Genomic DNA, 53845 nt, shown 5'->3' with positions numbered 1-53845 from the left:
CAGCTGGCTCAGCTTGAAGCAGGTGTCGGCCGAATCCCCGCCGCCGTTGTAGAAGAAATAGCCGATGCCGTGGGCCTTGAAGACCTCGACCAGGCGCTCGTATTCGCGCCGGTTCTTGTCGAGCGACTTGAGCTTGTAGCGGCAGGAACCGAAGGCGCCGCTGGGCGTGCTGCGCAGCGCCGCGATCGCCTCGGCCGATTCGCGGCCGGTGTCGATCAGGTCTTCGGTGAGCGCACCGAGGATGCCGTTGCGGCCGGCGTAGACATGGCCGATGCGATCGGGATGCCGGCGCGCCGTCTCGATCACGCCACAGGCCGAGGCGTTGATCACGGAGGTGACGCCGCCGGACTGGGCGTAGAAGGCGTTGAGGAGGGGCATGGCGGCATTGTCCCGCAGCCCCCCGCCGGGCGCCAGTGGCCGGCTCAGCTCAGCGGCTCAGCGGCTCAGCGGCCCGGCAGGCCCATCGCGCGCGTGATCACTTCCTTCATGATCTCGTTGGTGCCGCCGTAGATGCGCTGCACCCGGGCATCGGCGTAGGCGCGCGTCACCGGGTACTCCCACATGAAGCCGTAGCCGCCGTGCAGCTGAACGCATTCGTCCATCACCTTGCACTGCAGGTCGCTGGTCCAGTACTTGGCCATGCTGGCGGTCGCGGTGTCGAGCTTCTCGGCCAGCAGCAGCTCGATGCACTTGTCGACGAAGACCCGCGCCACCTGCACCTCGGTCTGCAGTTCGGCCAGGGTGTAGCGGGTGTTCTGGTAGGCGCCCACGGGCTGGCCGAACACCTTGCGCTCCTTCACGTAGGCCACGGTCTGGTCGATCGCCGCCTGCGACGCCGCCACCGCGCTGATCGCGATCTGCAGCCGCTCCCAGGGCAGCTGCTCCATCAGGCAGACGAAGCCGCGGTTCTCCTGCGCCGCGCCGCCCAGCAGCGCCTCGGGCGGCAGCCGCACGCCGTCGAAGAACAGCTCGGAGGTGTCCTGCGCCTTCAGGCCCAGCTTCTTGAGCCGCTTGCCCTTCTCGAAGCCCGGCATGCCGCGCTCGACCAGGAACAGGCTGGTGCCCTTGGCGCCGCCGGCCGGGTCGGTCTTGGCGACCACGATCACCAGGTCGGCGTGCCAGCCGTTGGTGATGAAGGTCTTGCTGCCGTTGAGCAAATAGCTGCCGTCGGCTTGCTTGAGCGCGGTCGAGCGCACCGCCTGCAGGTCGCTGCCCGCGGCCGGCTCGCTCATCGCGATGGCGCCGATCATCTCGCCGCTCGCGAGCTTCGGCAGGTAGTGGTTTTTCTGCGCCTCGGTGCCGTAGCGCAGGATGTAGGGCGCGACGATCTCGCTGTGCAGCCCGTAGCCGATGCCGGTGAAGCCGCGGGCCCAGAGCTCCTCGAACTGGATCACCGAATAGAGCAGGTCGGCGCCCGAGCCGCCGTATGCCTCGGGCAGCGACATGCACAGGAAGCCGTTCTCGCCGGCCTTGTTCCAGACCTCGCGCGCCACGTAGCCCTGGTCTTCCCAGGCTTCGTGGAAAGGAGCGATCTCCTTGTCCATGAAGCGGCGGAACGAGTCGCGGAAAGCCTCGTGGTCGGCGTTGAACAAAGTGCGTTCGATCATGGCGTCGCGCGGGGTGGAAAGACCGGTGCGCGCTTCTGCAGGAAGGCCATCACGCCTTCGGCGAAGCTCGGCTGCTCGATCAGCTCGCGCTGGCGCTCGCTCTCGTAGTGCAGCTGCTCGGACAGCGTGTGGCGCTCGGAGCGCTCGATGGCGCGCCGCGCCTCGTGCACCGCATGCACCGGCAGCCGCGCCAGCCGCTGCGCGATCCGGAGGGCCTCGAGCAGCAGCGGGCCATCGTCGATGGCGGCCCAGATCAGGCCCCATTGCGCCGCCGTTTCGGCGTCGAGCTTCTCGTCGAGCAGCGCCATGCCCATCGCCCGCGCCGGGCCGACCCGGCGCGGAATGAACCAGGTGCAGCCGAGGTCGGGCACGATGCCGAGCTTGGGCAGGAAGGGCAGGTAGAAGTAGGCGCTGCGCGCCGCCACCACGATGTCGCAGGCCAGCGCCAGGCCGACGCCGGCGCCGGCGGCCGGGCCGTTGACCGCGCAGACCACCGGCACCGGGAGCTCGCGCAGCTCCTGGATCAGCGGGTTGCTCATGGCCTGCATCCAGTCGGCGGTCTGGTCGCCCAGGGTCTTGCCGTCTTCCGGTGGCCGCATCGCGCTCAGGTCGGCGCCGACGCAGAAGGCCTTGCCGGCACCGGTCAGCAGCACGGCGCGCACCTGGCTGTCGCTGCGCACCCGCGCGAAGCATTCGCGCAGCGCCTGCTGCAGGTCGAGCGCGATCGGATTGAGCTTGGACGGCAGGTTGAGCGTGATCGTCGCGATGCCTTCGTCGAGCTCGTAGAGAACCGGCTCCATGTCAGAGCCGCTCCACGATCGTGACGTTGGCCATGCCGCCGCCCTCGCACATGGTCTGCAGCCCGTAGCGCTTGCCGCGCTGGCCGAGCGCGTTCACCAGCGTGGTCATCAGCTTGGTGCCCGAGGCGCCGAGCGGATGGCCGAGCGCGATCGCGCCGCCGTTGACGTTGAGCCGGGCCGGGTCGGCGCCCAGCTTCTGCAGCCAGGCCAGCGGCACCGGCGCAAAGGCCTCGTTGACTTCGTAGAGGTCGATGTCGTCGATCTTCATGCCGGCCTTGGCCAGCGCCCGCGCGGTGGCCGGGATCGGGGCCTCGAGCATGATCACCGGGTCGTGGCCCATCACGCTCATGTGGTGGATGCGCGCCAGCGGCTTCACGCCCAGCGCCTTCAGGCCGCGCTCGTTGACCACCAGCACGCCGCTGGCGCCGTCGCAGATCTGGCTCGCGGTGGCGGCGGTGCAGCGCCCGCCCTCGGCGATCAGCTTGACGCCGGCAATGCCTTCCAGCGTGGCCTCGAAGCGGATGCCCTCGTCGACCTGGTGCAGCTCGCCGCTGGCCGTGCCGTCGGCCAGCCGCACCTCGACCGGAACGATCTCGTCGGCAAACAGCTGCTCGCGCGTGGCGGCGATCGCGCGCCGGTGGCTCTCGAAGGCGTAGCGGTCGAGCATGTCCTTGGTCAGGCCGTAGTTCTTCGCGATCATCTCGGCGCCGGTGAACTGGCTGAATTCGACGCCGGGGTAGCGCCGCTGCATCGCCGGACTCATGTAGGTGCCGAGGCCGGCCTTGGCCGGCAGCGCGTTGGGGGTGAACATCGGCACCCGCGTCATGCTCTCGACGCCGGCCGCGATCACCGCGTCCATGCTGCCCGACATCACGGCCTGGGCCGCGAAGTGCAGCGCCTGCTGGGACGAGCCGCACTGGCGGTCGACCGAGGTGCCGGGCACCGATTCGGGCAGCTTCGAGGCCAGCACCGCGTTGCGCGCGACGTTGGTGGCCTGCTCGCCGACCTGGCTCACGCAGCCGAGGATGACGTCCTCCACGGCGGCCGGGTCGATGCCGCTGCGCGCCACCAGCGCGTCGATGACCTGCGCCGCCAGGTCGACCGGGTGCCAGCCCGACAACCTGCCGCCGCGACGGCCGCCCGCGGTGCGCGCGGTGGCCACGATGTATGCCTCTGCCATGGTGTGTCCTTCATCCGAGAAATGGGCCCCGGAGCGGACGGCGGGATGCGCCCTTCCTGGCCCGGAGCGTCGATGGTTCAACGCCCGGGCCGCTGGGTCAAGCCGGGGTCATCCCGTTGAACCACGGTCGCCAAGGCGACCGCGCGGCCGGCGCCGGCTTGGCGGCGACCGAGAGCGCGGCGGCGCTGAAGCGCACGCAGGACGGTTCGAGCGCCGCCACCAGCGCGCGGCGGTGCGAGTCGCTGCGGAAGCGCTCGCCGGGCTCCAGCACGATGTCGCGCCGGTCGTGGTCGAGCGTGATCCAGACCGCGCCGCGAGTGCATTCGATGTCGACTTCGTGGGCGTCGGGCAGGGTGAAAACGGCCATCTTCGGCAGGCTGAGGCTCAGGCGTTGGGTGCGGGGGTCCATGAAGAGCTCCTTTGCATTCGCTATGGGAATGAATATAGTGAGCAAGGCTCACTGTTTCATACGGTCTTTCGGAACTCGTTGCATGCTTCCTGAGAATGCGAAAAACGCCGCATCGGCAGCCGACCTGCCGCCCCTCGAACTGCTGCGCAGCTTCGAGGCCGCGGCCCGCTGCCTGAGCTTCACGCAGGCCGCGGCCGAGCTGTTCCTGACCCAGTCGGCGGTGAGCCGGCAGATCCAGCAACTCGAGGCCGCGCTGGGCGTGCTGCTGTTCGAGCGCCGCCATCGGGCGCTGGCGCTGACCGAGGCCGGGACCGTGCTGCAGCGCGCGGTGGTCGAGAGCCTGGAGCGGCTGCGCGATGCCACGGCGCGCCTGCGCAGCGCGCCGCTGCCGCGCCATGTGGCGGTCACGACCACGCCGGGCTTTGCCTCCTTCTGGCTGATCCCGCGGCTGGCGCGCTTCACGGCCGACCATCCCGAGGTCGACGTGCGGCTGTCGGCCACGCTCGACGTGCTCGACCTCGAGCGCAGCCGGGTCGACGTCGCGGTGCGCTTCGTGCCCATCGCGCGCGGCACCGGGGTGGCGCTGTTCGAGGAAACCGTCATGCCGCTGTGCGCGCCGGAGATCGCGGCGCGGCTGCACGAACCGGCCGACCTGCTGGGCCAGACCCTGCTCACGATCGACGAGCCCGGCCACGCCAGCACGCCCACCGTCGACTGGGAGCCCTGGCTGCAGGTCATGGGCCTGAACGACCTGCGCATGGAGAACACGCTGCGCTTCACGCTCTACACCGACGCGGTCGCCGCGGCGGTGGCGGGCCAGGGCGTGGTGATCGGCCGGCTGCCGCTGCTGGACGCGCTGCTGCGCAGCGGCCAGCTGGTGTCGCCCTTCGGCGAAGGTGCGGCCTCGCGCCGCGGCTATTTCGTCGACAGCTCGCGCCGCGCGGCGGCCAACCCGGATGCGCAGGATTTCGTGCGCTGGCTGCGGGCCGAGGCCGAGGCCGCCCGGCGGCCGGACTGAGGGGCGCGGGACCTCGGGTCGCGACACGATTACAGTAGGTGCCATTCCGGGGCCTCCGTGCCCCCTCGCTTCGCTGACCCCAAGATTCCGATGACCCCGACGACAGAGACCGTTTCCGCACCCGCGACCCCCGAGGCGCCCGTTGCACCCGCCGCCGCCAGGGAAGGCCGCCGCGGGCGGCGCAAGCCCCGGCCCGAGGCCCCGTCCGCCGATGCCGCGCCGAAGGCCGGCCCCGAGGCCAAGGGCGGCCAGCGCCCGCCGCGCAAGGCCAACGCGGTGCTGGAGCGCCTGTTCGAGCTCTATCCCAAGATGTTCGGGGCCCGCTTCCGGCCGCTCAAGCTCGGCGTCTACCAGGAGCTGCTGGCCCTGCACCCCGACGCGTTCAAGAAGGAAGACCTCAAGATCGCGCTCGGACTGCATGCGCGCTCGACCCGCTACCTCGATGCGGTGGCCGCCGGCGAGCAGCGCCACGACCTGAACGGCGTGCCGGTCGAGCCCGTGGCCCCCGAGCACGTGCACCACGCGATCCTCGAAGTCTTCAAGCGCCGCCAGGCGCGCACCGCCGAAGACCTGCGGCCGAAGCTGCGCGCGCGCCTGGTCGAGGCCATCGAGGCCTCGGGCCTGTCGCGCGAGGACTACGTGCTGGCCGTGCGCACGCAGGACGAAGTCACCAACGCCGTGCTCGACGAGGCCTTCGTCGAGGTCGGTGCCCGCACCGCCAAGCGCGAGGCCTTGCTGCGTGCCTTCGAGGCCAGCGGCCGCACGGTGGCGGAGTTCGCCGAGATGTACGGCATGGACCCGGCCGAGGTCGGCCGGACCCTGGCGCGCGCCCGGCCGGCGGCGGCCGGCTGACGCCGCCGGTCGGCCCGTCGATCTTTGCCGGGCCGGGTCGGCCGTGTTCGCCGGCGCGGCGTTGTGGAGGTGTCGCCTTGCGCCACCGCCGTGGCAGGAGTTGCCCATGAAAGCTCGCGTCCTCGCCTGGGTCCTGGCCTGCGCGGCCTTCGCCGTGCTGCCCGCGCAGGCACAGCCTGCCTCCGAGGCCGACGCGCTCCATGTGCTGAACCGCCTGGGCTACGGCCCCGCACCCGGCGACCTGGCGCATGTGCGGCAGGTCGGCATCGATCGCTACATCGACGAACAGCTGCACCCCGAGCGCCTGCCGCTGCCGGCCGATCTCGTGCAGCAGCTCGCCGCCCTGCCGACGGCCGCGGCGTCGCAGCGCGAGCTGATCACGCAGTACCGCGAGGCGGCGCAAGCGGTCAAGGACGGCGGCGCCGAGGCCCAGGCGGCGCGACGCCAGGCCCTCCGCAAGCTCGACATCGAGTCGGGCCAGGCGCGCCTCTGGCGGGCGGCGCGCAGTCCGCGCCAGCTCGAGGAGCGCATGGTGGACTTCTGGTTCAACCACTTCAACGTCTTCGCCGGCAAGGGGCTGGACCGGGTGCTGGTCGGCAACTACGAGCGGGAGGCGATCCGGCCCTTCGCGATGGGCCGCTTCCGCGACCTGCTGGGGGCCACGGCCCATCACCCGGCGATGCTGTTCTACCTGGACAACTGGCAGTCCGTGGCCGCCGGCTCGCAGCCGCCGCGCGGCGCCGGCCCGGCCGCCAGGGCCAGCGGCCTGAACGAGAACTACGCCCGTGAACTCATGGAGCTGCACACGCTGGGCGTCGATGGCGGCTACACCCAGCAGGACGTGACCGAGCTGGCCCGCATGCTGACCGGGTGGACCTTCGCGCCGCGCCTGACCACCGGCGCCTCGGTCTTCGTGTTCGATGAACGCCGGCACGACCGCGGCGACAAGCGCTGGCTCGGGCAGCGGATCGGCGACCAGGGCCAGGCCGAAGGCGAGCGGGCGCTGGACCTGCTGGCGATGCACCCGGCCACCGCGCGCCACGTGAGCGACCAGCTGGCGCAGTACTTCGTCGCCGACCAGCCGCCCGCGGCGCTGGTCGACCGGCTCGCCCGGCGCTACCTGGCGAGCGGCGGCGACATCCAGGCGCTGCTCCAGACCCTGTTCGCCAGCCCCGAGTTCCGCAGTCCCAAGGTCCACGGCGTGAAGTTCAAGACGCCCTACGACTACGTGGTCTCGACCGTCCGCGCCACCGACTGGCCGCTGAGCGATGTCCGGCCCCTGCTCGGAACGCTGCGCCAGCTCGGCATGCCGCTCTACGGCTGCCCGACGCCGGACGGCTACAAGAACACCCGGGACGCCTGGCTCAACCCCGACGCGATCACCCGCCGCATCGGCTTCGCGACCGCCCTGGCCTCGGGCCGGCTGCCGGGCGCGCCCACGCCGACGGTCGATGCCCACGCGCTGCTGGCGACGCTGGGCGGCGGCATCTCGGCCAAGACCCGCGCCGCCCTGGCCGAGGCCACCCCCGAGCTGCAGGCGCCGATGGCGCTCGGCAGCCCGGATTTCATGCACCGCTGACTTGCCGGGAGCCGCCATGCTGCGTCGCGACCTGCTGCAACTCGCCGTCCAGGGCGGCGCCGTCCTGCTTCCCTTCGGTCCTTCGGCGTGGGCCGCGGTGGGCGACGGCCGGGCCGCCGCGCCGCCGCGGCTGGTGGTGATCTTCCTGCGCGGCGCGGTCGACGGCCTGAGCGTCGTCGTGCCCCATGCCGACGGCGCCTACCACGCCGCCCGCCCGTCGATCGCCCTGGCGCGTCCGGGCGACGATGGCGGCGTGCTCGACCTCGATGGCCGCTTCGGCCTGCATCCCGCGCTGGCGCCCCTGATGCCGCTGTGGCAGGCCGGCCAGCTCGGCTTCGTGCAGGCCTGCGGCTCACCCGATGCGACGCGCTCGCATTTCGATGCCCAGGACTACATGGAATCCGGCACGCCGGGGCGCAAGTCGACCGCCGACGGCTGGCTCAACCGGCTGCTGGGTGTGCTGCCAGCCGACCCGGCCGGCGCCGCGCCCGCCACCCGGGCCGTCAGCATGGGCCCGGTGCTGCCGCGCATCTACGCCGGGCGCAACAGCGTCGCCAACGTCCCGCTGGGCGCCGCCGCCGGCCAGCCGAACTTGCTCGACCGGCCGCAGGTGGCCGAGGCCTTCGGCCGGCTCTACGGCGGCGACGATGCCTTGTCGCGTGCCTTCCAGGCGTCGCGCCGATCGCACCAGGAGGTGATGCGCTCGATGAATGCCGACAGCCTGGAGCGCGAGATGCAGGCCGCCAGCAATGGCGCGCCCTTGCCCAACGGCTTCCCCGGCAACGCGGCCCGGCTCGCGACCCTGATGCGCAACGATGCGCGCGTGCAGCTGGCCTTCATGGACCTGGGCGGCTGGGACACCCATGCCAACCAGGGCGGGGCCAGCGGCCAGCTGGCCAACCGGCTCGGGCCGCTGGGGCAGGGCCTCGCGGCCTTCGCGACCCGGCTGGGCCCGGTGTGGGAGGACACGGTGGTGGTCGTGATGTCCGAGTTCGGCCGGACGGTGCGCCAGAACGGCAACGGCGGCACCGACCACGGCCACGGCAACGTGATGTGGCTGCTCGGTGGCCAGGTGGCCGGCGGCCGCGTGCACGGACGCTGGCCCGGCCTGGACGACGGCGCGCTGCACGAGGGCCGCGACCTCGCGGTGACCACCGATTTCCGCCAGGTGCTGGCGGAAATCGGCGAGCGGCACCTGCGCCTTCCGGACGCGCGGATGGCCGAGCTCTTGCCCGGCTTCGCCTTCAGGGCGCCGGGCGTGGCCCGGGGCCTGATGCGCGCCTGAACTCAGGCCGTGCCGGCCTTCACCTTGAGGCGCCACGCATGCAGCAGCGGCTCGGTGTACCCGCTCGGCTGCTCGATGCCCTTGAACACCAGGTCCTGTGCCGCCTGGTAGGCCGCCGAGGTCTTGAAGTTGCCCGCCATGTTCTTGTAGAGCGGGTCGCCCGCGTTCTGCTGGTCGACCACCGCGGCCATGCGCTGGAAGGTGGCGTCGACCTGCTCTTTCGTCACCACGCCGTGCAGCAGCCAGTTGGCGATGTGCTGGCTGGAGATGCGAAGGGTGGCGCGGTCTTCCATCAGGCCGACGTCGTGGATGTCGGGCACCTTGGAGCAGCCCACGCCCTGGTCGATCCAGCGCACCACGTAGCCCAGGATGCCCTGCACGTTGTTGTCGAGCTCCTGCTGGCGCTCGGCGTCGGTCCAGTTCACCGACGGCGCGACGGGCACCTTCAGCAGGTCGTTCAGGATATTGTCGCGCTCGGCATTGGCGTCGATCTGCTCCAGCTGCTTCTGCACCTCGGCCACGCTGACCTGGTGGTAGTGCAGCGCATGCAGCGTGGCGGCCGTGGGCGAGGGCACCCAGGCGGTGTTGGCGCCGGCCTTCGGGTGGGCGATCTTCTGCTCGAGCATCGCGTGCATCAGGTCGGGCATGGCCCACATGCCCTTGCCGATCTGCGCCTTGCCGCGCAGGCCGCACGACAGGCCGACCAGCACGTTGTTCTTCTCGTAGGCCTGGATCCAGGGCGTGGCCTTGATGTCGCCCTTGCGCAGCATAGGTCCGGCCTGCATCGCGGTGTGCATCTCGTCGCCGGTGCGGTCGAGGAAGCCGGTGTTGATGAAGGCCACGCGGGCGGCGGCTTCGGCGATGCAGGCCTTGAGGTTGACGCTGGTGCGGCGCTCCTCGTCCATGATGCCGAGCTTGACCGTGTTGGCCGGCAGGCCGAGCAGCTGCTCGACGCTGCCGAACAGCGCATTGGCGAAGGCCACTTCGGCCGGGCCGTGCATCTTCGGCTTGACGATGTAGACGCTGCCGGTGCGCGAATTGCCCTTGCGCTTCAGGTCGACGGTGGCGATGGTCGTGGTGATGACCGCGTCCATGATGCCTTCGGGGATCTCCTTGCCGCCGGCGTACAGGATCGCCGGGTTGGTCATCAGGTGGCCGACATTGCGCACGAACATCAGCGAGCGGCCGTGCAGCTTCACCGGCTGGCCGTCGGCGCCGGTGTATTCGCGGTCCGGGTTCAGGCCGCGGGTGAAGGTCTTGCCGCCCTTGGCGACTTCCTCGGTCAGGTCGCCCTTGAGGATGCCGAGCCAGTTCGAATAGGCCAGCACCTTGTCGGCCGCATCGACCACCGCCACCGAATCTTCGAGGTCGAGGATGGTCGACAGCGCCGCTTCGAGCACCACGTCGCTGACGCCGGCCGCGTCGCTCTGGCCGATGGCGGTCGAGCGGTCGATCTGGATGTCGAGGTGGATGCCGTTGTGCTTCAGCAGCACCGACTTCGGCGCCGCCGCGTCACCCGTGTAGCCGATGAACTGCGACGGGTCCTTGAGGCCGGTGCTGCTGCTTTGCAGCGCGATCACCAGCTTGCCGCCTTCGACCTTGTAGCCGGTCGCCATCTTGTGCGAGCCGTTGTCCAGCGGCGCGGCCTGGTCGAGCACCTGGCGCGCGAATTCGATCACCTTGGCGCCGCGCGCCGGGTTGTAGCCCTTGCCCTTTTCGGCGCCGCCGGTCTCGGGGATCGCGTCGGTGCCGTAGAGCGCGTCGTAGAGCGAACCCCAGCGCGCGTTGGCCGCGTTCAGCGCATAGCGCGCGTTCAGGATCGGCACCACCAGCTGCGGGCCGGCCTGCAGCGCCAGCTCGGCGTCGACGTTGGCGGTGGTGGTCTGCACGTCCGTCGGCTGCGGCAGCAGGTAGCCGATCGATTCGAGGAAGGCGCGGTAGGCCGGCATGTCGGCGATCGGGCCCGGGTGGGCCTTGTGCCAGGCATCCATCTCGGCCTGCAGCCGGTCGCGCTCGGCCAGCAGGGCCAGGTTCTTCGGCGCGAATTCGCTCACGATGGCGTCGAAGCCCTTCCAGAAGACCTCGCTGGCGACACCGGTGGCCGGCAGCACCTGCTGCTCGATGAACTGGTGCAGTTCGGTGGCGACCTGGAGGCCGTGGACGGTGGTGCGGGCGGTCATGGTGCTGTACTCCTTGGATAGATGCTTGCCAGCACTGTATTCGATACATGTCTGGCGAGTAATAGCCGAAAACGGTTTTTATCCGTGACTAAAAAGAAGGTAATCGATGCGGGGCATCCTGCACCGCCAGGGTACGCGCCTCGCCCCGGGAAGTCTTCGCTGCAAGCTTCAGACCTGGGCGTCGAGCCGGCGCGCGGCGGCGCGCACGGGCTCGATGTAGGCCGCGTCGTAGCGGTGGGCGGGCATGGTCAGCGTGACCGCCGCGGCCAGCCGGCCGTCGGCGTGGAACACCGGCGCCGAGATGCCCGCCAGTTCGGCGGTGCGGTCACCGACCAGGGCGCAGAAACCCTGGCCGCGGATGGTGTCGTAGAACTGGCGCGCCGCCGCATCGTGCGGTCGCTCGGCCTCGGGCCCGAAGGCGATCAGGATCCGGGCGCCGGCGCCGCGGTCGGCCGGCAGCAGGTCGCCGGCGCGCACATGGTCGCGCACCACGTGCGGCGAGTCGACCCGGTAGAGGCACAGCCGGGCCCAGCCCGCGCCCTGCGGCTGGCGCACGTGGTAGGCGGCGCTCTCGCCGGTGGCGGCCACCAACTCGTGCAGCACCGGGGGCACGATGCCGTCGAGCGAGAACGAGGCGGCATACAGTGCGTGCAGGCGGGCGATCTCGATCCCGAGGGCATAGCGGCCGTCGGCCAGCCGACGGATCAGGCGCGCATGCTCGAGCGAGGCCAGCAGCCGCAGCACCGTGCTCTTGTAGAGCTGCGTACGCTGGGCGAACTGGGCCAAGGTGAGCCCGTCGTCGCCGGGGCCGAAGGCCGAGAGCAGGCTCAGCGCCCGGTCGACCGCGGCGGCGCCGCCGGGCGCGGCATCGCGGTCGGACAGCGATTCGGTCTGGGCTTTGCGGGGCATGGGCGTGGCTTGACAGGGGGCGGGATTGCCGGTTTAATTCTGACAAACAGAATATAGTTCTGTAAGATAGAACTGTCAAGCCATCAACCGGAAGGAGACGCCCCCCCGATGCCCGCCCCCCACGTGCTCATCAGCGAGGTCGGCCCGCGCGACGGCCTGCAATCGATCAAGGCCACGATGCCGACCGCCGACAAGCTGCGCTGGATCGACGCCCTCCATGCCGCCGGCCTGCGCGAGATCGAGGTGGCCTCGTTCGTGCCGGCCCGCCTGCTGCCGCAGATGGCCGACGCCGCCGAAGTGGTGCGGCACGCGATCACCCTGCCCGGCCTCACCGTGATGGCGCTGGTGCCCAATCGCCGCGGCGCCGAAGCCGCGCTCGCCGCCGGCGTCCACAAGCTCACCATGCCGGTGTCGGCCAGCGCCGCCCATTCGCTGGCCAACGTGCGCAAGACGCGCGAGGAGATGGTCGAGGAGGTCCGGGCCATCGCGGCGCTGCGGCGCGAGATGGCACCGCAGGTCCGGCTCGAGGCCGGCATCTCGACCGCCTTCGGCTGCACGCTGCAGGGCGAGGTACCCGAGGACGAAGTGATCCGGCTGGCGGTGCAATGCGTCGCCGCGGGTGCGGACGAATCGGGCCTGTCGGACACCGTCGGCTATGCCAATCCCGCACAGGTGCGCCGCCTGTTCAGGCGACTGCGCGCAGAACTCGGCGACAAGGCGGGCGCGGCCCACATGCACAACACGCGCGGACTCGGCCTGGCCAACTGCCTGGCCGCCTACGAAGAGGGCGTGCGCACCTTCGACGCATCGCTGGGCGGCCTCGGCGGCTGTCCCTACGCGCCGGGGGCCTCGGGCAACGTCGTCACCGAAGACCTGGTCTTCATGTTCGAAGCCATGGGCGTGCGAACCGGCATCGACCTCGCCCGACTCATCGCGGCCCGCGCGCCGCTCGTCGCCGGCCTGCCGGGCGAACCGGTCTACGGCATGACGCCCGAGGCCGGCCTGCCCAAGGGCTTCACGCAAGGAAAGTCCCATGTCTGAATCCAAGCCCCCGCTGCCCTACGCCGGCATCCGCGTCGTCGAGTTCACCCACATGGTGATGGGCCCCACCTGCGGCCTGCTGCTGGGCGACCTCGGGGCCGAGGTCATCAAGGTCGAGCCGATCGACGGCGACAACACCCGCCGCCTGCTCGGCTCGGGCGCGGGCTTCTTCCCGACCTTCAACCGCAACAAGAAGAGCATCGCGCTCGACCTCAAGAAGCCCGCGGGCGTCGAGGCCGCGCTGCGCCTGATCGCCACCGCCGACATCGTGAGCGAGAACTTCAAGCCCGGCACGATGAAGAAGCTCGGCCTCGACCACGACAGCCTGAAGAAGCTGAACCCGCGGCTGATCTACGTCAGCCACAAGGGCTTCCTGCCCGGCCCCTACGACCACCGCACGGCGCTCGACGAAGTGGTGCAGATGATGGGCGGCCTGGCCTACATGACCGGCCGCGCCGGCGACCCGCTGCGCGCCGGCACCAGCGTCAACGACATCATGGGCGGCCTGTTCGGTGCCATCGGCGCAATGGCCGCGCTGCGCCAGCGCGAGCAGACCGGCGAAGGCTGCGAGGTGCAGTCGGCGCTCTTCGAGAACAACATCTTCCTGGTCGCCCAGCACATGATGCAGTTCGCCGCCACCGGCCGCGCCGCCGACCCGATGCCCAGCCGCATCTCGGCCTGGGGCGTGTACGACGTCTTCACCGTCAAGGACGGCGAGCAGATCTTCCTGGCGGCGGTCAGCGACAAGCAGTGGGGCATCTTCTGCAAGGCCTTCGGGCTCGAGGAGCTGCTGGCGGATCCGCGCCTGGTGACCAACAACGACCGCGTGCTGGCGCGCGACTGGATGATGCCGATCCTGCGTTCGCACCTGGCCGGCCGCAGCGCGGCCGAGCTCAGCGCCGTGTTCGAGCAGAACGAACTGCCTTTCGCGCCGATCACCCGGCCGCAGGAGTTGTTCGACGATCCGCACCTCAATGCCACCGGCGGCCTGGCGCCGATCCGCATGAACGACGGCAGCCAGTCGAAGGTGCCGCTGATGCCGTTCACGATCGGCGGCGAACGCCCGGGCGTGCGGCTGCAGCCGCCGCTGCTGGGCGAGCACACGGACGAACTGCTCGGCGAGGTCGGCTACGGTGCGGCCCAGATCGCGCAGCTCAAGGCCAGCGGCGCGGCCGCCGGCGGCTGAGCATCAGCCCGCCTCGGGCTGCCAGCCGCCCCCCAGCGCGCGGTACAGCCCGACCTGCGCCGCCAGCCGGTCGGCCCGCAGCTGCAGCTCGGCCTGCTGGGCGCTGAACAGGTTGCGCTGGGCGTCGAGCTCGTCGAGGTAGGACGCGTAGCCTTCGCGATAGCGGTTGGTCGCCACCCGCACCGCCTCCTGCAGCGCCACCCGCTGCGCCTCGGCCTCCTGCCCCTGGCGGCCGAGGTCGCCGACCGCGGCGAGCTGGTCCTCGACCTCCGAGAAGGCGGTCAGCACCGCCTTCTCGTAGCCCGCGAGCGCCTGGTCGCGGCGGGCGTCCGAGGCCCGCACCTGGGCCTGCAGCCGGCCGCCGTCGAAGATCGGCGCCAGCACGCTGCCGCCCAGGCTCCAGAGCTTGAACGGGTCGCCGCTGAGGGCGGTCGAGCTGATGCTGCCGAGCGTGGCGCCCAGGTGCAGCGAAGGCAGCAGCTGCGCCCGCGCGGCGGCCAGCTGGGCATCGGTGGCGGCCAATTGGGCCTCGGCGCTCGCCAGGTCGGGCCGGCGGCGCAGCAGCTCCGACGGCAGCCCGGTGCCGGGCAGCGCGGACATTTCGAGTTCGACCAGCGGCAGGCCGCGCGGCACCGGCGCCGGCGCCGCGCCGGTCAGCAGGTTCAGCACATGCTCCTGGCGCACGATCGCCAGTTCGAGCTGCGGGATCGCCTGCGCCGTGGCGCGGTATTCGGCCTCGCTCTGCGCGGTTTCGAGCTCCGAGCTGTAGCCGCGCTGCTGGCGCGAACGGGCCAGCGCCAGCGCCGACTGCCGCGCCGCCAGCGTCTGCCGGGCGACGTCCAGGCGGGCGTCGAGCGCGCGCAGGTTGATGTAGCTGGCGGCCGTGGTGGCGGCGACGCTCAGCGCGGCGCTGTCGCGCGTGTCCTGGCTGGACCGCAGCTGCGCGTCGGCCGCCTGGCCCAGCGAAGCCACGCGGCCCCACAGGTCGACCTCGTAGGCGGCCTGGAACTGGGGCTGCAGCACGTTCGCGACATAGGGCTTGCCGGTCGCCGCGCTGATGCTGCGGCTGCGCTGGCCGCCGAGGCCGAAGTCCAGCGTCGGCCAGGCGGCGGCGTGTTGGACGTCGGCCAGAGCGCGCGCTTCGGCCACCCGCGCGGCCGAAGCGCGCAGGTCGGTGTTGTGCGCCAGCGCCTGCTGCACCAGGCCGTCGAGCACCGGGTCGCCGAAGGCACTCCACCAGCCGGACTGGACCGGCGCGCCGTGGGGCGCGGCGGCGCCCTGCCAGGCGGCGGGCACGGGGGCGGCGAGCGTCGCGGCGGTCGGCACGCTGCTGCAGGCCGACAACCACAGGGCCGCGCCGAGCGCGGCCGCCAGCGCGGTGACGCCACGCCGCAGGCCGGCCGGCTTCACGACGGGTCTCCTTCGGCCGGGGCGGCGGCCCCGGCGTCGCGGCGCGAGCGCGTGTCGACGCTGACCACCACCGACATCCCCGGGCGCAGCCGCTGGGCCAGCGGCTGCCCCGGATCGACCGCGATGCGCACCGACAGGCGCTGCGGGATCTTGGTGAAGTTGCCGGTCGCGTTGTCCTGCTTGATGACGCTGAACTCCGAGCCGGTCGCCGGCGACAGGCGCTCGACCCGGCCTTCGAGTTCGGCGTCGGCCAGCGCATCGACGTGGAAGTGCGCGCGCTGCCCCGGCGCCATGAGGGCGGTCTGGGCCTCCTTGAAGTTGGCGACCACCCAGACCTGCTGGGGCACCACGGCCATCAGCTGGGTGCCGGGCGTGACGTACTGGCCCAACTTGACGCCGACCTCGCCCAGGTGGCCGTCGCGCGGGGCCCGGATCTCGGTGTTTTCCAGATCGATCTCGGCCAGCCGCACCGCGGCGCGCGCCGACTCGACCGCGGCCTCGACCGCGTCGCGGTTGACCACCACGGTGTGCAGGTCCTGCGTCGCCACGGCCTGGCCGGCCCGTGCCTGGCTGGCGCCGGCCTCGGCCTGCTTCACCGTGGCTTCGGCCTGGTGCAGCGCGGCCTCGGTCTGGTCGCGCTCGCGCTGCGACAGCGAGCCGTCCTTGGCCAGCGGCGTGGCCCGGCGCATGTCGGCCTGCGCGCGCGACAGCTGGGCGCGGGCGTTGCCGAGCTGGGCGTCGGCGCTGGCGATCTGGGCCTGCGTGCTGCCGATGGCGGCCTCGCGCGAACGCCGCGCCTGCGCCGTGTTGGCGAGGTTGGCCTCCTGGACCGCGAGGCTGCTGCGCGCCTGGTCGAGCTTCTGGCGATAGATGCGGTCGTCCAGCCGTACCAGCGGCTGGCCGGCCTTCACGGCCATGTAGTCCTGCACCATCACTTCGGCGACATAGCCGTCGACCTTGGGCGCGACGATCGTCACCATGCCGCGGACGAAGGCGTTCTCGGTGCTCTGGGTGCCGTCGCGGAAGGGAGGCAGGCGCCAGGCGTGCAGCACCATCGCGAGGCAGGCGAGCGTGGCCGCCAGGACGATCCAGGTGCCGCGGGAGCGAAGGGCTTTGGGGAGGGAGGACATGTTGAATCCGACGATCAGGAAGAAGTGGAGACGAGCGGGCTGGGCGCGGCGCGCCGCGCGCGGTGCCAGCGGTGGGTGTGGGTGCCCGCGAAGACCAGGAAGCCCAGGGTCGAGACCGCGGCGATCAGGTGGAAGAGGTCGTTGTAGGCCAGCACCCATGACTGCTGCGTCACCTGCTGGCCCAGCAGGGCGAGCGCCTGCGCGGCGCGCGCCGTGCCGTCGTTGAGGCTGGACGCATAGGCGCCGCCGAGTTGCGCGAGGCGCTGCACCACCAGCGGGTCGGCCAGCTGCAGGCCGTCGACCAGGTGGGCGTAGTGCAGCCGCTGGCGTTCGGCCAGCAGGGTGGTCAGCCAGGCCTGGCCGATCAGGCTGGCCAGCGCCTGGCCGCCGCTGAAGACGGCGATGAAGCTGATCAGGTTCTTGAGCCCGCCGGCGATCACGTGCAGGAAGCCTTCGAGCATCGCGGACGCCAGGAACATCGCGCTCGCCGCCGCCAGCAGCGTCTGCGACAGGTAGAGCTCGTGCGGGCGGGTCAGCACGGTCGACTGCCCGTCCATCCAGGCCGCGGCCATGATCAGCACCAGCGCCAGGGTGCCGAGGCGGCCGAACTTGCGCGACGGCAGCACCGGCAGCACGGCCAGGAAGCCGGCCACGGTGCCGGCCGTGACGAACACGAACAGCAGGTGCATCTGGTCGTTGGTGAAGCCGAGCTGGTTCATGAGCCCGACCGCGCCCACCGTCTGCTCCGACAGCACGATGCGAAACAGCAGCGTCGCGCCGATGAAGCGCAGCATGAAGGGGCTGGCCAGCCAGCGCAGGTCGATCAGCGGCTTGTCGCGCTGAAGCTCGACCATGACGTAGAGCCCGAGCAGCACGATGGCGGCCGCCAGGCAGAGGCCGATCCACGGCGTGTCGGTCCACCAGTGCAGCCGGCCCTGGGTCAGGACCACGCTGACCAGCGCCAGCGCGCTGGCGTAGAGCGTGAAGGCCAGGCCGTCGCCGCGCGCGAACATCTGCTGCGTCGGCATCGGCCGCAGCCGCACCACGTTGATCGCGGCGACCGAGACCAGGGCCAGCCCGGCATCGACGAAGTGCAGGCCGTGCCACTGGCCGTTCTGCAGCAGGTCGCCCGAGATGATGCGCGACAGCGGCATGCCGATCTGCAGCGCGGCGAAGCCCAGCATGAAGCCGGTCAGCGCCCGCGCTGGTGGAAAGGCCTGCGCCATGTAGAGCACCGTGAGGCTGCTGATCGGCGCCGCCGCCACGCCCAGCGCCGCGCGCACGAAGACCGCCGAGGCCAGGTGCTGGGTGAACAGGTGGGCCAGCGAGAGCAGCAGGAAGACGCCGATCGCGATGTCGGCGAACCAGCGCAGGCCGTACTGATAGCGGACCTTGGTCAGCAGCAGCGAGGCCGAGATGTTGGTGGCGAAGTAGGCCGTGGTGAGCCAGCTGGCTTCGGCCGCCGTGGCGCCGAGCGAGCCCTGGATGCCGGTCAGGTTCGAATTGACCAGGTTCACGCCCAGGCCCTGGGTCAGGCCCAGCAGCAGCGACACCGAGGCGAACACCAGGCCCTGGCGCAGGTCGTAGGGCTCCGGCGGCGGTGCTGGGGCGGCAGGCGCGGCAGCGGCGTCGCTCACGGCCGCGGCTCCCGGGCCTGCCAGCCGGCCAGCGGCAGCACGGCGCCATCGACGAAGCGCGCGATCGAGGCCCGCGAGACCTTCTGGTTGCGCGTGTTGTAGCGGTAGAGAACCATCGCCGGCACCAGGTCGAGCAGCAGGTCCATGTCGGCCGGCGGGGCGATCTCGCCGCGCGCCACGGCCCGCTCGAACAGCGCCCGCACCTTGGCGCGGCGCGCCGTCAGGCGCTCGGGCGCGACCTTCTCGGTCCAGGCCAGGTGCTGGCGCACGTTGCCCAGCATCTCCTGCATGGCGGCCTGCATCACGTGGTTGCCGATGCCGTAGTAGTGCTCGTAGAGCTTGATCAGGTCGCCGCGCAGGCTGCCGGTGTCGACCTCGACGTCGATCGGCGAGTGCAGGGTCAGCGCATCGGCCAGCAGCTCGTCCTTGGACTTCCAGCGCCGGTAGAGCGAGGCCTTGCCCGCGCCTGCGCGCTGGGCCACCGCCTCCATCGTGACCGCGGCGATGCCGCCTTCGCCGAGCAGTTCCATCGCGGCCCGCAGGACGTTGGCGTCGAGCGCGGCGTCGCGCGGGCGGCCGACGGTCGGCGTGGCGGGTTGGGCGGTGGGCGACATGGTATTTATGGAACGATTTAGTTTCGAAACGATAGTGTATCGAAAATCAGAAAATCCTGCAGCGCGCCGCCCGCTCGTGATAATCGCCGGCGATGGACCGCCTGAAGCAACTCGAATCCTTCGTCGCGATCGCCGCCCGCGGCAGCCTCACGGCGGCGGCCAAGGCCGAGGGCGTGGCGCCGGCGATCGTCGGCCGGCGCATCGATGCCCTCGAGGAACGGCTGGGCGTCAAGCTGCTGCTGCGCACCACCCGCCGGATCGCGCTCACCCACGAGGGCAGCGCCTTCCTGGAGGACTGCCAGCGGCTGCTGGTCGAGCTGGCGAACGCCGAGGCCAGCGTCAGCGCCGGCGGCGTCAAGGCCAGCGGCCACCTGCGCGTCACCGCGCCGGCCGGCTTCGGCCGCCGCCACGTGGCGCCGCTGGTGCCGCGCTTCCACGACCTGCATCCCGAGGTCACGATCTCGCTCAACCTCAGCGACCGGCTGGTCGACATGGCGGGCGAGAGCTTCGATTGCGCGGTCCGGGTCGGCGACCTGCCCGACTCGTCGCTGGTCAGCCTGCGGCTGGCCGACAACCGGCGGCGCTGCGTCGCCACGCCCGATTTCGTGCGCCGCCACGGGGCCCCGCAGCACCCGGGGGAGCTGGCGCGCTTCGCCTGCCTGAGCCTGTCGAGCGACGCCTCGCAGACCCGCGGCTGGGCCTTCCGGGTGCCGGCGGCCGGCGGCGAGCATGAAGTGATCTACCTGAAGCCGACCGGCCCGCTCGACTGCTCCGATGGCCAGGTGCTGCACGACTGGTGCCTGGCCGGCCATGGCATCGCCTGGCGCAGCACCTGGGAGGTCGAGGCCGAGATCGACGCCGGCCTGCTGGTGCCGCTGCTGGACGCCTTCGCGGCACCGCCCAACGGCATCTACGCCGTGTTCCCGCAGCGCAAGCACCTGCCGCTGCGGGTGCGGCTGTGGCTGGACTTCCTGAAGGCCCAGTACGCCCGGCCGGAGTTCTGGGGCGGCACAATCGCGGCGCCGTCGACCCACAAGAAGGAATCCCCCCGATGACCCTCGAAGCCATCCTTGCTTACCTGCACCTGCTGGCCATCCTCACGATGGTGGTCTTCATCGCCAGCGAGGCCGCGCTGTGCCGCGTCGAGTGGCTCAACGCCGCGGTGGTCGAGCGCCTGGCCAAGGTCGACCGGGTCTACGGCATCGCCGCGCTGGCGGTGATCGCCACCGGCGTGGCGCGCACCTGGTGGGGCATGAAGGGCACGGCCTGGTACTGGACCAACCCGCTGCTGCACCTGAAGCTCACGCTGTTCGTGGTCGTGGGCCTGATCTCGATCTTTCCGACGATGCGCTACCTGCGCTGGCGCCAGGCGCTGCGCGCCACCGGCGCCCTGCCGGCCGAGGCCGAGGTCCGCAAGACCCGCAAGCTGGTGATGATCCAGGCCCACATCATCGCGGTCATTCCGCTGCTGGCGGTGTTCCTGGCGCGCGGCTTCGGCAAGTAGCGGAGCGCATCAGGCCAGGGATACCGCGGAACCGGCTTTGCCGGGCCGCTGGTATCGCCCCCGGCAGGGGGTGCGCCCTGACACGAAGTGCAGGGCAACCTGGGGGCGAGCTTAGGCTCCCGCCTCGCACTTCTTCATGAAGCTGGTCTTGGCGGCACCGGCCAGGGCCTTGCCGTTCTTGTCGATCGCCTTCGCGGCGCACGCCGGCGCGGCGGCGGCCGAGGCGTCCTTCTCGCACTTCTTGACGAAGCTGGTCTTGGCCGCGCCGCTCAGCTTCTTGTCGGCCGCCTGGGTGTCGCAGGGGGAGGCGTGGGCGACGCCGAAGGACAGGGAGGCGCCCAGAGCCAGCAGGGAAAGGAGCTTTTTCATGATGTAGGAGTCCTTGGGTTTGGGTTGAGACGGTGTTCCCCGCCCCGGGGCTGTTCATCCTAACGGCCGAAGTTCACTCTTGGATGACGTTCGTTACGGGCGTGCCTTTTGCCCCCGGTAAAATTCGCAGATGCTATTGGTCAAACAGGAGCTGCTCGCGGCGCTCGCGAACACGCTCGAATCCCTCTCGCCCGGCGCCGGCAGCAAAGCCGCGTTCGAGTCGCCCAAGGTGGCGGCCCATGGCGATTTCGCCAGCACCGCCGCCATGCAACTGGCCAAGCCGCTGCAGCGCAAGCCGCGCGAGCTGGCCGAACAGCTGGCGGCCGCGCTGCAGGCCACGCCCGCCTTCGCCCAATGGGTCGAAGCGGTCGAGATCGCCGGGCCCGGCTTCCTCAACATCCGTCTCAAGACCGCGGCCCGCCAGCAGGTGGTGCGCGAGATCCTCCAGGCCGGCGCCGCCTTCGGCAGCCAGCCGGCGCGCGAGGACCGGGTGCTGGTCGAGTTCGTCTCGGCCAACCCGACCGGCCCGCTGCACGTCGGCCACGGCCGCCAGGCGGCGCTGGGCGACGCCATCTGCAATCTGCTCGCGACCCAGGGCGACAAGGTCTGGCGCGAGTTCTACTACAACGACGCCGGCGTGCAGATCCAGACGCTGGCCACCAGCACCCAGCTGCGTGCCAAGGGTTTCAAGCCGGGCGACCCCGAGTGGCCCGAGCAGGCCTACAACGGCGAGTACATCACCGACATCGCGGCCGACTTCAAGGCGAAGAAGACCGTCCGCTCGGACGACCGCGAATACACCGCCAGCGGCGACGTCGAGGACCTCGACTCGATCCGCCAGTTCGCGGTGGCGTACCTGCGCCACGAGCAGGACCTGGACCTCAAGGCTTTCCAGGTGAAGTTCGACAACTACTACCTCGAATCCAGCCTGTACACCAGCGGCCGGGTCGCGGCCACGGTGCAGAAGCTGATCGACGCCGGCAAGACCTACGAGCAGGACGGCGCGCTGTGGCTCAAGTCGACCGACTACGGCGACGACAAGGACCGCGTCATGCGCAAGGGCGACGGCAGCTACACCTACTTCGTGCCCGACGTGGCCTATCACATCGCCAAGTGGGAGCGCGGCTTCCACCAGGTGGTCAACATCCAGGGCACCGACCACCACGGCACCATCGCGCGGGTGCGCGCCGGCCTGCAGGCGGCCGGCGTCGGCATTCCGGCCGGCTACCCCGACTACGTGCTGCACACCATGGTGCGGGTGGTGCGCGGCGGCGAAGAGGTCAAGATCAGCAAGCGCGCCGGCAGCTACGTCACCTTGCGCGACCTGATCGAATGGACCAGCACGGACGCCGTGCGCTTCTTCCTGCTGAGCCGCAAGCCCGACACCGAATACACCTTCGACATCGACCTGGCGCTGGCGCAGAACAACGACAACCCGGTGTACTACGTGCAGTACGCCCACGCGCGCATCTGCTCGGTGCTGGCGGCCTGGGGCGGCGATCCGGCGAGCCTCGAAGGCGCCGACCTGTCGCCGCTCGAAAGCCCGGCCTCGCAGGCGCTGCTGCTGCAACTGGCCAAGTACCCGGCCATGCTGACCGCGGCGGCGAAGGACTTCGCGCCTCACGACGTCACCTTCTACCTGCGCGAGCTGGCGGCCAGCTACCACAGCTACTACGACGCCGAGCGGATCCTGGTCGACGACGAGCCGGTCAAGCGGGCCCGCCTGGCGCTGGTCGCCGCGACCGCCCGGGTGCTGCACAATGGCCTCGCTGTGCTGGGCGTCAGTGCGCCGCAGAAGATGTGATTCCTCTCTCCACCATGAAACAAAGACAAAGCGGCAACATCGTCATCGGGTTGATCATCGGCCTGGTGCTCGGCCTGGGCATCGCGCTCGGCATCGCGGTCTACGTGACCAAGGTGCCGATCCCGTTCATGACCAAGACCCAGCGCGGTGGCGCCGAGCAGGACGAGGCCGAGGCGCGCAAGAACCGCGACTGGGACCCGAACGCGCCGCTGGCGGGCAAGGCCGGCGCGCCGGCCCGTGCCCCGGCGACCGCGGCCCCCGTTCCGGCCACCGCGCCGGCGACGGCCGCGAGCCCGCCCACCGGCCCGGTGCCGGTGGTGGTGGCCCCGGGCAGCGCCGCCACGCCGCGGCCGTCGCGGACCGCGCCGGTGCCGGCGGAAGCCAACGCGCTGCCGCCCTCGAACGACCCGATCGGCGACCTCGCCAAGGCGCGCAGCGGCGCGGGCAGCGGCGCTGCGGCGGCCGGCGCCGGCACCGATCCCTTCATGTACTTCGTCCAGGCGGGCGCCTTCCGGACCCAGGAAGACGCCGACGCCCAGCGCGCCAAGCTCTCGCTGATGGGCGTCGAGGCGCGCGTGACCGAACGCGAGCAGGCCGGCCGCACGGTCTACCGCGTGCGCGCGGGTCCGTTCAACAAGAAGGACGACGCCGACCATCTCAAGGAGCGCCTGGACAGCGGCGGCCTCGAATCCGCGCTCGTGCGCGTCCAGCGCTAGGCCTCACCCCTCTTTACTTCGAGCGCGCGGGGAACTCCACCCCGGTCTGCGGGCTCTTTCTGCCGACAGGAGAATTTCCAAATGCAACGTCGTGACTTTTCTTTGGCCGCTGTGTCGCTGGCCCTTCTTCCGCTGGCCAGCCCCTCGCATGCGCAGGGCCGCCCCTTCAAGGCCGGCACCGACTACATCGTGCTCGGCAAGCCGGCGCCGGTCGATGCGCCGGCCGGCAAGGTCGAGGTGATCGAGTTCTTCTCGTTCAACTGCCCGCACTGCGCGGCCTTCGAGCCGAAGGTCGAGCCCTGGATCAAGCAGCTGCCGCCGCACGTCGCGTTCCGGCGCGTCCCGGTGCCCTTCGTCGGCAACGACACCGACGCCAAGGCGCGCTTCTACTATGCGCTGGAGGCCATGGGCAAGGTCGACGAATTCGTGCCCAAGGTGTTCCAGGCGATCCACCAGCAGCGCCTCAACCTGACCGGCGACGCCGCGATCCTGGCCTGGGTCGAGAAGCAGCCGGGCCTGGATGCGAAGAAGTTCGCCGAGCTGTTCAAGTCCTTCTCGGTGGTCGGCAAGGCCAAGCGCGCCGCCCAGCTGACGACCGACTACCAGGTCGCCGGCGTGCCCGCCCTGGGCGTGGCCGGCCGCTGGTATGTCGACGGCGACACCGCCGGTTCGCTCGACCGCGCCCTGCAGGTCGTCGATTTCCTGGTCACCGAAGCCCGCAAGGGCTGAGCTCCGGGCGGTCCGGCCGCCGCGATCCCGTTCATGAAGCCCGCTTCCGCGGGCTTTTTCGTCCAGGCCGCGCGAGTCGGCGTCCCGTAGACGCTTACAATCGCAGAGCAAGTTTCGTGCCTCTATGACATTTCCCTTACGCTCTTCCCCCCGCCGTCGTCCCGTGCGCCTGCTGATGCTCGCGCTGGCGCTGGCCGGTTTCGCATCGCTGGCCCCGGCCGAGCAGGCCGACCGGAGCAAGCCGATGAACATCGAGGCCGACAACATGCGCTACGACGACCTCAAGCAGACCAGCGTGTTCACCGGCAACGTGGTGGTCAACAAGGGCACGATCCAGATCCGCGGCACCCGGATCGACGTCCGCCAGGACCCCGAGGGCTACCAGTACGGCGTCGTCACGGCCGAACCGGGCAAGCTGGCCTACTTCAAGCAGAAGCGCAACAGCGGCACCGACGAATGGATCGAGGGCGAGGGCGAGGTGATCGAATACGACAGCCGCGCCGACAACGTGAAGTTCATCCGCCGCGCCGTCATGCGCCGCCTGATCGGCGCCACGCCCAACGACGAGAGCAGCGGACCGCTGATCGTCTACGACCAGAGCAACGACACCTTCACGGTGAACGGTTCGTCGCTGCCGCCGAATGCCGGCGTCTCGACCCAGCCGAGCGGCCGGGTGAAGGCGATCCTGACGCCCAAGGCGGCCGCGGCGCCCGCAGCCCCCGGCGCCAAGCCGGCGGCGCCGGCCGCCAGCACGCCAGCGCCGGGCAACAGCCTGCGTTCCACCACCACGCTGGGCGGAGACTCCACCAAGTGATCGAAGCAGCCGGGATGAGTGCCAGCGACAGCCAGCCGGGCAGCCGGCTGGAAGCGCGCAGCCTGCAGAAGAGCTATGGCAGCCGCACGGTCGTCAAGGACGTGTCGCTGGCGGTGCAGAAGGGCGAAGTGGTCGGCCTGCTGGGGCCCAATGGCGCCGGCAAGACCACCTCGTTCTACATGATCGTCGGGCTGGTGCGCGCCGATGCCGGCGAGATCTGGATCGATGGCGAGCCGATCGCCCACATGCCGATCCATCGCCGCGCCCGCATGGGCCTGAGCTACCTGCCCCAGGAGGCCTCGATCTTCCGCAAGCTGTCGGTCGAGGAAAACGTCCGCGCGGTGCTCGAACTGCAGGCCGAGCCCGACGAAAACGGCCGGATGGTGCCGCTCGACAAGGCCCGCATCGAGGAGCGCCTGGGCGAACTGCTGGCCGACCTGCGGGTCGACCACCTGCGCGATTCGTCGGCGCTGTCGCTGTCCGGCGGCGAGCGCCGCCGGGTCGAGATCGCCCGCGCCCTGGCAACCCAGCCGCGCTTCATCCTGCTGGACGAACCCTTCGCCGGCATCGACCCGATCGCGGTGATCGAGATCCAGCGGATCATCAGCTTCCTGAAGGAGCGCGGCATCGGCGTGCTCATCACCGACCACAACGTGCGTGAGACGCTGGGCATCTGCGATCACGCCTTCATCATCAGCGACGGGCATGTGCTGGCACAAGGCACACCTTCGGAGATCGTCGACAACGCCGAGGTACGACGCGTGTACCTGGGCGAGCACTTCCGGATGTAGGAGCCCAATCTCGATGAAGCAGGGGCTTTCGCTTCGCGTCTCCCAGCACCTGGCGCTCACGCCGCAACTCCAGCAGTCGATCCGGCTGCTGCAGCTCTCCACGCTCGAGCTGAGCCAGGAGGTCGAGCAGATGCTCGACGACAACCCGTTCCTCGAACGCACGGCCGAGGAGGCGGCGCGCGAGGAATTCGGCCTCGAGACGGCCGATGCGCCGGTGCGCGACGAGGATCGACAGGCCGAGTTCAACGGGGACGGTGACGGCGACTTCACGCCCGGCGCTTCGGCGCCCGCCGCCGAGGTCGCGGTGGCCGCCACCGACGCCGAACCCGCCAGCCTGGACGCGACCGACGGCGAGCCCGACTGGGAGGGCGACGGCACGGTCGACATGGCGCCCGACGACAGCGAGTGGGGCAGCGATGCGCCCGCGCGCGCCAACAACCTGGGCGACGACGAGCGCACCGACGCCACCGAGCTGGCGCGCAGCCAGGAGTCGCTGCAGTCCTTCCTGCACCGCCAGGCGCTGGGCCTGCGCCTCGGCGAAACCGACCGCGCGGCGCTGCGCTTCCTGATCGAGTCGCTCAACGACGACGGCTACCTCGAGGATTCGCTGCCGGCGCTGGCCTCGGGCCTGGCCGGCGACGACAACGACCAGTTCGACGACCTGGTGCACCACTTCCAGGTCGCGCTCGGCCTGCTGCAGAGCCTGGAGCCGGTCGGTGTCGGCGCGCGCAACCTGGGCGAGTGCCTGACGATCCAGCTGCGCGCCCTGGCGCAGCCCGGCGAGGACGCCGACGAGGCGCAGGTGCGCGAGACCGCCATCGCGATCTGCAAGCAGCCGATGGAGCTGCTCGCGCGGCGCGACTTCAAGCGCCTGGCGACGCTCACGCGCAGCAACGAGGAAGAGGTCCGCGCCGCCCTGCAGCTGATCGCGCGGCTCGAGCCCAAGCCGGGGCGCCGCTTCGTCGACGTCGAGCGCAACGTGGTGATCCCCGACGTGATCGTCACCCGCGTCGGCAACGGCACCCACATCCGCTTCCGCGTCATGCTCAACCCCGAGGTGATGCCGCGGCTGCGGGTGCACGACATCTACGCCGGTGCGCTCAAGCAGCACAAGGGCGAAGGCAGCCAGGCGCTGTCGCAGCGGCTGCAGGAGGCGCGCTGGTTCATCAAGAACATCCAGCAGCGCTTCGACACCATCCTGCGGGTGTCGAACGCGATCGTCGAGCGGCAGAAGAGCTTCTTCGTCCACGGCGAGCTCGCGATGCGGCCGCTGGTGCTGCGCGAGATCGCCGACGAGCTCGGCCTGCACGAATCCACCATCAGCCGCGTGACCACCGCCAAGTACATGGCGACGCCCTACGGCACGGTCGAGCTCAAGTATTTCTTCGGCTCGGCGCTCGGCACCGAGACCGGCGGCAATGCGTCGAGCACCGCGGTGCGGGCGCTGATCAAGCAGTTCGTGAGCGCCGAAGACCTCAAGAAGCCGCTGTCGGACAGCCAGATCTCCGAGATGCTCAAGGAGCAGGGGATCGAATGCGCGCGCCGCACGGTGGCGAAGTACCGCGAGGCGCTGCGCATCGCGCCGGCCAATCTGCGCAAGGCCCTCTAGCGATGCCTGGCCTGCTGGCGCGCTGGTGGCGGCAGGTCGCGGCGCTGGCGGCCACGGCGCTGCTGGCCAGCGGCTGCGCGATGCTGCCGGCCGACTTCGAGCGCCAGCCCTCCAGCGCCATCGCGGCCTCCGCCGGGACCACGCTGGGCCGGATCGCCAAGGCCTCTTCGCCGGACCCCGACCTGAGCGGTTTCCGGCTCATGCCCGGCGGCGACTTCGCGCTCGACACCCGCCTGCAGCTGGCGCGCCGCGCCGAGCGCACGCTCGACGTCCAGTACTACCAGATCGAGAACGACGAGACCGGGCGCTACTTCCTGCGCGCCCTGCGCGACGCGGCGCTGCGCGGCGTGCGCGTGCGGCTGCTGATGGACGACCTCTACACCGCCGGCGAGGACGAGCTGCTGCTCGCGCTGGCCGCGACGCCGAACCTCGAGCTGCGCCTGTTCAACCCGTTTCCGGCCGGCCGCGGCAGCCTGCTGCAGCGCTTCTCCAGCTCGCTGTTCGACTTCGACCGCGTCAACCGACGGATGCACAACAAGCTCTTCATCGCCGACGGCGCGATGGCGGTGGCGGGCGGGCGCAACATCGGCAACCAGTACTTCACGCAGACCGCCGGCGCGAACTTCCTGGACATCGACACCTTCGTCGCCGGCGCCCTGGTGAAGCGCCTCGGCAGCCTGTTCGACCTGTTCTGGAACAGCCCCTACGTGCGGCCGATCGGGACCGTGGTCGGCTCCCCGCTGCCCCCGGCGCAACTGCAGCAGCGCTTCGAGCAGGCCACCGGCCCCGCCACGACGCCGGCGCCGCGGCCGCCGGCACCCAACGACGTGCTGGGCTACGCGCCGCTCGGGCCGGAGCTGAAGGACGGCGCCCGGCTCGACCTGATCTGGACCCTGGCCGAGGCCTATGCCGACGCGCCCGACCGGGTCGTCGGCAAGACCGCCTCGTACGGCGGCGTGCCGCTGCTCGATGTCGACAGCGTGCGCTACAACGTGATCGAGCAGATGCGCCGCTCGCGCGCCGAAGTCACGCTGGTGTCGCCCTACCTGATCCCGGGCAAGGCGGGCCTCGAGGTGATGCGGGAGGTGCGCGGGCGCGGAGTGCGCATCAGCGTGGTCACCAACTCGCTGGCGGCCACCGACGAGCCGGTGGTCCACACCGGCTACCGGCGCTACCGGCCCGACATGCTGCGGCTCGGCGTCGAGATTTACGAGCTGAGTTCGGCGCGCACCAAGCGCAGCGTGCGGCTCGGCCTGTTCGGCTCGCAGGTCGGCCGGCTGCACGCGAAGTCGGCGATCTTCGACCGCCGGGCGCTGTTCCTGGGTTCGATGAACTTCGACCCGCGCTCGGACACCCACAACACCGAGATCGGCCTCTTCATCGCCAGCCCCGAAATGGCGCAGCAGGTCCTGAAGCTGCTCGATGTGCTCAAGCAGCAGGGCGCCTACCGGGTGCGGTTCGCCGATGGCAGCGAACGGCTCGAATGGATCACGAGCGAAGACGGCGCCGACCAGGTGCTGAACGTCGAGCCCGACTCGACGCTCTGGGACCGCGTGATGCTCGAACTGCTGGCGCCGCTGGCGCCCGAGAGCCTGCTGTGAGCCGGGCGGCTACTGGACGTTCACGGCCTCGACCTGCACCAGCAGCCGGACCTTGTCCTCGAAGCCGAAGGCCAGTCCCCAGCTGATGCCCCACTGGCTGCGCTCGACCGTGGTCTCGAAGTCGCCGCCGCAGATCTGGCGATTGATCAGCGGGCTCAGGTAGCAGTTGAATCGGTTGGCCTTGAGCAGCACCGGGCGGGTCTGGCCCATCAGGGTCAGCGTGCCGGTGACCTGCGTGACCTTGTCGCCGCTGAAGTCGATCTGGCCGGCGACGAAGCGGGCGGTCGGAAACTCGGCGACGTTGAAGAAATCCTTGCTCATCAGGTGGCGGTTGAGCAGGTCGACGCCGGTGTTGATGGAGCTGATGTCCATCGTGATGTCGACGCGGCCGGTGCTGCCCGACGGGTCGATCCTGATGCTGCCGTCCTTGGTGCTGAAGCGGCCGCGGTTGGTGGTGGTGCCGTAGTGGCCCATCTCGTAGTTGACGAAGGTGTGGGTCGGGTCGACCACGTAGCTGGCGCCCTTGACCGGGCCGCCGGCCGGCTTGGCCGCCGCTTCGGGGGCTTGCTGGGCGCCGGCCAGGGCCGCCGCGGTCGTCAGCGCGGCGAGCGTGAGCAGTTTCTTCATGACGAGCTTTCGGATGAACGTGGAGACGGGTGGCGGGTTCACAGCGGACCGAGTCCCGCCAGCACCAGCTTGAAGCGGACCTGGACCTCGTCGGCCACCACCGAGGTGTCGGTCCATTCGCCGTCGCCGATCTTGTAGGCCAGGCGCTGGATCGTAAAGCTTCCGCTCGCGGTCGACTGGCCGGCCGACTGCGTGATCTCGACCGGCACCAGCGCCTCGCGGGTGCTGCCCTTGATCGTCAGCTTGCCCGCGATCTCGAAGCGGCCGCCGCCGAGCGCCTTGATCGCGCTGGAGCGGAACTCGGCTTTGGGGAAGTGCTGGCTGTCGAACCAGGGGGCCTTGGGCAGCTCGGCGTCGCTCTGCGGGATGCCCAGGCTGGCGCTGCCGACCTCGATCTGCAGCGCGACGCTGCCGCCTTCGGGCTTGCGCGGGTCGAAGGCCACCTGGGCATCGAACTTCTTGAACGCCCCCTCCACCGGCACGCCCATCTGCCGGGTCACGAAGACGATCTGGCTCTGGGCGGGCAGCAGCTTCGCGGCCGGGGCCGGTTCGGCGCCGGCGGCAGCGGCGGCCAGCAGCGCGCCCGCGCACAGCAGCCGGCGGCCCGGGAATGAAAAGGTCATGGGAAGCGATTCCGGCGTGGGAAGGGCGACATGCGGCCGAGCAGGCCGTCGCGGTCGATGAAATGATGCTTCAGCGCGGCGGCCGCGTGGAGTCCGGCCAGCGCGGCAAGGCCGAAGGCGCCGAGGCCGTGCAGCGGCTTCAGCACCGCTTCGGCGAAGTCCTTGTCGACCGGCACGAAGTCCGGCAGCGGCAGCACGCCGAGCCAGACGACCGGGACACCGAGTGCCGAGCTGTAGGCCCAGCCCAGCAGCGGCACGGCGAAGAACAGCAGGTAGAGCAGCGCGTGCAGCCCGCGGTGGGCGGCCAGCTGCCAGCCGGGCATGGCCGCGCGGATGGGCGCCGGCAGCGGCGGCGGCGGGTGCGACAGGCGCCACAGCAGGCGCAGCGCCGACAGCGCCAGGATCGTGATGCCGGCCCACTTGTGCCAGTTGTAGAGCTTCAGGCGCAACGGCGAGAAGGGCAGCCCGGTCATCGACAGGCCGACGCACAACGAGCTCAGGATCATCAGCGCCAGCAGCCAGTGCAGGGCGATCGCCACCGGCCCGTAGCGCGGGGCGTCGCGGGGTTCGGCCAGGGGGGACTGCAGCGCGCGGGGCATGGTCGCAGCATAGGCGCTTCAGCGCTGCAGGCGCCGCAGCAGCGCCTGCAGGGTGCCGGGCTGCACGGGCTTCCGCAGCGCCTGCCAGCCGCGCTCGTGCGCCAGCTGCCGGGTGGCGTCGTCGATGTCGGCCGAGACCAGCGCGATCGGCAGTCCGGGGCGGCGGCGCTGGAGCTCGGTCGCCAGCGCGATGCCGTCGAGCCGGCCAGGCAGGCGGATGTCGCACAGCGCGATGTCGAAAGGCGCCAGGTCGGGCAGCGCGAGCGCCTCGGCCGCGCTGCCGCAGAGCTGCGGCCGGGCGCCCCACAGGCGCAGCAGCGCCGCGATGCCGTCGGCCACCACGGCGTTGTCCTCCACCACCAGCACGACCAGGCCGGGGCGCAGCGGCAGCGGCGCCGGCGCGGCCTCGGCGTCCGCCGCCGGCGTCGGCGGCGCCAGCGGCACCCCCGGCGGGGCCGCCGGCAGCGTGAAGGCGAACACCGAGCCGCGCCCCGGCGCCGAGCGCAGCGACATCTCGACGCCCAGCCGCAGCGCCAGCCGGCGCACGATCGCCAGGCCCAGCCCGTGGCCGCGCTGCAGGTTGCGTTCGACGTTGCCGACCTGCTCGAAGTCGCCGAACACGCGCTCCTGGGCTTCGGGTGCGATGCCGATCCCGGCGTCGCGGACCTCGATGCGCCAGTGCTCGCCGCGCCGGCGGCAGGCCAGCAGCACGCGGCCGCGGGGCGTGAACTTGAGGGCGTTGTCGACCAGGTTGCCGAGGATCCGGCGCAGCGCCACCCGATCGGTCCAGACCACGGCCGTGGCCGGGCAGCGCACCCGCACCCGGCCGCTGCCGGCCTGGCGCGCGAATTCGTTCAAAAGCGGCGCCAGCGCGACCGCCACCGGCGAGATCGGATCGGCGGCGGCCTCGATGCGGCCGATCTCGAGCAGCTGGTCGGTCAGCCCCTCGAGCGCCTGCTGGGCCCGCGACAGCGCGGCCACCGTGTTCATCACGCGCGCCATGTCCTCGCCCGCATGGAGCTGCTGGCGCAGCACCTCGGCCTGCAGGCCCATCGCCATCACCGGCTGGCGCAGGTCGTGGTTGGCGGCCGAGAAGAAGCGCAGGCGCTCGGCCTGGGCCTGCTGCGCCTCCTGCAGCCCGGCCATCGCCTGCTGGCGCAGCGTGCTTTCGTTGTGGCGCAGGCCGATGTTCTCCTCGAGCTGGCGGGAGCGTTCCGACACCAGCTTCCAGACCATCGCCAGCAGTCCGATGCCGAGCAGCGACAGCACCTTCATGACCGGCGCGCCCAGGGCCAGCCCCATGCCGATCACCGGCGCCAGCAGCAGGGTGATCGCGAGCTGCATCGCCGGCGTGTGGTAGGAGACCGAGAAGGCCGAGGACAGCGTCATCGCCATCACCACCAGGCCGATCATCAGCTGCGAGGTCGGATCCTGCGGATTGAACAGCAGGATGCCGGCCAGGCCGTGGGCGCCCTCGTGCAGCGCGATGCGCAGCGTGTGCTGGCGCAGCGCCGACGGCAGGTTGTCGGGGGTCAGCGGCAGCGGGAGCCGTTGCGGGAAGAAGCCGCGGTAGGCGGTGGAGGCCGCGATCAGCGCCAGCCAGGCGGCGGCGTGCGGCACCGAGTATTGCCAGGCGAACAGGGCCGCCACGCCGCAGTCGAGCAGGAACTGGACCCACAGCACCGGCCCGCTCGGCTGGGCGCTGAGCCGCAGCACCTCGCAGCGGATGGCGAACCGGTCCGCGCCGGCGGCCTCGGGGGATGCGGGGGTGGGCGAGAAGCTCATCGGCCGGTCGACTATAGAACAGCAAGGCTGTCCGGGCCCGGTCGGGCGACAATCGCGGCGTGAACGATCTCTCGCTTTTTCTCCCTTGCGCCGCCGGCGTCGAGGATTTCCTGGCGCAGGAAGTGCATGCGCTGACCGGGCGCGTGGGGCAGGACCTGCTCACGCTGCGCGGCGGCGTGCGGGTGCGCTGCGACTGGCGCGACGCCCTCCAGCTCAACCTGCACAGCCGGCTGGCCCAGCGGGTGCTGATCGAGCTGGCCCATGCGCCCTACCGCAGCGAGAACGACCTCTACGCGATCGCCAGCGGCGTCGCCTGGGAGATCTGGTTCACGCCGAAGCAGACCTTCAAGATCGAGACCACGGCCCAGCACAGCCCGCTGCAGAGCCTGAACTTCGCCACCCTGCGCATCAAGGACGCGATCGCCGATCGCTTCCGCGCCAAGGCCGGCGGGGTGCGCCCGAGCATCGAGACCCAATGGCCCGATTGCCGCGTCTTCGCCCACCTCACGACCGACACCTGCACGCTCTACATCGACACCTCGGGCGAGCCGCTGTTCAAGCGCGGCTGGCGCCAGGACAAGGGCGATGCGCCGCTCAAGGAGACCCTGGCGGCGGCGATGCTGGCGGCCAGCGGCTGGTGGAACCCGGAAACCGGCGCGGTGGCCGCCCAGCCGCTCTACGACCCCTGCTGCGGCAGCGGCACCATCGCCATCGAGGCGGCGCAGATCGCCGCGGGCATCGCCGCCGGCTCGCTGCGGCGCTTCGGCTTCGAGAAGCTGCTGCCCTTCCAGGCCCATGTCTGGTCGGCCCTGAAGGCCGCGTCGGTGCCGGCGTCGCCGCCGCAGGCGCCGGCGATCTTCGGCTCCGACGTCTCGCACCGCATGGTCGACTTCGCCGAGCGCAATGCCGAGCGCGCCGGCGTGGCGTCGGCGATCCAGTTCCGCGGCGGCGATGCCCTGCAGCGCATGCCGCCCGCCGAATCGGGCGTGATCGTGCTCAACCCGCCCTATGGCGAGCGGATCGAGGTCGGCGGCGTGGCCCGCGGCCGCGAGGATGCGCAGACCGAGGACGGCGGCGAGTTCTTCGTCCAGCTCGCCAGCCACTGGAAAAAGAACTACGCCGGCTGGACCGCCTGGGTGCTGACGCCCGAGCTGCAGCTGCCCAAGCGCATGCGCCTGAAGGAATCGCGCCGGGTGCCGATGTGGAACGGGCCGATCGAGTGCCGGCTGTTCAGGTTCGACATGGTGGCGGGCTCCGCACGCGGCAAGGCCGCTTGAGACAGAATGCGGCCCACCCCGGGCCGCTGCGGCCCGACACAGGAATCTTCATGACCGATTTGTCCGCCTTCCCGATCACCAAGAAGTGGCCTGCCGTCCACCCCGACCGGCTGCAGCTCTACTCGCTGCCGACGCCCAACGGCGTCAAGGTGTCGATCATGCTCGAGGAGACCGGGCTCGCCTACGAGCCGCACCTGGTCAGCTTCGAGACCAACGACCAGATGTCGCCGGCCTTCCTCTCGCTCAACCCGAACAACAAGATCCCGGCCATCCTCGACCCGAACGGCCCGGGCGGCGAGCCGCTGGCGCTGTTCGAGTCGGGCGCGATCCTGGTCTACCTGGCCGACAAGACCGGCCAGCTGATCCCGCAGGATGCGGCCGGCCGCTACCAGACCCTGCAGTGGCTGATGTTCCAGATGGGCGGCATCGGCCCGATGTTCGGCCAGCTCGGCTTCTTCAACAAGTTCGCCGGCAAGGCCTACGAGGACAAGCGCCCGCGCGACCGCTACGTGGCCGAGTCGCGGCGCCTGCTGGGCGTGCTGGAGCAGCGGCTGGCCGGCCGCGCCTGGCTGATGGGCGATGCCTACACGATCGCCGACATCGCGACCTTCCCCTGGGTGCGCAACCTGGTCGGCTTCTACGAGGCCGGCGACCTGGTCGGCTTTGCCGACTTCCCCAACGTGGGCCGCGTGCTGGAGGCTTTCCTGAAGCGCCCGGCGGTGGTGGCCGGGCTCAACATCCCCAAGCGCGGCTGAGCCTCCGGTGCGGGTCGTCATCGACACCAACATCGCGCTCGACCTGCTGGTGTTCGACGACCCGGCCCAGGCCGCGCTGAGCGAGGCCCTGGCGGCCGGCGCGCTCGAATGGATCGCGACCGCCGCGATGCGCGACGAACTGGCGCGGGTGCTCGGCTATCCGCTGATCGCCAGGCGCCTGGCGTCCAGGGCGTTGGCGGCCGACGCGGTGCTGGCGGCCTTCGATGCCCGGACGCGCCGGGTCGAGGGCGCGCCCCCGCGCGCACCCTGCGTGTGCAGCGATCCAGACGACCAGGTCTTCATCGATCTCGCGGTGGCCCACGGCGCGCGGCTGTTGAGCAAGGACCGCGCGGTGCTGTCCATGCGCAAGCGGCTGGCGGCCCGCGGCGTCGCGGTGTCGCCGGCGTTCTAGGACCCGCTAGTACCAGCGCGCCAGCAAGCGCGCCACCGCCCGCACCCGCTGCGTGTCGCGGCCCCAGCGCCGGCCCGCGGGCAGGTGCCGCAGCCAGCGCATGCGCCCGGCCGCGATCGCCAGGCGGTCGCGCACGTCCTCGCTGGCCTGGTCCAGCACCTCGTGCCATTGGGCGGCGGCCGCATGCGGCGAGGCGGCATCGACCAGCATCGCGGTGGAGTGCAGGTAGCTCAGCCAGTCGCGCGCCTGGCATTCGGCCAGCGGCAGCGTCTCGCCGGGGTCGTCCTCGAAATCGATGTAGCCGATGGTGCCGTCGGGGCAGGCCACCAGGTTGCGGTCGAAGGCCTGGCTCAGGTAGGTCTGGCGCGCGTGCACCACCGCGATCGCCGCCAGCCCCTCGCGCCAGGTCGCCAGCAGTGCGACCGGCCCGGCCGCGGCGGCCTGGTCGAGCCGCTCCTGCAGCACCACCGGCGGCCGGCCGCTCTGTCCGAGGTCGGAGATCAGCAGGCCGTCGGCCTGCTGCGCCAGCACCGCCGGCACCCGCAGGCCGGCCGCGCCGAGCTGGCGCAGGCGCTCGGCCTCGATCGCGATCGCCGCCTCGCCGCCCGGGTTCGGCACCGGCTTGAGCACGTCCAGCCGCAGCGCGCCGGCGATCGCCGCCAGCAGGTGGTAGCGCAGCTTGCCGTGGCGCGGCCCGGCCTTCTTGAGCCAGACGCGCTCGCTGCCGAACCGGTGGCTGGCCACGGCCTTGTCCTGCTGCGGCAGCGTGAGGCGCAGGAACTCGGCGTAGTCCTCGGGCAGCGGCGGCGCGCCGGATTCGAGCGGCGCCGGTGCGGAGGCCATGCTCTTGCGCATCTGTACGCGCGTGGACGCGCCTCGTCGGACCGGATTCATAGCGACATGGCGAGCGGCTGGAAGCTCTGCGCGCTGGCCAGCGGCCAATACATGCGGAACACGTTGTGCTGGCCGTCGAGCGGCCCGAGCAGCGCGCCGGGCTGCACCTGCATCACCAGGTTGCTGAGCAGCCGCACCTCGGTGTCGGAGATGCGCCGCACGATGTGGTGGGCCGTGATCTGCTGCGGGTGGTCGAGGCCGGCGGCCTGCACCAGCTCCTGCAGCGCATGCAGCGTGCTGCGGTGGAAATTGCGCACCCGGTCGGCCTTGGTCGGCACCACCAGCGCCTGCTGGCGCACCGGGTCCTGGGTGGTCACGCCGGTCGGGCAGAAGCCGGTGTGGCAGGCCTGGGCCTGGATGCAGCCCAGCGACATCATGAAGCCGCGCGCCGCGTTGCACCAGTCGGCGCCCAGCGCCATCATGCGCGCCAGGTCGAAGGCGGTGATCACCTTGCCGGCGCAGCCGATCTTGATGCGCTCGCGCAGGCCGACGCCGACCAGCGTGTTGTGCACCAGCAGCAGGCCCTCCTGCAGCGGCGCGCCGACGTGGTCGCTGAATTCGACCGGCGCCGCCCCGGTGCCGCCCTCGGCGCCGTCGACCACGATGAAGTCGGGCGTCAGGCCGGTCTGCTGCATCGCCTTGACGATCGCGAACCATTCCCAGGGATGGCCCAGGCAGAACTTGAAGCCGGTCGGCTTGCCGCCCGAGAGCACGCGCAGCCGGGCGATGAAATGCAGCATCTCGACCGGGGTCGAGAAGGCGCTGTGGGACGACGGCGAGATGCAGTCCACGCCCACCGGCACGCCGCGCGCGGCGGCGATCTCGGCCGTCACCTTGGGCGCCGGCAGCACGCCGCCGTGGCCGGGCTTGGCGCCCTGGCTCAGCTTGACCTCGATCATCTTCACCTGCGGGTCGCGCGCATTGGCGATGAAGCGCTCCTCGCTGAAGGAGCCATCGTCGTTGCGGCAGCCGAAGTAGCCCGAGCCGATCTCCCAGATCAGGTCGCCGCCATGCACGCGGTGGTGCGAGGAGATCGAGCCCTCGCCGGTGTCGTGCGCGAAGCCGCCGAGGCGGGCGCCCTGGTTCAGGGCCAGGATCGCGTTGGCCGACAGCGCGCCGAAGCTCATCGCCGAGATGTTGAACACGCTGGCGCTGTAGGGCTGGGTGCAGGTCTCGCCCGCGGGCGAGGCCGGGTTGGGCGTGCCGCCGATGACGATGCGGAAGTCGTGGTCGGCCAGCCGGGTCGGCCGCATCGAGTGGTTGATCCACTCGTAGCCCGAAACCGTGACGTCGAGCTGGGTGCCGAAGGGCCGGTTGTCGGGCTCGCCCTTGCTGCGCTGGTAGACCAGCGAGCGCTGGGCGCGCGAGAACGGCGCCGCCTCGGCGTCGCTTTCGATGAAGTACTGCCGCATCTCGGGGCGGATGTATTCCAGCAGGAAGCGCAGGTGGCCGATGACCGGGTAGTTGCGCAGGATCGCGTGGCGGGACTGGCGCAGGTCGTGCACGCCGGTGCCGGTGAGCCCGCCGAAGACGGCCAGCGCCAACCAGGCGGCCCAAAGCTGTGGGGCGAGCAGCACGGCCACCAGGCTGGCGACCGCGCCGGCCGCGGACAGCGCGAACGCGGTGTAGCGCGCCGGGAACGGCGAAATCATCGGTGTCGAAATAGTGGGTCTCCGCAAGCCTTGCTGCATCATAGAGGGCTGCATTTGTAACGCCATGACAACCCAGCCCGACACCCCGACCCCCGCCCCGACCGATGCCGCCCCGCTCGGCCCCGACGATTTCGATGCCCAGGACCAGGTCCTCGACGCCCTGCGCGAGCACGACGACGAGACGCCCCAGTGGGAGTTCTGCGAGGGCTTCATGGCCGCGCTGGTCTGCAGCCGGCGCCCGATCGAGCCCAGCGAATACTGGCCCGTGCTGCTGGGCGAGGGCTTCGTGCCGGCGCAGCACATGGAATTCGTCTGGCGCTGGAAGCGGCGCTGGCGCGAGATCGAGACCGGCCTCGACGCCGACGTGGAGTCGCTCGACGACGAGCGCACCTGGCAGCCCGAGGTGCTCGACACCCGCGGCGCGATCGCCGCCCTGCCGGAAGAAGAGCGCGCCGAGATGGCGGGCGAGGCGATCCCGTCCTTCGCCCAGGTCTGGGCGCTGGGCTTCATGTACGCGGTCGAGAACTGGCCCGACGACTGGGCGCCGCCGCGCGACAAGGAAGCGGCCGGGATGCTCGACGAGGCGCTCGACGCCATCGTCACCCTGACCGAGGACGACACCGGCAAGCCGGCGCTCTCGATGTATGCCGAAGACGGCCCGCCCAGCGTCAGCCAGCAGCGCGTGGACGACTTCGGCGCCGCGATCTGGGCCGTGTACGACCTGCGCCAGCTGTGGCGCAGCATGGGGCCGCGGGTCGAGACGATCCGCAAGGAAGCGACGCCGGGCCGCAACGACCCCTGCCCCTGCGGCAGCGGGAAAAAGTACAAGAAGTGCCACGGTGCCGGTTGAGCCGGCCGGATCCGCGACGCCACCGGCGCTGACGCTGCGCGCCGCCTGGGCCATGGTGCTGGCCCTGTGCACCGCGTTCGCGCTGAGCCAGTCCTTCCGCACTGTCGGGGCGATCATGGCCAGCCAGCTGCAGGCCGAGTTCAAGCTCTCCGCCCAGGCGCTCGGCCTGTTCTCGGCCGCCTTCCATTTCTCCTTCGGCGCGATGCAGCTCTTCATGGGCATCGGCATCGACCTGCACGGCGTGCGCCGCACCGTGCTGACCGCCTTTCCGCTCGCCATCGCCGGCGCGCTGCTGTCGGCCCTGTCGACCGACTACCGGGTGCTGGTGGCCGGGCAGGTGCTGATCGGCGTCGGCTGCGCGCCGGCCTTCCTGGTCTGCACGGTGTTCATCGCGCGGCACTTTCCCGCGGCGCGCTTCGCTTCCGTGTCGGGCCTGGTGCTGGGCATCGGCGGCGTCGGCATGCTGATCACCGGCACCCCGCTCGCGTGGCTGGTGCAGGAGCGTTCCTGGCGCATGGGCTTCGTCGTGCTGGCCGCCGCCTCGGTGCTGGCCTGGCTGGCGATCTGGCGCTGGGTGCGCGAGCCGGTGCGTCCGGGCGGCCAGCCGCGGGAGTCGGCGCTCGCGGCGCTGCGCCAGTTCGGCTCGCTGTTCGCGCTGCCGCACACGCTCGGCATCCTGGTGCTGGGCGCCGTGACCTATGCCGCCTTCATCTCGCTGCGCGGGCTCTGGCTCGGGCCGCTGCTGATCGAGCGCCACGGCTACACGCTGGTGCAGAGCGGCAATGTCGCCTTGATCGTCTCTCTCATCTCGCTGGTCGGCCCGCCGCTGTTCGGCCGGATCGACCGCGAGGGCCCGGTGCGGCGGCGCCGCATCATCGGCTGCAGCCTGGCCTATGCCGCGCTGTTCGCCGCCATCGGCTTCTTCACCGAGGCCTGGATCGACGTCGGCGGCACGATCGCGATCGGGCTGCTGTCGGGCTTCATCGTCTGGCAGTACGCCGATGTGCGGGCGGCCTATCCGGCGGCCATCACGGGCCGCGCGATGGCGGTCTTCACGATGGCGATGTTCCTCGGCGTGGCATTGATGCAGTGGGTCACGGGCGTCGCGGCATCCATCGCGGTGGCACATGGCGCGGAGCCCTTCACCGCGGTGCTGGCGACCATCGCAGCCCTGTTGCTGGCTGCGACCATCGGCTTTGCGCTGCTTCCGGCACCCGCGCCGCGGCCGGGGCGGGTGTCTTCGTAGCGGTTCATCGATCGGAGGTGGGAATGAAGATGGCTGTCATGGGCGCCGGCGCGGTCGGCTGCTACTACGGCGCGATGCTGGCGCGGCAGGGCCACGAGGTCGTGCTGATCGGGCGTGCGCCGCATGTCGATGCCGTGCGGACCCTCGGGCTGCGGCTCGAGACCGCGGACTTCGACCAGCGGATCGGGCTGGCGGCCAGCACCGAGGCCAGCGCCGCGCAGGGCGCGGAGCTGGTGCTGTTCTGCGTCAAGTCGACCGACACCGAAGCCGCCGGCGCGCTGCTCGCGCCCTGGCTCGCGCCAGAGGCGCTGGTGCTGTGCCTGCAGAACGGGGTCGACAACGCCGAGCGCCTGCGCGGCGTGCTGCCGCAGGAGGTGGCCGCGGCGGTCGTCTACGTCGCGACCGAGATGGCCGGGCCGGGGCACGTGAAGCATCACGGGCGCGGCGAACTGGTGATCGAGCCGTCCTCCCGCAGCGGTGCGCTGGCGCAGGTGCTGGCCGAGGCCGGGGTCCCGGTCGAGATCTCGGACAACGTGCGCGGCGCGCTGTGGGCCAAGCTGATCCTCAACTGCGCCTACAACGCCCTGTCGGCCATCACGCAACTGCCCTACGGCCGGATCGTCGACGGGGTCGGCGTGGCCGAGGTGCTGCGCGATGTCGTGGCCGAGTGCGTCGCGGTCGCCGAGGCCGACGGCGTGCGGCTGCCGGCCGACCTGGACGGCGCGGTGCGCCGCATTGCCGAGACCATGCCGACGCAGTACTCGTCCACGGCGCAGGACCTGGCGCGCGGCCGGGCGAGCGAGATCGACCACCTGAACGGCCACATCCTCCAGCGCGGCGCGCTGCTGGGCGTGGCGACGCCGGTCAACCGCGTGCTGCACACGCTGGTCAGGCTGCTGGAGCGAAAGAACGCCGAGGCAAAATCCACGACATGACCGAAAACACGTCCCTTCCCCCGCTGCCCGACCACCTGTCGATCGACCCGCGCAGCCCGCACCACGTCGCCGCCGTCTTCGAGCACGACATCGGCATCCGCTTCAACGGCAAGGACCGCTCCGACGTCGAGGAGTACTGCATCAGCGAAGGCTGGATCAAGGTGCCCGCGGGCCGCACGCTCGACCGCAAGGGCAAGCCGCTTCTGATCAAGCTCAAGGGCAAGGTCGAGGTCTTCTATCAGGACTGAGCGCTGCGCCCTGGCACTGGCCCTGGCGGTGCTCGCCGCCGGCTGTGCGTCGCGCCCCGTGCCGCGCGTGACGCGGCTGGGCGATGGCGTCTTCCAGTCGCCCAGCGCGCAGGATGCCGAGGCCTACTGCCGCAACTTCGGCGCCCCGATGCGCTTCCTGGGCGCCCCGGGAGCGGGCGGGCCGGCGGGCGAGGTCACTTACCGCTGCGACTGACCGCCCAGCCTCCTCAGATCTTGAAAGCCCGCTGCACGTCCGGCCGCACCAGGTCGGCGTAGTCGCGGTGCTTGCGGATGTAGCCGGCGATGAACTGGCAGACCGGGATCACGTGCTTGCCGTCGGTCCGGGCCTCGTCGAGCACGTGCCGGGCGAGCGCCGATCCCACGCCCTTGCCTTCGAAGGCCTCCAGCACCTCCGTGTGGGTGAACATGATGGCTTCGCTCAGCAGGTTGTATTCGCAGTAGCCCGCGAGTTCGCCGCCGATGCGGGCTTCGTAGCGGTGCTCGGCGGGGTTGTTGGCGATCGCGATGTCGGTCATGGGTGGGGGTCCGTCGGGGTTCAGGGGTTGCGGGCGAGAAAAGCCTGGAGGTTCGCCGCCGCGGTGGCGCGCACCTTCTTTTTCAGCATCGGCGACCAGCCCAGCAGCAGGCCGGGCGTGCCCAGCGCCTGCCGCGACCAGCGCCAGAAATCGAAACGGTCGCGCTGGGTGGCGATCAGGCCTTCGGGGGTGAAGGTGAAGCGGGAGTCGATCGCGTTGTCGACGATGCGGCCGGTGGCGCTGAAGAGATAGTGCGCATCCCAATGCGCCTTGCCGGCGGCGGCATCGGCTTCGATGTCGCGGTATGTCAGCTTCCAGACCGCGGCGCCCTTGGCCTGGGTGCCGCTGCAGAGCATCTTCCACATGCCGCCGACTTCGCGCGCGCCGCGCAGCGAGAAGGCCTCGTCGTCGAAGCGCGCATCCGGCGCATAACAAGCGGCCATGGTGTCGGCGTCGAGCCGGGCGAAGGCATCGTAGAAGCGACGCAGGGTCTGTTCGTTTTGCATGCGGCATCCTAAGGGCTCAGGCCCCGCGCACGAGTTCGACCAGCGTCTGCAGCGCGTAGTGCACCGTGGCCGCGCGCACGGCCGCGCGGTCGCCGTCGAAGCGGCGGCGCTCGGTGCGCGTGCGCCCATCGACCGACCAGCCGAACCAGACGGTGCCGACCGGCTTCTCGGCCGAGCCGCCGCTGGGTCCGGCGACGCCGGTGACGGCGACCGAGGCCTGGGCCCGCGAGCGGGCGACCGCGCCTTCGGCCATCGCCCGGGCCACCGGCTCGCTGACCGCGCCATGGGCCTCGATCAGCGCGGGGTCGACGCCCAGCAGCTCGCTCTTGGCTTCGTTCGAGTAGGTCACGAAGCCGCGCTCGAACCAGACGCTGGAGCCCGCGAGGTCGGTGCAGGCGCCGGCGATCAGGCCGCCGGTGCAGCTCTCGGCCGTGGCCATCATCCAGCCCTTCGGCGGCAGCAGGTCGGCGAGCCGAAGCACCAGGGCGGCGACGTCGAGGTCGGTCAGGGAGATCGGGTGGTCGTTCATCGGGTTCACCATGCGCGCCAGGCGGCGATCACCAGCAGCGTGCAGAAGGCCGCTACCAGGTCGTCGAACAGGATGCCGAAGCCCGCGGCGCGCCAGCCGGTCGTGCCGTCGGCCGAGGCGCGCGGCTTGAACAGCCGGTCGGCCCAGCCCACCGGGCCCGGCTTGACGGCATCGAAGAAGCGGAACAGCCCGAAGGCGACCAGCTGGGCCAGCAGCCCGCCGGGCAGCACCAGCCAGAGGATGATCCAGAAGGCGACCACCTCGTCCCAGACGATGCTGCCGGGGTCGGCGATGTTCATGTGGCGGGCGGTCACGGTGCAGGCCCACCAGCCGATCGGCAGCGACGCCAGGATCACCCAGCCGATGGCGGCGCTCGACAGCCAGCGCTGCATCACGAGGAACGCGACCCAGGCCCACAGGGTGCCGACGGTGCCGGGCGCCCGCCGCGGCAGTCCGGAGCCGAAGCCCAGGGCGATCAGGTGCGCCGGATGCGCGAACAGGAAGCGCAGGGTCGGGCGGAACGGGGCGGCGACAGGGGAATCGGAAGCGGTTGGCATCAGCCCGCAGTGTCGCCCATCTTGGGCTGCGCATCGGTGACCGGCGTGATGCGGTAGACGCAGCGGCGCGCGCCGGCGATCAGGTGCTCCTCGCGGCGCAGCCGGCCCTGGGGCCCTGCCACTTCGCGGAACAACGCCAGCTCGGAGCGGCAGAAGCCCTGGCAGGCCTCGGCGGCGACGCAGATCGGGCAGTGGTCCTCGATCAGCAGCCAGTCGTCGCCATCGGCCTCCAGCCGCGCCATGTAGCCTTCCTGGTCGCGCAACGCGGCCAGCCTGCGCAGCCGCGGCGCCAGTTCGGGCAGGTCGCGGCAGGCTTCCAGGTAGGTGGTGCGGGAGGCGTCTTCGCGGCGGGCGATGAGTTGTTCGAGCCCGGCTTCGCCGAACACCTCGCGCACCGTGTCGACCAGCTGGCGCGTGAGTTCGGCATGCCGGTCGGGAAAACGGGCGTGGCCGCGGGCGCTCAGCGACCAGGCCTGGCCGGGCCGTCCGACCCCGGAAGGCGCTTCGGCGACGCCACGCAGCAGATCGGCTTCCACCAGCTTGTTCACCTGCTGCCGCACCGCCTCGGTGGTGGTGTGCAGCGCGGCCGCCAGCGCGGCCGTCGACATCGGGCCGCGGCTTTTCAGGAGCAGCAGGATGCGATCGGCGGTGGTGGCGCTGGGCGTCATGTTATCCAAGAGTTTACTTGCCTAATTGAGGCGTGCGGTTAATATCCAAGTCATACCTTTGATAATTCCCGCCAGAGAGCCGATTCCATGTCCTCGTTGTCCACCGCCGCCCTCCAGCCCCCGACCGCGTCGTGGGCCGAACTTTTCTCGGGGCGCAACGCGTGGCGCGCGGTCGCCGTCACCGGCGGCGTCGCGCTGCATGCGGTCAACGTCCACATCGTGACCACCGTCCTGCCCTCGGTGGTGCAGGAGATCGGCGGGGTCGCCTGGTATGCCTGGAACACCACGCTGTTCGTGGCGGCGTCGATCCTCGGGGCCACGCTGTCGGTGCGGCTGCTGCAGCAGTTCGGGCCGCGCCGCAGCTACCTGGCGGCGCTGGCGGTGTTCGTGCTGGGCAGCATCGGCTGCGCCACGGCGCCGGACATGGCCTGGATGCTGGCCGGACGCACGGTGCAGGGGCTGGGCGGCGGCGTGCTGGCGGCCTTGGGCTATGCCTTGATCCGCCTGATGTTCGAGGCCCGGCTGTGGCCGCGCGCGGTGGCGCTGGTGTCGGGCATGTGGGGTGTCGCGACCCTGTGCGGGCCGGCGGTCGGCGGCGTCTTCGCCCAGCTGGGGCATTGGCGCTGGGCCTTCTGGGCCCTGCTGCCGGTGGCGCTGGGGCAGGCGCTGATCGTCGGCCTGCAGCTGCCGGCGCGCCACGCCGGCGAGGCGGGCGGGTCCCGCGTCGCCCTGCCGATCGGTCAGATCCTGCTGCTGATCGCTTCGGCCTTGAGCGTGGCGACCGCGAGCCTGTTCGACACGCTGTCGGCCCAACTCGGCATGGTGCTCTTCGGGCTGGCGCTGGGCCTGGCGCTGGTGCGCATCGACCGCCGCGCCAGGGTCCGCCTGCTGCCGACCGGCGCCTGCGCCCCCTTCACCGCCTTCGGGGCGATCTACGCCAGCGTGGCGTTGCTGCTGATCGGCACCGACACGGAGATCTTCGTGCCGTATTTCCTGCAGACGCTGCACGGCCATTCGCCGCTCGCCGCCGGCTACCTCACGGCCGCGATGGCCGGCGGCTGGAGCGCGGCCTCGCTGCTGTCCGCCGGCCGCACCGGCGCGCGGGCCGACCGCATGCTGCGCTTCGGCCCGCTGGTGAGCATGGCCGGCCTGGTCGGACTGTGGCTGCTGGTGCCGGTGGCGCGCTTCGGGCCGGCGGCCCAGACCCTGGGCCTGGCGCTGGCGCTGGGCGCCACCGGCTTCGGCGTCGGCATGGGATGGCCGCATCTGCTGACCCGGGTGCTGACGCTGGCGCCGCGCGGCGAGGAGAACCTGGCCTCGGCGTCGATCACCACCGTGCAGCTCTACGGCATGGCGATCGGTGCCGCGGTGGCCGGCCTGGTGGCGAACGCCGCCGGGCTGACCGCGCCCGGCGGCCCTGCGGGCGCGCAATCGGCGGCTGGCTGGCTGTTCGGGAGTTTTGCGCTGGCACCCGCGCTCGCGGCCGGGCTGGCCTGGCGCGTCGTGGCCCGGCCGGCGCTCAGGCCGGCTGGAAGTGCTGGCTGATGCGGCGGGCCACCGCCAGCGGCGTGTTGCGCAGCGCATCGACGGCGCAGGCGCCCAGGAACAGGCCGTCGAACTTGAGTTCCGCCTGCGAGAAGTAGCGGCCCAGCGATTCGCCGGCGTCGCGCAGGCAGTGCTCCAGCGCGGCGAAGCTGCGGCTTTCTTCCTGCACCGCACCGCCCTGGGCGCTGATGCGGTGGCGGAAGGCATCCGGTCCGATGCGTTGGATGTCGATCAGGGGCTTCATTCGGCGGGGCGGCAGGCGGGGGTCGTCAATGAGAGAGCTTCGGCGCTTCGATGGTCGCGTCTCGGGCGCCGCGGGTAAATAGTCCATTTGGACCGGTTCGACTTCGCGCAGAATTGTTGCCGTATGTTGCCGGCCCGAATTCTCCTCATCGACGACCACGCGCTGTTCCGCTGCGGACTTCGCATGGTCCTCGCCTCCGGCATTCCCGAGCTCGAAGTGGCCGAGGCGAGCTCGCTCGAAGAGGGACTGCGCGCCGGCATGGACGATCCCGCGCTGGTGCTGCTCGACATCCAGCTGCACGGGCTCAACGGCCTGGAGGGCATCGCGCTGGTGAAGCGCAAGTGGCCCGAGGCGGTGGTGGTGATCCTGTCGTCCGACGCCGGCCCGCACAACGTGCGCATGGCGCTGGAGCGCGGCGCCGCCGCCTTCGTCTCCAAGGCCGACAGCGCCGACAACATCCTGGCGGTGATCGAGCAGCTGCGCCGCGGCGAGCCGGCCAGCGCCGCCGCGCAGGCCGCGGCCGGCGAGGGCGCCGGCGCGCCCCAGCTGCTGACGCCGCGCCAGTTCGAGGTGCTGGACCTGCTGTGCCAGGGGCTGCCGAACAAGGTCATCGGGCGCCGCCTCGGGCTGTCGGAGAACACGGTGCGCGGGCACGTGCAGGCGGTGCTGGCGGCGCTGCAGGTGTCGAGCCGCTCCGAGGCCGGCTTCGCGGCGCGCCGCCGGGGCCTGGTCGGCTGATGACCCGATTCCTGCGGCTGGCCGACGGGCGCACGCTGGTCGAGCAGCTGCGGCTGCAGCTCGGCAACATCGGCAGTTCGGTGGGCCCGACGATCGGGGTCGCGCTGCTGCTGGTCTGGGTGCTCGCCAACGACAGCAACGCGCTGGCGCTGCGGCTGTGGGCCGGCATCGTGATCCTGATCAAGCTGTATTGCGCCCGCGATGCCCGCCGCACGCTGGCCCGCGAGATCTCGTTCGAGCGCGCGCCGCGGCTGGTCTGGCGGCAGATGGCGCTCAACTGCATCGACGCCGCCGCCTGGGGCGCCCTGGCCTGGGTCGCGCTGGGCAGCACCTCGACGGCCGGCAGCATCCTGGTCATCGCCGTGCTGGCGGGCGTGGCGGGCAGCTCGATGTCTTCGCTCTCGCCGGTGCTGCCGGTGTTCGTGATCTTCGGCGCGGTCGAGCTGGCCGTGGTGGCCGCCAAGCTGGTGCTGCTGGGCGACCCGGCCTACAACGCGCTCGGCGCGGCCGGGGTGCTGTACGTGGCGACGCTGTTCGGCCAGGCGCGCAACGGCGCCCGGGCGGCGCGGGCGGCGATCGACCTGCGCTTCGAGAACCTGGAGCTGATCGAGCGGCTGCGGGTCGAGACCGGCCATGCGCAGGCGGCCCAGCTCAAGGCCGACGAGGCCAACCTGGCGAAGTCCAAGTTCCTCGCCGCCGCCAGCCACGACCTGCGCCAGCCGATCCACGCCCAGGGGCTGTTCCTCGAGGTGCTGGCCCGCAGCAAGCTGTCGGCCGCCCAGTACGACGCCCTGGCCAACGCCCGCGCCACCTGGCACGCCTCGGCCGAGATGCTCGACACCCTGCTCGACTTCTCGCGCATCGAGGCCGGCGTGGTCGAGCCGCAGATGCAGGACTTCCAGCTGCAGCCGCTGCTCAACCGCATCGAGAACGAACTGGCGCCGCAGGCCGACGCCAAGGGCATCGTCTACCGCTCGCGGGAGACCCATGCGGCGGTGCGCTCCGATCCGGCGCTGGTGGCGCTGATCCTGCGCAACCTGGTGTCGAACGCGATCCGCTACACCGACAGCGGCGGCGTGCTGGTGGCCTGCCGGGTGCGCCGGCGCGAGCTGCTGCTCGAAGTCTGGGACACCGGCATCGGCATCGCGCCGACCCAGCAGGGCGAGATCTTTCGCGAGTTCCACCAGCTCGGCAACGCCGAGCGCGACCGGCGCAAGGGCCTGGGGCTGGGCCTGGCGATCGCCCAGGGCCTGGCGCGCGCGCTCGGCCACGCGCTGTCGCTGGTGTCGGTGCCGGGGCGCGGCAGCGTGTTCCGGCTGGCACTGCCGATGGCGCAGGCCAGCGTCGCCAGCGGCGCCCTGGAGGCGGCCGCGGGCCACGCCCGCGTGTTCGACGTCCGCGTGCTGGTGATCGACGACGACGAAGCAGTGCGCGCCGGCATGCGCCAGCTGCTGCGCGCCTGGGGCTGCGAATGCGATGTCGCCGACTCGATCGAGGAGGCCCAGGCGCTGGCCCGCGCCCACCCGCCGGGCCTGGTCATCAGCGACTACCGGCTGCGCGAGCTGCGCACCGGCGCCGAGGCCATCGCGGCGCTGCGCGCCGAGTTCGGCGAGCGCCTGCCGGCGCTGCTGATCACCGGCGACACGGCGCCGCAGCGCCTGCGCGAAGCCCGTGCCAGCGGCGTGCCGCTGCTGCACAAGCCGGTGTCGCCGAACGAGCTGTACCGGGGCCTGACCTGCGTGCTGAACGATCTCGAGATCGATTCGGCCTTCGCGGTGCTGGAGGCGGTGCCGGTGCCGACCCGGCGCCGCGCCTGACCCTGCTTCAGGCGAAGTGGTCGAAGGACGCGAAGCGCTGCGTCACGGCGGCGCCCCGCGCATCGACCAGCCGCAGGCCCGCCGCGGCCTCGATGGCGCCGATGCGCGTGACCGGCGTCGCGCTGGCGCGGCCCGCCTCTTCGACCGCGGCGCGCGCCGATTGCGGCGCGGTGAAGGCGAGCTCGTAGTCGTCGCCGCCGGCCAGTGCGCAGGCGCGCCGCAGCGCGATGTCCAGGCCGGCCGAATCGCCGGTCGCCAGCAGCTGCGCGGCGGCATCGGCGTCGATCTGCGCACCGACGCCGCTGGCTTTCAGGATGTGCCCGAGGTCGCCAACCAATCCGTCGCTGAGGTCGACCGCTGCCGTCGCGATGCCGCGCAGCGCCAGGCCGAGCGCGACCCGCGGCGTCGGCTGCTCCATGCGGCTGCGGGCCACGTCGAACAGGTCGGCCGGCAGCGCCAGGGTGCCGCGGAAGACCTCGAGCGCCAGGCGGGCATCGCCCAGCGTGCCGCTGGCCCAGACATCGTCGCCCACGCGCGCGCCCGAGCGCAGGAGCGCCGCGCCGGCCGGCACTTCGCCGAACACCGTGATGCAGAGATTGAGCGGGCCGCGCGTGGTGTCGCCGCCGACCAGCTCGCAGCCGTGTGCATCGGCCAGCGCGAACAGGCCGCGCGAGAAGCCGGCGAGCCAGGCCTCGTCGACCGCCGGCAGCGAGAGCGCCAGCGTGAAGGCCAGCGGCTGCGCACCGCAGGCGGCGAGGTCGCTGAGGTTGACCGCCAGCGCCTTGTGGCCGAGGCGCGCCGGGTCGACCGTCGACAGGAAGTGCCGCCCCTCGACCAGCATGTCGGAAGACACCGCCAGCTGCATGCCCGCCGCCGGCGCGAGCAGGGCGCAGTCGTCGCCCACGCCCAGCGGCGAGCGCCGCGCCGGGCGCGTGAAGTAGCGCGCGATGAGATCGAATTCGCCGCTGCCGCTCATGCCGTGCTCACACCGTGGTGCTGCGGAAGCGCAGCGCGGCCTGCCGCACCACTTCGGCCAGCAGGCGCTCCTTGCCCTGCTTCTCGCGCAGCCAGCGGGCGTCGTTGCGGTTGGCCTCGACGCTGGTGCGCAGCTCGCCGAGCGCCTGCGTGGCGTTGAGGGCTTCGCTGTGCCATTCGAGCTGCGTCATGGTCATGAGGATATGGTCGCGCAGCGGCATGTGCTCGCCGCTGGCCGGGTCGACGTACAGCGCATCGAGGCCGAAGCGGCAGGCCTGGAAGCGGTTGTAGGTGTAGACCAGGTAGTCGTCCTCGGTCGGCGTGAAGGGCTGCTCCTGCAGGAACCAGGCCGCCAGCGACTGCACGTAGCCCGCCAGCGCGGCGGCGCGCTCCACCGTGAGCGGGGTGTCGAAGACGCGGATCTCGATGGTGCCGAATTCGGGCTTGGGCCGGATGTCCCAGTAGAAGTCCTTCATGCTGCGGACCACGCCGGTGCGGGTCATGCGCTTGAAGTAGTTCTCGAATTCGCGCCACGAGAGGGTGAAGGGCGCGCGGCCGGACAGCGGGAACGCGAACACCGAGTTGAGCCGGGCCGAGTCGAACTGCGTGTCCTGCCCCTGCACGAAGGGCGACGACGCCGACAGCGCGATGAAGTGCGGGATGTAGCGCGACATGCGGTGCAGCATCAGCAGCGCGGCGTCGGCATCGGGGCAGCCGATGTGCACGTGCTGGCCGAAGATCGTGAACTGCTTCGACAGGTAGCCGTACAGCTCGGACAGCTCGCGAAAGCGCGGCTTGTCGTAGATGCGCCGCTCGTGCCACTGCTGGAAGGCATGGGTGCCGCCGCCGACCACCGCGATGTTGAGCTTGTCGGCGTTGCGCACCAGCGCGTCGCGGATCGGCGTCAGCTGGGCGATCACGTCCTGCGCCGAATGGCAGACGTCGGTCGAGATCTCGATCATGCTCGAGGTCATCTCGGGCACCACGCTGCCGGGCAGCGGCGTCTGCGCCATCAGCCGCAGCATGTCCTCGGCATAGGGCGCCAGGTCGTAGTCGTGGGTGTTGACCAGCTGCAGCTCGAGCTCGACGCCGAGCGACAGCGCCACCGACTTGTTGAAGGGTTCGAGCGGCACCACCCGGCTGGCCGGCGTGTTGGCCGGCGCGCCGGTGGCGGGATCGATCGTGCGATGGCTCATCGTTGCGTGTCCTCCACGGTGCCGAAGGCCTCGGGGGTCCAAGGCGTGGAGCTCTCGCCGGCGGCGTGGATGGCGACCGTCGCGAGCACCGCGCCGAGCACCTCCATCAGCAGGATCGCCGGCAAGGCGATCTGGGTGATCATCGCGCCCAGCAGCGGCGAGGCCGTGACGAAGGCCGAGGTGATCAGCAGCGCGATCGAGGACAGCGGCGACATCGCGCAGCCGACCCAGAAGGCCTGCTTCCAGCTCGCGCCGCTGCCCGGGTTGGCGATCGCGACGCCGGCGATCTTGGCGGCCGCGCGCACGCCGATCACGCTCAGCACCACGCTGGCCACCGGCAGGCTCCAGTCGGCCTGGGCGGCGACGATCGAGACCAGCACGAACATCAGCATCGTCAGCAGCGAGGCCGCGGTGCCGAGCTGCCGCGGCCAGGCCCAGGGCTTGGGGTTGAGCGCCTTCAGCAGCACACCGCCGATCAGGGCCGCCAGCGGCGCCGAGCCGCCGAAATGCGCCGCCAGCGCGGCCCCGGCGGCGATGATCGCCAGCAGCAGGATCGAGGTGTTCTCGCTGGTCGGGCTCATGACGCGCAGCGCCGAGCGCAGCGACAGCGCCATCAGTCCGCCGACCACGAACGAAAGGCCAAGCACCACGCCGACCGGGTTGAGCCTCTCGAGCAGGCCGGTGGGCGCATGCTCGATCAGCCCGGCCTGCGCATAGCCGAGCGCCAGCGCGTAGAAGGTGTTGAGGGTGGCGAGCGTCATCGCGCGCTCGGTCACCGGGCCCGAGGCCCGGGTGTCCATCACGACCCGGCTCAGCACCGCCGGCGAGGCCACGATCGCCATCAGCGCGATCGGGTTGGCCACCGGGTCGGGTATGCCGAGCCAGTGCAGGGCCCAGAAGACGCCGAAGTAGGTCAAGGTCGACTCGAGCAGGCTTTGCACCAGCACCATCGGGTTGTGGCGGAACCAGCGCAGCGGCAGCCGGCCGCCGGCCTCGAACAGCACGATCGCCACGCCGAGCTCGAGCAGGAACAGGCTGATGCCCTGCAGCGGCCAGATCGCGCCCTCGAAGCCGGCGAAGCCGACCACGGTGCCGACGATCGAATAGCCGACCACCTTGGGCAGGCCCGCGTAGCGTTGCACCAGGTGGCCGGCCGCGGCCGCGGTGGCCAGCAGCAGCGACCACAGCACGGTCGGCAGGCCGGCCGAGGGCCGCACCCACTCCGACCAGAAACCCAGCAGATCATTGGGCAGGAAAGACGTCATCGATTCAGCTTGAGGGGGGCCTCGGCCCCCGCGGAAGATCCAGAGCGCGCAAGGCGTTCATGGCGCGAAAGAGAAAAGCGTGCTCAGTGCAGCACGCGCGAGGAGGGCATGTCGCCCGCGTCGGCTTCCAGCACCAGCGTGGGGATCGGAACGTCGAAGCGTTCGCCGCGCTCGGTGACGAAGAAGAAGCTGCCGTGCATGGTACCGCTGGGGGCCTGCAGCCGGCAGCCGCTGGTGTAGCGGAACGATTCCCCTGGCGCCAGCAGGGGCTGCTGGCCGATGACGCCGAGGCCGTCGACCTCCTGCGTGTGGCCGGAGGCGTCGGCGAAGATCCAGTGGCGCGCAATCAGCTGCGCCGCCACCTGGCCGTTGTTGGTGACCGTCACGGCGTAGGCGAAGGTGTGGACGCGGTCCTCGGGCGAGGACTGGTCTGGCAGGTAGCGGGGCTCGACCTGGACACTGATCGGTAGCGTGGACATCGCAGGGATACTAACGGAAGGCTCCGGCGGCGCTGCAAGCCGGCGCCCCTGCTGCGACAATCCGGGCCCATGAGCAGCCCCTTCAGAATCGCCCCTTCCATCCTCTCGGCCGACTTCGCCCGCCTCGGCGACGAGGTGCGCGACGTGATCGCCGCCGGCGCCGACTGGATCCATTTCGACGTGATGGACAACCACTACGTGCCCAACCTGACCTTCGGGCCGATGGTCTGCCAGGCGCTCAAGCCGCACGCCAAGACGCCCGACGGCCAGCCGGTGCCGATCGACGTCCATCTCATGATCCAGCCGGTGGACGCCCTGGCCGCGGCCTTCGCGCAGGCCGGCGCCGACTACATCAGCTTCCATCCCGACGCCTCGCCGCACGTGCACCGCAGCATCCAGGCGATCAAGGCGGCGGGCTGCAAGGCCGGGCTGGTGTTCAACCCGGGCCTGGGCCTGGAGGCGCTCGACTGGGTGATCGACGACATCGACCTGATCCTGATCATGAGCGTCAACCCCGGCTTCGGCGGCCAGAGCTTCATCGATTCGGCCCTGCGCAAGATCGAGCTCGCGCGCAAGCGCATCGAGGCCACCGGACGCGACATCCGGCTCGAGGTGGATGGCGGCATCAAGGCCGACAACATCGCGCAGGTGGCGAGCGCCGGCGCCGACACCTTCGTGGCGGGCAGCGCGATCTTCAATGCCAAGGACTATGCGGGCGTGGTGCGGTCGATGCGCGAGCAACTGGCCACCGCCGTCAAGGCTTGAGCTTGTCGTTGTAGACCCGGTCGGTCACCGGGCCCTTGTCGGTATCGACCAGGCCGCGCTCGATGTCCTCGTGCGCCTGGCGGCCGACATCTGGAGCCTTGCCGTCGGGGCTCTGCTGGCTGTCGGACGACTGGTCGTGCTCGTGCGGCAGCCGGGGCGCCGATTCGCCGCCCTGCTCGACCTGGGTCTTGCCGCCTTCGGCATCCTTCGAACCCTCGGCATCGGTCCTCGCGGGGTTGTTCTTCGTGGCCATCGCTTGCTCCTGTGTCGGGCCTTCGTTTGTCGCACGGCCCGGGGGAGAACGCGGTAGGACCGGCCTTCGCAGGCCTGTAGGATGGACAGCGCAATGACCGCCGCCACCGACCTCCTTCGCATCCATGGCTATGCCAGCCTGCAGCCGGGGCCTCGGCTCGTCGTCCTCGGCGGGGTGCATGGCGACGAGACCTGCGGCACCGCCGGCATCGAGCGCATCGTGGCCGCGCTGGACGGCGGGTCGCTCCAGTTGCTGCGCGGCCAATTGACCCTGGTGCCGGTCGCCAATCCGCTCGCGCGGCGGCGGCTGCGGCGCGAGGGCGAGCGCAATCTCAACCGCCTGTTCCGCCCGACCGCGCCGGGCGCCGAGCCGGCCGACTACGAGGCCCGCATCACCGACCTGCTGTGCCCGCTGCTCGATCGCCACGAGGTGCTGCTCGACCTGCATTCGTTCCAGAGCGAGGGCGAGGCCTTCGCCATGATCGGGCCGCGCGACAACCAGGGCCCGCTCGAGCCGTTCTCGCGCGCCTTCGAGGAAGGGCAGCTGGCGCTGCACCTCGGCACGCCGCGGGTGGTCGAGGGCTGGCTCGACATCTATGCCGCCGGCCTGGCGCAGCGCGGGCAGGCTGCCGACGAGGCGGCGCTGGCCTTCGGCTGGGGCACCAACGAATACATGCGCAGCCGGGGCGGCTACGGCGTGACGCTCGAATGCGGCCAGCACCAGGACCCGGCGGCGCCGGAGGTGGCCCGCCGGGCGATCCTGTCGGCGCTGCGGCTGCTGGGCATGATCGCGCCCGACCCGGCGGCGGCGCCGCCGCGGGCGCCCTCGCTGCTGCGGCTGGTCAGTGTCGTGGACCGGCTGCACGCCGAAGACCGGTTCGTGCGCGAGTGGGCCACCTTCGACCGGGTGGCGCGCGGCGAGCCCGTCGGCGTGCGCGAGGACGGCAGCGTGCTGCACGCCGAGCGCGACGGCTTCATCGTGTTCCCGAATGCCGAGGCCCTGCCGGGGACCGAGTGGTTCTATTTCGCGGTCGAGAGCGACCGCGATCTGGCCCGGCCCGCGCCGGCCCTCAGCCCCGCTTGGTCGCGATCAGCG

At 71.2% G+C, this 53845-nt stretch carries 58 protein-coding genes (3 of these 58 cut by a window edge); 28 read left to right on the top strand and 30 right to left on the bottom strand.

Annotation, left to right across the window (positions count from 1 at the left end):
- The 5 genes from QTI33_RS30785 to QTI33_RS30765 all read right to left on the bottom strand — a co-directional run.
- On the bottom strand, positions 1 to 378 hold the 5' portion of the coding sequence (locus QTI33_RS30785) for a 6-phosphofructokinase (protein WP_286510368.1). 882 nt of this gene lie to the left of the window's left edge; only the first 378 of its 1260 coding nucleotides appear in the window; it begins with the start codon at positions 376 to 378; its stop codon lies off the left edge, out of view.
- Between the two features lie 65 nt (positions 379 to 443).
- Positions 444 to 1607 carry an acyl-CoA dehydrogenase family protein gene (locus QTI33_RS30780; RefSeq protein WP_286510367.1) on the bottom strand — a complete coding sequence of 388 codons (1164 nt, stop codon included), beginning with the start codon at positions 1605 to 1607 and terminating at the stop codon, positions 444 to 446.
- Positions 1604 to 2407, bottom strand: a complete 804-nt coding sequence (locus tag QTI33_RS30775; RefSeq protein WP_286510366.1) for an enoyl-CoA hydratase-related protein — start codon at positions 2405 to 2407, stop codon at positions 1604 to 1606. The genes QTI33_RS30780 and QTI33_RS30775 overlap by 4 nt, the downstream gene beginning before the upstream one ends.
- Before the next feature lies 1 nt (position 2408).
- A complete protein-coding gene (locus QTI33_RS30770; RefSeq protein WP_286510365.1) occupies positions 2409 to 3587 on the bottom strand; it encodes an acetyl-CoA C-acetyltransferase in 1179 nt (392 codons plus the stop codon).
- A 97-nt stretch (positions 3588 to 3684) separates the two neighbouring features.
- Positions 3685 to 3996 (bottom strand): DUF2917 domain-containing protein, encoded by a 312-nt coding sequence (locus tag QTI33_RS30765; RefSeq protein ID WP_286510364.1) that lies wholly within the window; start codon positions 3994 to 3996, stop codon positions 3685 to 3687.
- A gap of 82 nt (positions 3997 to 4078) precedes the next feature.
- Between QTI33_RS30765 and QTI33_RS30760 the strand changes: the two genes are divergently transcribed.
- The 4 genes from QTI33_RS30760 to QTI33_RS30745 all read left to right on the top strand — a co-directional run bounded on the left by QTI33_RS30760 (position 4079) and on the right by QTI33_RS30745 (position 8730).
- Positions 4079 to 5014, top strand: a complete 936-nt coding sequence (locus QTI33_RS30760; protein WP_286510363.1) for a LysR substrate-binding domain-containing protein — start codon at positions 4079 to 4081, stop codon at positions 5012 to 5014.
- A 90-nt stretch (positions 5015 to 5104) separates the two neighbouring features.
- Positions 5105 to 5866 carry a ProQ/FINO family protein gene (locus QTI33_RS30755; protein WP_286510362.1) on the top strand — a complete coding sequence of 254 codons (762 nt, stop codon included), beginning with the start codon at positions 5105 to 5107 and terminating at the stop codon, positions 5864 to 5866.
- 106 nt (positions 5867 to 5972) lie between these two features.
- Complete coding sequence (locus tag QTI33_RS30750) at positions 5973 to 7445, top strand: DUF1800 domain-containing protein (RefSeq protein ID WP_286510361.1); 1473 nt, start codon at positions 5973 to 5975, stop codon at positions 7443 to 7445.
- A gap of 16 nt (positions 7446 to 7461) precedes the next feature.
- Positions 7462 to 8730 (top strand): DUF1501 domain-containing protein, encoded by a 1269-nt coding sequence (locus tag QTI33_RS30745; protein WP_286510360.1) that lies wholly within the window; start codon positions 7462 to 7464, stop codon positions 8728 to 8730.
- A 2-nt stretch (positions 8731 to 8732) separates the two neighbouring features.
- Here the strand turns inward: QTI33_RS30745 and QTI33_RS30740 are convergent, their stop codons facing one another.
- Positions 8733 to 10910, bottom strand: a complete 2178-nt coding sequence (locus QTI33_RS30740) for a malate synthase G (RefSeq protein ID WP_286510359.1) — start codon at positions 10908 to 10910, stop codon at positions 8733 to 8735.
- Between the two features lie 168 nt (positions 10911 to 11078).
- Entirely contained in the window at positions 11079 to 11819 is a 741-nt protein-coding gene (locus QTI33_RS30735; RefSeq protein WP_286510358.1) for an IclR family transcriptional regulator, read from the bottom strand.
- Positions 11820 to 11927: 108 nt separating this feature from the next.
- Between QTI33_RS30735 and QTI33_RS30730 the strand changes: the two genes are divergently transcribed.
- Both QTI33_RS30730 and QTI33_RS30725 read left to right on the top strand, forming a co-directional pair.
- Positions 11928 to 12860, top strand: coding sequence for a hydroxymethylglutaryl-CoA lyase (locus tag QTI33_RS30730; RefSeq protein WP_286510357.1), 933 nt, complete (start codon positions 11928 to 11930; stop codon positions 12858 to 12860).
- Positions 12853 to 14046: a CaiB/BaiF CoA transferase family protein gene (locus QTI33_RS30725; protein WP_286510356.1), complete on the top strand. Its 1194-nt coding sequence runs from the start codon at positions 12853 to 12855 to the stop codon at positions 14044 to 14046. The genes QTI33_RS30730 and QTI33_RS30725 overlap by 8 nt, the downstream gene beginning before the upstream one ends.
- Before the next feature lie 3 nt (positions 14047 to 14049).
- Here QTI33_RS30725 and QTI33_RS30720 read toward each other — a convergent pair whose 3' ends face one another.
- Genes QTI33_RS30720 through QTI33_RS30705 form a run of 4 tightly spaced genes read right to left on the bottom strand, consistent with a single transcriptional unit; the run spans position 14050 to position 18837 of the window.
- Positions 14050 to 15456, bottom strand: a complete 1407-nt coding sequence (locus QTI33_RS30720) for an efflux transporter outer membrane subunit (RefSeq protein WP_286510355.1) — start codon at positions 15454 to 15456, stop codon at positions 14050 to 14052.
- Positions 15453 to 16586 (bottom strand): HlyD family secretion protein, encoded by a 1134-nt coding sequence (locus QTI33_RS30715; protein WP_286510354.1) that lies wholly within the window; start codon positions 16584 to 16586, stop codon positions 15453 to 15455. The genes QTI33_RS30720 and QTI33_RS30715 overlap by 4 nt, the downstream gene beginning before the upstream one ends.
- 14 nt (positions 16587 to 16600) lie before the next feature.
- Positions 16601 to 18223 carry an MFS transporter gene (locus QTI33_RS30710; RefSeq protein ID WP_286510353.1) on the bottom strand — a complete coding sequence of 541 codons (1623 nt, stop codon included), beginning with the start codon at positions 18221 to 18223 and terminating at the stop codon, positions 16601 to 16603.
- On the bottom strand, positions 18220 to 18837 hold the full coding sequence (locus QTI33_RS30705) for a TetR/AcrR family transcriptional regulator (protein WP_286510352.1): 618 nt from the start codon (positions 18835 to 18837) through the stop codon (positions 18220 to 18222). The genes QTI33_RS30710 and QTI33_RS30705 overlap by 4 nt, the downstream gene beginning before the upstream one ends.
- Before the next feature lie 92 nt (positions 18838 to 18929).
- Between QTI33_RS30705 and QTI33_RS30700 the strand changes: the two genes are divergently transcribed.
- Both QTI33_RS30700 and QTI33_RS30695 read left to right on the top strand, forming a co-directional pair.
- On the top strand, positions 18930 to 19892 hold the full coding sequence (locus QTI33_RS30700; RefSeq protein ID WP_286510351.1) for a LysR family transcriptional regulator: 963 nt from the start codon (positions 18930 to 18932) through the stop codon (positions 19890 to 19892).
- Positions 19889 to 20341: a DUF2214 family protein gene (locus tag QTI33_RS30695; RefSeq protein ID WP_286510350.1), complete on the top strand. Its 453-nt coding sequence runs from the start codon at positions 19889 to 19891 to the stop codon at positions 20339 to 20341. Before QTI33_RS30700 ends, QTI33_RS30695 begins: the two co-directional genes overlap by 4 nt.
- 111 nt (positions 20342 to 20452) lie before the next feature.
- On the opposite strand, the gene QTI33_RS30690 is transcribed toward QTI33_RS30695, so the two are convergent.
- The gene (locus QTI33_RS30690) at positions 20453 to 20710 is read right to left on the bottom strand and encodes a hypothetical protein (RefSeq protein ID WP_286510349.1); all 258 of its coding nucleotides are present in this window, start codon (positions 20708 to 20710) and stop codon (positions 20453 to 20455) included.
- Between the two features lie 130 nt (positions 20711 to 20840).
- Between QTI33_RS30690 and argS the strand changes: the two genes are divergently transcribed.
- From argS to QTI33_RS30655, 7 genes are all read left to right on the top strand, one after another.
- On the top strand, positions 20841 to 22514 hold the full coding sequence (gene argS, locus QTI33_RS30685; RefSeq protein WP_286510348.1) for an arginine--tRNA ligase: 1674 nt from the start codon (positions 20841 to 20843) through the stop codon (positions 22512 to 22514).
- 14 nt (positions 22515 to 22528) lie between these two features.
- Positions 22529 to 23230: an SPOR domain-containing protein gene (locus tag QTI33_RS30680; RefSeq protein ID WP_286510347.1), complete on the top strand. Its 702-nt coding sequence runs from the start codon at positions 22529 to 22531 to the stop codon at positions 23228 to 23230.
- An 81-nt stretch (positions 23231 to 23311) separates the two neighbouring features.
- Positions 23312 to 23959, top strand: coding sequence for a thiol:disulfide interchange protein DsbA/DsbL (locus QTI33_RS30675; protein WP_286510346.1), 648 nt, complete (start codon positions 23312 to 23314; stop codon positions 23957 to 23959).
- A 124-nt stretch (positions 23960 to 24083) separates the two neighbouring features.
- Entirely contained in the window at positions 24084 to 24773 is a 690-nt protein-coding gene (gene lptA, locus QTI33_RS30670; protein WP_286510345.1) for a lipopolysaccharide transport periplasmic protein LptA, read from the top strand.
- Positions 24774 to 24787: 14 nt separating this feature from the next.
- The gene (gene lptB / locus QTI33_RS30665; RefSeq protein WP_286510344.1) at positions 24788 to 25564 is read left to right on the top strand and encodes an LPS export ABC transporter ATP-binding protein; all 777 of its coding nucleotides are present in this window, start codon (positions 24788 to 24790) and stop codon (positions 25562 to 25564) included.
- Positions 25565 to 25577: 13 nt separating this feature from the next.
- Positions 25578 to 27173, top strand: coding sequence for an RNA polymerase factor sigma-54 (locus QTI33_RS30660; RefSeq protein ID WP_286510343.1), 1596 nt, complete (start codon positions 25578 to 25580; stop codon positions 27171 to 27173).
- Between the two features lie 2 nt (positions 27174 to 27175).
- Positions 27176 to 28774, top strand: coding sequence for a phospholipase D family protein (locus QTI33_RS30655; RefSeq protein WP_286510342.1), 1599 nt, complete (start codon positions 27176 to 27178; stop codon positions 28772 to 28774).
- 9 nt (positions 28775 to 28783) lie between these two features.
- Here QTI33_RS30655 and QTI33_RS30650 read toward each other — a convergent pair whose 3' ends face one another.
- From QTI33_RS30650 to QTI33_RS30635, 4 genes are read right to left on the bottom strand one after another with little or no spacing between them, the layout of a single operon-like run.
- Positions 28784 to 29401 carry a YceI family protein gene (locus QTI33_RS30650; RefSeq protein WP_286510341.1) on the bottom strand — a complete coding sequence of 206 codons (618 nt, stop codon included), beginning with the start codon at positions 29399 to 29401 and terminating at the stop codon, positions 28784 to 28786.
- A gap of 38 nt (positions 29402 to 29439) precedes the next feature.
- On the bottom strand, positions 29440 to 30024 hold the full coding sequence (locus QTI33_RS30645) for a YceI family protein (protein WP_286510340.1): 585 nt from the start codon (positions 30022 to 30024) through the stop codon (positions 29440 to 29442).
- Positions 30021 to 30623, bottom strand: coding sequence for a cytochrome b (locus QTI33_RS30640; protein WP_286510339.1), 603 nt, complete (start codon positions 30621 to 30623; stop codon positions 30021 to 30023). Before QTI33_RS30640 ends, QTI33_RS30645 begins: the two co-directional genes overlap by 4 nt.
- Before the next feature lie 18 nt (positions 30624 to 30641).
- Positions 30642 to 32408, bottom strand: coding sequence for an ATP-binding response regulator (locus QTI33_RS30635; RefSeq protein WP_286510338.1), 1767 nt, complete (start codon positions 32406 to 32408; stop codon positions 30642 to 30644).
- Between the two features lie 59 nt (positions 32409 to 32467).
- Between QTI33_RS30635 and QTI33_RS30630 the strand changes: the two genes are divergently transcribed.
- Genes QTI33_RS30630 through QTI33_RS30620 form a run of 3 tightly spaced genes read left to right on the top strand, consistent with a single transcriptional unit; the run spans position 32468 to position 34852 of the window.
- A complete protein-coding gene (locus tag QTI33_RS30630) occupies positions 32468 to 33685 on the top strand; it encodes a THUMP domain-containing class I SAM-dependent RNA methyltransferase (RefSeq protein WP_286510337.1) in 1218 nt (405 codons plus the stop codon).
- Between the two features lie 50 nt (positions 33686 to 33735).
- Positions 33736 to 34440 carry a glutathione S-transferase N-terminal domain-containing protein gene (locus QTI33_RS30625; RefSeq protein ID WP_286510336.1) on the top strand — a complete coding sequence of 235 codons (705 nt, stop codon included), beginning with the start codon at positions 33736 to 33738 and terminating at the stop codon, positions 34438 to 34440.
- Positions 34441 to 34447: 7 nt separating this feature from the next.
- Entirely contained in the window at positions 34448 to 34852 is a 405-nt protein-coding gene (locus tag QTI33_RS30620) for a putative toxin-antitoxin system toxin component, PIN family (protein ID WP_286510335.1), read from the top strand.
- A 6-nt stretch (positions 34853 to 34858) separates the two neighbouring features.
- Here the strand turns inward: QTI33_RS30620 and QTI33_RS30615 are convergent, their stop codons facing one another.
- Together QTI33_RS30615 and QTI33_RS30610 are read right to left on the bottom strand one after the other, a co-directional pair.
- Entirely contained in the window at positions 34859 to 35746 is an 888-nt protein-coding gene (locus QTI33_RS30615; RefSeq protein WP_286510334.1) for a BUD32 family EKC/KEOPS complex subunit, read from the bottom strand.
- The gene (locus tag QTI33_RS30610; protein ID WP_286510333.1) at positions 35743 to 37398 is read right to left on the bottom strand and encodes an FMN-binding glutamate synthase family protein; all 1656 of its coding nucleotides are present in this window, start codon (positions 37396 to 37398) and stop codon (positions 35743 to 35745) included. Before QTI33_RS30610 ends, QTI33_RS30615 begins: the two co-directional genes overlap by 4 nt.
- 64 nt (positions 37399 to 37462) lie before the next feature.
- On the opposite strand from QTI33_RS30610, the gene QTI33_RS30605 reads away from it, so the two are divergent.
- From QTI33_RS30605 to QTI33_RS30585, 5 genes are read left to right on the top strand one after another with little or no spacing between them, the layout of a single operon-like run.
- Complete coding sequence (locus QTI33_RS30605; RefSeq protein ID WP_286510332.1) at positions 37463 to 38248, top strand: UPF0149 family protein; 786 nt, start codon at positions 37463 to 37465, stop codon at positions 38246 to 38248.
- A gap of 52 nt (positions 38249 to 38300) precedes the next feature.
- Positions 38301 to 39494 carry an MFS transporter gene (locus QTI33_RS30600; protein ID WP_286510406.1) on the top strand — a complete coding sequence of 398 codons (1194 nt, stop codon included), beginning with the start codon at positions 38301 to 38303 and terminating at the stop codon, positions 39492 to 39494.
- 23 nt (positions 39495 to 39517) lie between these two features.
- Positions 39518 to 40429: a ketopantoate reductase family protein gene (locus QTI33_RS30595; RefSeq protein ID WP_286510331.1), complete on the top strand. Its 912-nt coding sequence runs from the start codon at positions 39518 to 39520 to the stop codon at positions 40427 to 40429.
- Positions 40426 to 40677, top strand: a complete 252-nt coding sequence (locus tag QTI33_RS30590; protein WP_286510330.1) for a DUF3297 family protein — start codon at positions 40426 to 40428, stop codon at positions 40675 to 40677. The genes QTI33_RS30595 and QTI33_RS30590 overlap by 4 nt, the downstream gene beginning before the upstream one ends.
- A 58-nt stretch (positions 40678 to 40735) precedes the next feature.
- Positions 40736 to 40891: a hypothetical protein gene (locus QTI33_RS30585; RefSeq protein WP_286510329.1), complete on the top strand. Its 156-nt coding sequence runs from the start codon at positions 40736 to 40738 to the stop codon at positions 40889 to 40891.
- Between the two features lie 13 nt (positions 40892 to 40904).
- On the opposite strand, the gene QTI33_RS30580 is transcribed toward QTI33_RS30585, so the two are convergent.
- From QTI33_RS30580 to QTI33_RS30560, 5 genes are read right to left on the bottom strand one after another with little or no spacing between them, the layout of a single operon-like run.
- Positions 40905 to 41213 (bottom strand): GNAT family N-acetyltransferase, encoded by a 309-nt coding sequence (locus QTI33_RS30580; protein WP_353506365.1) that lies wholly within the window; start codon positions 41211 to 41213, stop codon positions 40905 to 40907.
- 20 nt (positions 41214 to 41233) lie between these two features.
- The gene (locus tag QTI33_RS30575) at positions 41234 to 41719 is read right to left on the bottom strand and encodes a nuclear transport factor 2 family protein (protein WP_286510328.1); all 486 of its coding nucleotides are present in this window, start codon (positions 41717 to 41719) and stop codon (positions 41234 to 41236) included.
- A gap of 16 nt (positions 41720 to 41735) precedes the next feature.
- Complete coding sequence (locus QTI33_RS30570; protein ID WP_286510327.1) at positions 41736 to 42248, bottom strand: CinA family protein; 513 nt, start codon at positions 42246 to 42248, stop codon at positions 41736 to 41738.
- Positions 42249 to 42253: 5 nt separating this feature from the next.
- Positions 42254 to 42805: a phosphatidylglycerophosphatase A family protein gene (locus QTI33_RS30565; RefSeq protein WP_286510326.1), complete on the bottom strand. Its 552-nt coding sequence runs from the start codon at positions 42803 to 42805 to the stop codon at positions 42254 to 42256.
- On the bottom strand, positions 42805 to 43473 hold the full coding sequence (locus QTI33_RS30560) for a helix-turn-helix transcriptional regulator (RefSeq protein ID WP_286510325.1): 669 nt from the start codon (positions 43471 to 43473) through the stop codon (positions 42805 to 42807). Before QTI33_RS30560 ends, QTI33_RS30565 begins: the two co-directional genes overlap by 1 nt.
- Before the next feature lie 87 nt (positions 43474 to 43560).
- Between QTI33_RS30560 and QTI33_RS30555 the strand changes: the two genes are divergently transcribed.
- A complete protein-coding gene (locus QTI33_RS30555) occupies positions 43561 to 45018 on the top strand; it encodes an MFS transporter (RefSeq protein ID WP_286510324.1) in 1458 nt (485 codons plus the stop codon).
- Here QTI33_RS30555 and QTI33_RS30550 read toward each other — a convergent pair.
- Complete coding sequence (locus tag QTI33_RS30550; protein WP_286510323.1) at positions 44993 to 45262, bottom strand: hypothetical protein; 270 nt, start codon at positions 45260 to 45262, stop codon at positions 44993 to 44995. The genes QTI33_RS30555 and QTI33_RS30550 overlap by 26 nt on opposite strands.
- A 123-nt stretch (positions 45263 to 45385) precedes the next feature.
- Between QTI33_RS30550 and QTI33_RS30545 the strand changes: the two genes are divergently transcribed.
- Both QTI33_RS30545 and QTI33_RS30540 read left to right on the top strand, forming a co-directional pair.
- Complete coding sequence (locus QTI33_RS30545; protein ID WP_286510322.1) at positions 45386 to 46000, top strand: response regulator; 615 nt, start codon at positions 45386 to 45388, stop codon at positions 45998 to 46000.
- The gene (locus tag QTI33_RS30540) at positions 46000 to 47817 is read left to right on the top strand and encodes an ATP-binding response regulator (RefSeq protein ID WP_286510321.1); all 1818 of its coding nucleotides are present in this window, start codon (positions 46000 to 46002) and stop codon (positions 47815 to 47817) included. The genes QTI33_RS30545 and QTI33_RS30540 overlap by 1 nt, the downstream gene beginning before the upstream one ends.
- A gap of 7 nt (positions 47818 to 47824) precedes the next feature.
- On the opposite strand, the gene thiL is transcribed toward QTI33_RS30540, so the two are convergent.
- The 4 genes from thiL to apaG form a co-directional block, all read right to left on the bottom strand.
- Positions 47825 to 48793 (bottom strand): thiamine-phosphate kinase, encoded by a 969-nt coding sequence (thiL, locus tag QTI33_RS30535; RefSeq protein WP_286510320.1) that lies wholly within the window; start codon positions 48791 to 48793, stop codon positions 47825 to 47827.
- Between the two features lie 7 nt (positions 48794 to 48800).
- Entirely contained in the window at positions 48801 to 49925 is a 1125-nt protein-coding gene (locus QTI33_RS30530; protein WP_286510404.1) for a YbdK family carboxylate-amine ligase, read from the bottom strand.
- Positions 49926 to 49984: 59 nt separating this feature from the next.
- Positions 49985 to 51253 carry a cation:proton antiporter gene (locus QTI33_RS30525; RefSeq protein ID WP_286510319.1) on the bottom strand — a complete coding sequence of 423 codons (1269 nt, stop codon included), beginning with the start codon at positions 51251 to 51253 and terminating at the stop codon, positions 49985 to 49987.
- Between the two features lie 83 nt (positions 51254 to 51336).
- Positions 51337 to 51732 carry a Co2+/Mg2+ efflux facilitator ApaG/CorD gene (gene apaG, locus QTI33_RS30520; RefSeq protein WP_286510318.1) on the bottom strand — a complete coding sequence of 132 codons (396 nt, stop codon included), beginning with the start codon at positions 51730 to 51732 and terminating at the stop codon, positions 51337 to 51339.
- Positions 51733 to 51801: 69 nt separating this feature from the next.
- Here apaG and rpe point away from each other — a divergent pair, with 69 nt between their 5' ends.
- The gene (gene rpe / locus QTI33_RS30515; RefSeq protein WP_286510317.1) at positions 51802 to 52497 is read left to right on the top strand and encodes a ribulose-phosphate 3-epimerase; all 696 of its coding nucleotides are present in this window, start codon (positions 51802 to 51804) and stop codon (positions 52495 to 52497) included.
- On the opposite strand, the gene QTI33_RS30510 is transcribed toward rpe, so the two are convergent.
- A complete protein-coding gene (locus QTI33_RS30510) occupies positions 52487 to 52750 on the bottom strand; it encodes a hypothetical protein (protein WP_286510316.1) in 264 nt (87 codons plus the stop codon). The genes rpe and QTI33_RS30510 overlap by 11 nt on opposite strands.
- An 81-nt stretch (positions 52751 to 52831) precedes the next feature.
- Between QTI33_RS30510 and QTI33_RS30505 the strand changes: the two genes are divergently transcribed.
- Positions 52832 to 53845, top strand: the 5' portion of a protein-coding gene (locus QTI33_RS30505; RefSeq protein WP_286510315.1) for a succinylglutamate desuccinylase/aspartoacylase family protein. It continues 6 nt past the right edge of the window; 1014 of the gene's 1020 nt are visible here — the first part of the coding sequence; it begins with the start codon at positions 52832 to 52834; its stop codon lies beyond the right edge, outside the window.
- Positions 53820 to 53845: the 3' portion of a phenylacetic acid degradation protein PaaY gene (locus QTI33_RS30500; protein ID WP_286510314.1), read on the bottom strand. The gene runs 577 nt beyond the window's last position; only the last 26 of its 603 coding nucleotides appear in the window; the start codon falls outside the window, past its right edge — the gene reads right to left on this strand; its stop codon occupies positions 53820 to 53822. The genes QTI33_RS30505 and QTI33_RS30500 overlap by 32 nt on opposite strands.

The organism is Variovorax davisae (assembly GCF_030316845.1).
Lineage (GTDB): Bacteria > Pseudomonadota > Gammaproteobacteria > Burkholderiales > Burkholderiaceae_C > Variovorax > Variovorax davisae.
This window is presented reverse-complemented; position numbering and strand designations above follow the sequence as displayed.

Coding starts and splice junctions, on each gene's coding strand:
- QTI33_RS30625 (WP_286510336.1), top strand. CDS start 33,736: ATGACCGATTTGTCCGCCTTCCCGATCACCAAGAAGTGGCCTGCCGTC.
- QTI33_RS30690 (WP_286510349.1), bottom strand. CDS start 20,710: ATGAAAAAGCTCCTTTCCCTGCTGGCTCTGGGCGCCTCCCTGTCCTTC.
- QTI33_RS30510 (WP_286510316.1), bottom strand. CDS start 52,750: ATGGCCACGAAGAACAACCCCGCGAGGACCGATGCCGAGGGTTCGAAG.
- rpe (WP_286510317.1), top strand. CDS start 51,802: ATGAGCAGCCCCTTCAGAATCGCCCCTTCCATCCTCTCGGCCGACTTC.
- QTI33_RS30655 (WP_286510342.1), top strand. CDS start 27,176: ATGCCTGGCCTGCTGGCGCGCTGGTGGCGGCAGGTCGCGGCGCTGGCG.
- QTI33_RS30575 (WP_286510328.1), bottom strand. CDS start 41,719: ATGCAAAACGAACAGACCCTGCGTCGCTTCTACGATGCCTTCGCCCGG.
- lptB (WP_286510344.1), top strand. CDS start 24,788: ATGAGTGCCAGCGACAGCCAGCCGGGCAGCCGGCTGGAAGCGCGCAGC.
- QTI33_RS30560 (WP_286510325.1), bottom strand. CDS start 43,473: ATGACGCCCAGCGCCACCACCGCCGATCGCATCCTGCTGCTCCTGAAA.
- QTI33_RS30650 (WP_286510341.1), bottom strand. CDS start 29,401: ATGAAGAAACTGCTCACGCTCGCCGCGCTGACGACCGCGGCGGCCCTG.
- QTI33_RS30715 (WP_286510354.1), bottom strand. CDS start 16,586: ATGTCCTCCCTCCCCAAAGCCCTTCGCTCCCGCGGCACCTGGATCGTC.
- QTI33_RS30755 (WP_286510362.1), top strand. CDS start 5,105: ATGACCCCGACGACAGAGACCGTTTCCGCACCCGCGACCCCCGAGGCG.
- QTI33_RS30555 (WP_286510324.1), top strand. CDS start 43,561: ATGTCCTCGTTGTCCACCGCCGCCCTCCAGCCCCCGACCGCGTCGTGG.
- QTI33_RS30760 (WP_286510363.1), top strand. CDS start 4,079: ATGCTTCCTGAGAATGCGAAAAACGCCGCATCGGCAGCCGACCTGCCG.
- apaG (WP_286510318.1), bottom strand. CDS start 51,732: ATGTCCACGCTACCGATCAGTGTCCAGGTCGAGCCCCGCTACCTGCCA.
- QTI33_RS30735 (WP_286510358.1), bottom strand. CDS start 11,819: ATGCCCCGCAAAGCCCAGACCGAATCGCTGTCCGACCGCGATGCCGCG.
- QTI33_RS30645 (WP_286510340.1), bottom strand. CDS start 30,024: ATGACCTTTTCATTCCCGGGCCGCCGGCTGCTGTGCGCGGGCGCGCTG.
- QTI33_RS30550 (WP_286510323.1), bottom strand. CDS start 45,262: ATGAAGCCCCTGATCGACATCCAACGCATCGGACCGGATGCCTTCCGC.
- argS (WP_286510348.1), top strand. CDS start 20,841: ATGCTATTGGTCAAACAGGAGCTGCTCGCGGCGCTCGCGAACACGCTC.
- QTI33_RS30695 (WP_286510350.1), top strand. CDS start 19,889: ATGACCCTCGAAGCCATCCTTGCTTACCTGCACCTGCTGGCCATCCTC.
- QTI33_RS30540 (WP_286510321.1), top strand. CDS start 46,000: ATGACCCGATTCCTGCGGCTGGCCGACGGGCGCACGCTGGTCGAGCAG.
- QTI33_RS30640 (WP_286510339.1), bottom strand. CDS start 30,623: ATGCCCCGCGCGCTGCAGTCCCCCCTGGCCGAACCCCGCGACGCCCCG.
- QTI33_RS30680 (WP_286510347.1), top strand. CDS start 22,529: ATGAAACAAAGACAAAGCGGCAACATCGTCATCGGGTTGATCATCGGC.
- QTI33_RS30605 (WP_286510332.1), top strand. CDS start 37,463: ATGACAACCCAGCCCGACACCCCGACCCCCGCCCCGACCGATGCCGCC.
- lptA (WP_286510345.1), top strand. CDS start 24,084: ATGACATTTCCCTTACGCTCTTCCCCCCGCCGTCGTCCCGTGCGCCTG.
- QTI33_RS30765 (WP_286510364.1), bottom strand. CDS start 3,996: ATGGACCCCCGCACCCAACGCCTGAGCCTCAGCCTGCCGAAGATGGCC.
- QTI33_RS30705 (WP_286510352.1), bottom strand. CDS start 18,837: ATGTCGCCCACCGCCCAACCCGCCACGCCGACCGTCGGCCGCCCGCGC.
- QTI33_RS30565 (WP_286510326.1), bottom strand. CDS start 42,805: ATGCCAACCGCTTCCGATTCCCCTGTCGCCGCCCCGTTCCGCCCGACC.
- QTI33_RS30725 (WP_286510356.1), top strand. CDS start 12,853: ATGTCTGAATCCAAGCCCCCGCTGCCCTACGCCGGCATCCGCGTCGTC.
- QTI33_RS30590 (WP_286510330.1), top strand. CDS start 40,426: ATGACCGAAAACACGTCCCTTCCCCCGCTGCCCGACCACCTGTCGATC.
- QTI33_RS30570 (WP_286510327.1), bottom strand. CDS start 42,248: ATGAACGACCACCCGATCTCCCTGACCGACCTCGACGTCGCCGCCCTG.
- QTI33_RS30770 (WP_286510365.1), bottom strand. CDS start 3,587: ATGGCAGAGGCATACATCGTGGCCACCGCGCGCACCGCGGGCGGCCGT.
- QTI33_RS30700 (WP_286510351.1), top strand. CDS start 18,930: ATGGACCGCCTGAAGCAACTCGAATCCTTCGTCGCGATCGCCGCCCGC.
- QTI33_RS30775 (WP_286510366.1), bottom strand. CDS start 2,407: ATGGAGCCGGTTCTCTACGAGCTCGACGAAGGCATCGCGACGATCACG.
- QTI33_RS30580 (WP_353506365.1), bottom strand. CDS start 41,213: ATGACCGACATCGCGATCGCCAACAACCCCGCCGAGCACCGCTACGAA.
- QTI33_RS30675 (WP_286510346.1), top strand. CDS start 23,312: ATGCAACGTCGTGACTTTTCTTTGGCCGCTGTGTCGCTGGCCCTTCTT.
- QTI33_RS30610 (WP_286510333.1), bottom strand. CDS start 37,398: ATGATTTCGCCGTTCCCGGCGCGCTACACCGCGTTCGCGCTGTCCGCG.
- QTI33_RS30595 (WP_286510331.1), top strand. CDS start 39,518: ATGAAGATGGCTGTCATGGGCGCCGGCGCGGTCGGCTGCTACTACGGC.
- QTI33_RS30730 (WP_286510357.1), top strand. CDS start 11,928: ATGCCCGCCCCCCACGTGCTCATCAGCGAGGTCGGCCCGCGCGACGGC.
- QTI33_RS30635 (WP_286510338.1), bottom strand. CDS start 32,408: ATGAGCTTCTCGCCCACCCCCGCATCCCCCGAGGCCGCCGGCGCGGAC.
- QTI33_RS30750 (WP_286510361.1), top strand. CDS start 5,973: ATGAAAGCTCGCGTCCTCGCCTGGGTCCTGGCCTGCGCGGCCTTCGCC.
- QTI33_RS30615 (WP_286510334.1), bottom strand. CDS start 35,746: ATGAATCCGGTCCGACGAGGCGCGTCCACGCGCGTACAGATGCGCAAG.
- QTI33_RS30660 (WP_286510343.1), top strand. CDS start 25,578: ATGAAGCAGGGGCTTTCGCTTCGCGTCTCCCAGCACCTGGCGCTCACG.
- QTI33_RS30525 (WP_286510319.1), bottom strand. CDS start 51,253: ATGACGTCTTTCCTGCCCAATGATCTGCTGGGTTTCTGGTCGGAGTGG.
- QTI33_RS30740 (WP_286510359.1), bottom strand. CDS start 10,910: ATGACCGCCCGCACCACCGTCCACGGCCTCCAGGTCGCCACCGAACTG.
- QTI33_RS30545 (WP_286510322.1), top strand. CDS start 45,386: ATGTTGCCGGCCCGAATTCTCCTCATCGACGACCACGCGCTGTTCCGC.
- thiL (WP_286510320.1), bottom strand. CDS start 48,793: ATGAGCGGCAGCGGCGAATTCGATCTCATCGCGCGCTACTTCACGCGC.
- QTI33_RS30600 (WP_286510406.1), top strand. CDS start 38,301: ATGGTGCTGGCCCTGTGCACCGCGTTCGCGCTGAGCCAGTCCTTCCGC.
- QTI33_RS30780 (WP_286510367.1), bottom strand. CDS start 1,607: ATGATCGAACGCACTTTGTTCAACGCCGACCACGAGGCTTTCCGCGAC.
- QTI33_RS30745 (WP_286510360.1), top strand. CDS start 7,462: ATGCTGCGTCGCGACCTGCTGCAACTCGCCGTCCAGGGCGGCGCCGTC.